Here is a 57,671-nt window from a genome sequence, read left to right as displayed (position 1 = left end):
CCGCGCTCGGCGGTGACCGTGATGACCGTCGGGAAGATCCGGCGGACCAGGTCCGGCCCGCCGGTCGCGGTGTCGTCGTCGGCCGCGTCGTAGAGCGACTCGACCGCGGTGCGGACCGCGGCCTCTTCGGAAGCCTCGGGGTCGTAAAGCTTTTTCAGCGCGGATTTCGCGAACAGCGAACCGGAGCCGATCGCGTGGTACCCGGCGCTCTCCTCGTACCGGCCGCCGGTCACGTCGTAGGACACGATCCGCCCGGCCCGTTTCGGATCATCGGCCTCGATGTCGTAGCCGACGAACAGCGGCAGCACCGCGAGCCCCGCCATGGCGACGTCGAGATTGCCCTTGACCATCGTGGCGAGCTTGTTCGTCTTGCCGTCCAGCGACAGTGGGACGCCCTCGATCTTCTCGTAGTGCGCCAACTCGACCGCGTAGAGCCGGACGAGTTCGATGGCCAGCCCCGCGGTGCCCGCGATCCCGACCGCCGAGTACTCGTCGGTCACCGACACCTTGTCCATGTCCCGCGAGGCGATCAGGTTGCCCGCCGTCGCCCGCCGGTCACCCGCGATGAGCACGCCGCCGGAGAAGGTCACCGCGACGATCGTGGTGCCGTGCGGCGCGTCCAGGTCCTTCGCGGACGCACCCAGCCGGTGCCCCGGCAGCAAGTCAGGCGCCTGCATCTTGAGGAACTCGGCGAACGACGAGGTCGTGGTCGAGAAGTAGGCCGCGGGCAGCGAAGACCCCGAGGTGTTGTCCATGCGTGCTCGTGATTCCCGTCAGGTCGGTGGGGCTGGTGGTGTGGTGAGCCTAGTGGCGGGGCGAGGCGAGCTTACTGGCCACCCTTTTGCACGTAGGCACGCACGAAGTCCTCGGCGTTCTCCTCCAGCACGTCGTCGATCTCGTCGAGAATCGTGTCGACGTCCTCGCCGAGCTTTTCCCGGCGCTCCTGGCCGGCGGGAGCACCGCCCTCGAGTTCTTCGTCCGAGTCGCCGCCACCGTGCTTTTCGATCTTTTCCTGAGCCATCTCGCCTCCCGGTGAGCTGTTGGTTCCAGACTACCCAGTGGGGACGACAATCGGGACACTGTTCGGCAGGTGTCAATCGCTGCCGGTGAGCGCCTCGACCAGTTCCTCGGCGGTCGCCGACGCGTCGAGCAGCTCTCCGACGTGCGCTTTCGTGCCGCGTAACGGTTCGAGAGTCGGGATCCGCACCAGGGATTCCTTACCCACGTCGAAAATCACCGAATCCCACGACGCGGCCGCGATCGAGGTGGCGTACTTCTCCAGTGTGCGGCCACGGAAGTAGGCGCGGGTGTCCTCCGGCGGGTGCGTGATCGCGTGCCGGACCTCCTCCTCGCTGACCAGCCGCTTCATCGAGCCACGGGTGACCAGCCGGTTGTACAGGCCCTTGCCGAGGCGGACGTCGGAGTACTGCAGGTCGACCAGGTGCAGCCGGGGCGCGCCCCAGTTCAGCTGGTCCCGCTGCCGGTACCCTTCCAGCAGCCGCAGCTTGGCGACCCAGTCCAGCCGGTCGGCGCATTCCTGCGGGTCACGCGCGAGCGCGTCGAGCACCTCGCCCCAGACCCGCAGCACCTCCTTGGACTGCTCGTCACCGCCCTCGCGTTCCAGGTGCGCGGCGGCCAGTTCGTGGTAGGCGAACTGGATCTCCAGGCCGGTGTACTTCTTCCCGCCGGCGAGCGGAACCTTCGTCTTGAGCGTCGGGTCGTGGCTGATCTGGTGCACGGACCGGACGGGCTCGTCGAGCTTGAGCTCGTCGAACCGCTGGCCGGCCTCGATCATGTCCAGCACCAGCGCGGTGGTGCCGACCTTGAGGAACGTGGAGTACTCGGCCAGGTTCGCGTCCCCGACGATGACGTGCAGCCTGCGGTACTTGTCGGCGTCGGCGTGCGGCTCGTCGCGGGTGTTGATGATGCCGCGCTTGAGCGTCGTCTCGAGGCCGACCTCGACCTCGATGTAGTCCGAGCGCTGCGAGAGCTGGAAACCCGCCTCCTCGCCCTGCGGGCCGATGCCGACCCGGCCGGAGCCGGTGACGACCTGGCGCGAGACGAAGAACGGGGTGAGCCCGGCGATGACCGAGGTGAACGGCGTCGAGCGGGACATCAGGTAGTTCTCGTGGGTGCCGTAGCTGGCACCCTTGCCGTCGACGTTGTTCTTGTACAGCTGCAAGGACGGCTGACCGGGCACGGTGGCCGCCTTGAGCGCGGCTTCTTCCATCACCCGCTCCCCCGCCTTGTCCCAGATCACCGCGTCGCGCGCGTTGGTGACCTCGGGCGCGGAGTACTCCGGGTGCGCGTGGTCGACGTAGAGCCGGGCGCCGTTGGTGAGAATGACGTTGGCCGCGCCGAGGTCCTCCACGTCCGGGTCGTGGCCGGGCCCGCCGGGGCCTGCCAGGTCGAACCCGCGCGCGTCCCGCAACGGGGACTCCACCTCGTAGTCCCATCTCGCCCGGCGCGCCCGGGGGATGTCGGCCGCCGCCGCGTAGGCCAGCACCACCTGTGTCGAGGTCAGCACCGGGTTCGCGGTCGCGTCGCCCGGCACCGCGATGCCGTACTCGACCTCGGTTCCCATGATCCGCCGCATGTGCCAAGCCTACGGGTCGTCGTGGCAGCGGGCGCGTGGCCTCCACATTGCGGGCCGGTAACCACTCGCCCGCCTGTCCCCGCGCGAGTTGAGCGTTCGGAGCGCGCGAGTTGAGCGTTGGGAGCGCGCGAGTTGAGCGTTGGGAGCGCGCGAGTTGAGCGTTGGGAGCGCGCGAGTTGAGCGTTGGGAGCGCGCGAGTTGAGCGTTGCGTGCGGCGGGAACGCGCAACTCGCGCACCGGGAACGCGCAACTCGCGCGGCACCTGCACCGCCGGTCACCGGACAAGGACGTGTTCCCTGGTCTGTGGGACTGCTGGGCGGGCGGGGTGGTCGCGGCCGGGGAGACACCGGCTGAATGCGCTTTCCGGGAGCTGGACGAGGAACTGGGCGTGTACGGCGTGGAACTGACGCCGGTGTTCACGCATGTCTTCGAGAAGCCGCCGTACCGGTGCCACAACTTCACGTTCGAGGCTCGCTGGGACAGGCCGATTGTTCATCAGGCCGAAGAGATCGTCGACGGCCGTTGGATCACGCTCGCCGAACTACGGGAATGGGCCGAGGGCCCGGACAGCCCGATGATTCCCGATGGGCGCGCCGGAATCCTGGAGTGGTTCCGTCGTCATGGCTGAGCCGGGAGTTTGCGCGCCGCGAGCGGGGTGAGGCTTTTGATCGCATCGGTGGCGCGGCCGGCCGACGTCGCGGTGACCTGCAGGCCGGACAGCACGTGCCCGGCCGCGAGCAGCACGGTGCAGGTGCCGCCGGCGCACCAGCCACGCACCGCCTCGGCGCCCGGCGGCAGTGGCACCGTCAGTTTCTGGCCGTCGCACTGGACCCGGTTCAGGACGTCCACCGCGGTCTGGTCGAGGTAACCGGTGACCTGCTGGACGAATGAGGAACCACTCGGGTAGGTCCAGCTCGACCCGCGGGGATCACCGGCGGGCACCGCGTGGAAGCAGTCGCCGTTCTCCGGGCGCTGGCTCGTGGCCCGCACCCCTTCGCTCGCGAGATCGTCCTTGGTGAGCACGGCGGCGGCGACCTCACCGGCGATGGCCCGCTGCGCGTTCCTCGTCGCCGTGACCGCCGGATCCGGGGCGGTCGCCGAAGCCGACGGCGGCGCGCTCGGTGGCGTGGCCGAGTGACCCGGGCTGTCGTAGTAAGTCTCGAGATCGTTGGGCCGGTCGGCGCAACCGGCGAGTCCGGCCAGCAGCACCGCGCTCAGGACCACTACCCGTCCGTGACGCACCGAGTCGTTCCTTCCAGTTGCCGGGGCGCCGAGACTAGCCGAAGCCTTTACCGCCAGTGCAAAGAGGATCTCCGTCCCCAGTACTCCCGGGGCGGCTCGGCCAGCGACGCCAGCGCGCGCAGTTCGCCGTCGGCGAGATTCACCCTGGTGGCGGCGAGGTTGGCGGCCAGCTGCGCCGGGCTGGCCGGGCCGACGAGCACTGTCGACGCCCACGGCCGGGCCAGCACCGCCGCGACCGCGATCGCATCCGGGCCCACGCCGTGCCGCGCCGCGATCCGGGACAGCACCGGTGGCGGCGATACCACCAGCCTGCCGTTGGCCAGAGTTTCCTTGACCAGTACCAGGTTTCCGGCCGCGTGTGCCTCGGCGAGCGCGCGCCCGGCCGAGGGCTCCAGCACGTTCCAGGTGGACTGCACCGCGGTGAAGATCGGTTTTCCTGCGACCCGCAGTGCGAAGGCGCGGCGGATCACGTCGCCCTGTCCCGGACCCGACGTGGAGAAACCGACGCGCACCCCGTCGTCATCGAGCGCGGAAAGCGCTCTCAGCAACGGCTCGTCGCTGAACAGCGGGCTGTCCATGGTCAGCGAGTGCACCTGGTACAGGTTGATCGCGGAACCCAGCTGCGCGCGGCTTTCGGTCCACTGGCGGGAAAAGCTGCTCGCCGAATGCTCCTTGACCTCGTGCATCGCCGCGTCCAGCCGCCAGCCGCCGACGTAGGTGTAGCCCCATTTGCTGGACACCGTGACGTCCGCGGGTTTGCGCAGGCGCAGCCACCCGGCCAGGAACTCCTCGGCGCGGCCGTACGAGCGCGCGACGTCGAACCAGCGAACCCCGGCCTGATATGCCGCGTCGAGCACAGCATGGGTCGCCCGCCGCATCGTGTCGACGTCCCGCTTGGCGGGAAGTTCGTCCACCCTGCCCAGGTTGATGTAGGCCGGCCTGCCCAAGGCGGCTAGGCCGAGTCCGATACGCAGGGGCCTCCCCTTTCGTCCGCGTCCGGCACCGGCTGGACATCACGGATTCCATGCCGCCCCGAGATTGTTATACACCGTCGGCGCGCTGCCGGAGTATTTCCAGCCACTGCGCTGAACTGAGCGCCTGCCGGTGCAGCTTCTCCAGCCGCGCCGCAGGCGCCCGTACGTAGCCCTTGCCGAACACGGGCGCGATCTGCCGGAGGCTGGCCCCCTCCTCACGTGCGGCCAGCAGCGCCCAGTCGGAGGCGTCCGCGCAGGCCGCCGAGGCGCGCCGTAACTCGCCGAGGACGGCGATCAGGTCGTCCGCGCTCACCTCGCCCGCGCGGACGGCGACCGCGGTTTCTTCCAGCCACGACAGCACATCCGCGGCGGTGATGGGGGCACGGGGACGAAAGGGCTCGCTCACGGAGCCGAAGTATAGGGCGTTATACAGCCAACGGGCGGCAGGACATGCAAACGAGGGCCACCGGAGTTTCCGATGGCCCTCGTTCGCGCTCTTCTTACAGGTACTGACCGGTGTTGGTCGCGGTGTCGATCACGCGGCCGGAGTCCTGGTTCTTGCCGGTGACGAGCGTGCGGATGTAGACGATCCGCTCGCCCTTCTTGCCGGAGATCCGGGCCCAGTCGTCCGGGTTCGTCGTGTTCGGCAGGTCCTCGTTCTCCGCGAACTCGTCCACGATCGCGTCGAGCAGGTGCTGCACCCGCAGACCCGGCTGCTTGGTCTCCAGCACCGACTTGATCGCCGACTTCTTCGCCCGGTCCACGATGTTCTGGATCATCGCGCCCGAGTTGAAGTCACGGAAGTAAAGGATCTCCTTGTCCCCGTTGGCATAGGTGACCTCGAGGAACCGGTTCTCGTCGGTCTCCTCGTACATCCGCTCGACCGTGTGCTGGATCATCGCGTCGATCGTGGCCGGCACGTCGCCGCCGAACTCGGCGAGATCGTCGGCGTGGATCGGCAGCCCGGACGTCAGGTACTTGGAGAAGATGTCCTTCGCACCCTCGGCGTCCGGCCGTTCGATCTTGATCTTCACGTCCAGCCGGCCGGGCCGCAGGATCGCCGGGTCGATCATGTCCTCCCGGTTGGAGGCACCGATCACGATGACGTTCTCGAGCCCCTCGACACCGTCGATCTCCGCCAGCAGCTGCGGCACGATCGTGGTCTCCACGTCGGAGGAGACCCCGCTGCCACGGGTCCGGAAGATCGACTCCATCTCGTCGAAGAAGACGATGACCGGGGTGCCACCCGAGGCCTTTTCCCGTGCCCGCTGGAAGATCAGGCGGATGCTCCGCTCGGTCTCACCGACGAACTTGTTCAGCAGCTCGGGGCCCTTGATGTTGAGGAAGTACGACTTGGCCTCGATATGACCAGTCGCGCCATCCGCATCTCCCCGCGCCTCGGCGACCTTCTTGGCCAGCGAGTTGGCCACCGCCTTGGCGATCAGCGTCTTCCCGCAGCCGGGCGGGCCGTAGAGCAGGACCCCCTTGGGCGGCCGCAACTCGTACTCACGGTAGAGATCGGCGTGCAGGAACGGCAGTTCGACCGCGTCGCGGATCTGCTCGATCTGCCTGCCGAGCCCGCCGATGTCCTCGTAGCGAACATCGGGGACCTCTTCGAGCACGAGATCCTCGACCTCGGCCTTGGGCACCCGCTCGTAGGCGTAGCCCGCCTTCGAGTCCACCAGCAGCGAATCACCCGGCTTGAGCGGCTGCGCGGCCAGCGGACCGGACAGCCACACCACGCGTTCCTCGTCGGCGTGACCGACGACGAGTGCGCGATGCGGGCCGTTTTCCACCTCGGGGGCGAGCACCTCGCGGAGCGCGCACACCTCACCGGTACGCTCGAAATCACCACCTTCCACGACGGTGAGGGCCTCGTTCAGCCGCAGCGCCTGGCCGCGCTGCAGCGAGTCGATCTCCACCGCCGGGGACACGGAAACCCGCATCTTGCGGCCCGCGGTGAAAACATCGACCGTGCTGTCCTCATAGGCCTCGACGAAGACGCCATAACCGCTGGGCGGCTGGGCAAGCCGGTCGACCTCCTCGCGCAGCGCGAGCAACTGCCCACGCGCCTCGCGCAAGGTCTCGACCAGTTTGCTGTTCCGCTCGGTGAGCTGGGCCACACGCTCTGAGGCCTCGGCGAGGCGTTGTTCCAGCACCCGGTTCTGGCGGGGTGAATCGGTCAGCTTCCTGCGCAGCAGCGCGACTTCCTCCTCGAGGAAACGCATCTGCCGCGCGTACTCGTCCGGCGTCGTTGCTGCTCCAGTCGTCTCTGAAGGGTCGGCTTCTTCATGCCGACCTCCGGGAAGGTCGTGTTGCATGTCGGCACCTCCTCGGAGTGCTTTTCATCCACGGTACCGGCGATCACCGACAAGAAAAGGTCTATCCGCATCACAGGATCGGCGCGTCGCACCGGATACACGTTCCCACGCGCTGCACAAGCGGCCGTCACGGTGCACGGTCGACGGCGCCCTGAACTACTCTCCGTAAAACCTGAACCACGGAGTGCGGCCGACCGGGCTGTCTGCGATTCACCCATGTCACGACCACCCCATCAAGGCTTTACAGGACCTTCATATAACGATTTCCCCGGCGGATTTCGTTCAAACCAAGGGAAAAACGGGCGCGGGCCGCCGCGCGAGAAGCTGGTCGGGAGCGCTGCCGGACGCGACGTTACGATCACGCCGGAGCGCCACACGGCGAAATCCGTCGTAGACCGACCTATGACGGGACGACACAACATGACCATCCCGAGGAAGCAGCAGGGGCCCGAGTGGTGCATCGATGAATCCTGAAGCCGGATCGCACCCGAGCACGGCACCGGTCCCGCCCGAGCGAGGGGGCACCGTCCGATGACCTATCCGCCACAGCAGCCAGGCCAGTGGGGCCCGCAGGATCCCTACGGTCAGCAGGGCCAGCAGAGTCCTTGGGGCCAGCAGCCCGGCGGCGGTCCCCAGCCGGGCTATGGGCAGCAGCCCGGGTATCCGCAGAGCGGGCAGCAGCCGCAGCAGGGATATCCGCAGAGCGGTCCCCAGCCGCAACAGGGATATCCGCAGCAGGGTTACCCGACGCAGCAGTACGGCTATGGCCAGTTCCCCGGCGGTCCCGGTGGCGAGCCGCCGAAGAAGCGGACCGGGATGATCATCGCGATCGTGGCGGCGGTGGTCGTGCTGGTCGGCGGTGGCGTGACCGCGCTGATCCTGTTGACCGGCAACGGCGACAAGGGCGGCAACGCCGCGCCGGCGAGCCCGTCCCAGGCGGCCCCGTCGGGTAGCAAGAGCAAGTCCGCCAGCCGGACGCCCAGCTCCCCGGCATCGAGCGGCACCCCAGCGGCCGGCGGCAAGTCGAGCCCGGACGAGACCGCGGCCGCGGTGGCACAGGCCTACGGCAACGCCGACCGGCAGGCGCTGCAGGACACGGTGTGTATGAGCACCGGCCAGCAGGCACCGGACATCCCACCGGGGATCTCGGTGACGATCAACGGCGAGGCCCAGAAATCCGGGGACACCGCGCTCGTCCCGGCCACCGCGAAGGGCCCCGGCGGCACCAAGGACTTCCAGATCGGCCTGAAACTCGAAGGCGGCGTCTGGTGCTACGCGGGAGACAAGACGAGCTGACCCGGTTTCCCGGGCGGTCTCAGCGGTTTCTCGTCGGGCGGCGTTGCGGCCGGGGCGGGGTGACGCCGTCGGCGAGGCGCCGGGTGGTGAGCAGGAACGCGGTGTGCGCGACCATCCGGTGCTCCGGCCGCACGGCGAGCCCGACCACATGCCACGGCCGGAGCAGCGTTTCCCACGACTCGGGCTCGGTCCAGCCCTGCTGTTCCCGCAACGCCTCGGTGATCGTGGACAGCTGGGTCACCGTCGCGACGTAGACCACCAGCACCCCGCCGGGCACGAGATTCTCCCGCACGGTCGGCAGGACTTCCCACGGCGCCAGCATGTCCAGCACCACTCGGTCGACCTCACCGCTGTGCGTCGCGAGGTCGGCGATCCGCAGGTCCCAGTTTTCGGGGCGGCGGTGGAAGAATCGCTCGACGTTCTTGACCGCGTGCTCGGCGTGATCGTCCCGCACCTCGTAGGAGGTGACGCTGCCTTCCGGCCCGACCGCGCGCAGCAGCGAGCAGGTCAGCGCACCCGACCCGGCACCGGCTTCGAGCACACGCGCGCCGGGGAAGATGTCGCCCCACATCACGATCTGCGCCGCGTCCTTGGGGTAGATCACCTGTGCTCCGCGCGGCATCGACAGCACGTAGTCCGCCAGCAGCGGGCGCATCGCCAGATACGACGTGCCGCCGGCCGAGGTGATCACCGAGCCCTCGGGGAGGCCGATGAGATCGTCGTGCCGCAGCGCGCCGCGGTGGGTGTGGTACTCCTCCCCCTCCGCGAGGACCAGCGTGTAGTGCCGCCCCTTCGGATCGGTCAACCGCACCCGGTCGCCTGGGCTGAACGGCCCGCTCACGCCAAAACCTCCTATGTAGCCGCTGTACTGATGGTTACCAAGCCGACGTCAGTCACGGCTACAACCGGACGCAGGTGGGCTACCTGTTGACCAGGCCTGCCTACTTCGGTCGGCTTGGTAACGCAGCGCCCGATCCTCGCAGAGCAGCCGGTGACGTGGTTCAGCGGGGACGGCGGGCGAGCGCGACCCGGAGGTCTTCGCGGCGCAGCACTCCCGCGGGACGGCCCTCGTCGTCGACGACGAGGAACTGCCACGCCGCGGTCTCGCGCACGCGTTCCGCAATCTCCTCCCCCGGCTCGGAGGCGAGCAGCACGGTCTCCGCGCGGATCGGTTCCGCGGCGAGCTCCGCGGGCGCCTGCGGTGACGTCGCGGCCAGGCGCTGCGCGTCGTTCTCGTCGAGCAGCCCGGCGGCGACCCCGTCGGCCCGCACGAGAACGACACCGCGCCCGGCGGACGCGGCCAGCGCGTCGGACACCGGGCTCTCCGCGGGTAGTTGCAGCACGGGGCGGACCAGATCGGAGAGCGCGAGCCCGTCCGGCCAGCTGCGGCTGTTCTCCGCGGACAGCTCGGCGCCCGCGCCCATCGCCACGAACCACGCCGTCACCGCGCACACGCCGAGGCGCAGCCAGCGATCCTCGCTGCCCGAGGCCATGCCGAAGATCGCCCACAACAGCAGCGCCGCGGCGACCACACCGCCGCCGGCGACGGCCGCCTTGGTGCCGCGTGCCCTGATCCCGCTCAGCGCCCACACACCCGCGCGCAGCATCCGCCCGCCGTCGAGCGGCAACCCGGGCAGCAGGTTGAACAACCCGACCGCGAGGTTCGCGACCGCGCATTCGGCCACCAGCAGCCACGCCGCGGTGCCGGACGGGACGGCGAGCAGCAGCAGCCCGCAGAACAACGCGAGCAGCACCGACACGACCGGGCCCGCGGCCGCCACGAGACCTTCCTGGCGCGGCTCTCGCGGTGTTCTGGCCACTTCGGACAGTCCACCGAGGAGGAACAGCCGCAGCCGCCGCACCGGGATGCCCATCCGCAACGCGACGACGACGTGCCCGAGTTCGTGCAGCAGCACGGAAAGCCCGAGCAACACCGCGAACGCGGCCGAGAGTGTCCACGAGGTGGCGGGGCTCGCATCCGGCAGCAGCCGGGTCACCATCGGGGTGTAGAGCACGATCACCACGAGCGAGCCGACCCACCAGGACGGCGCCAGCAGGACCGGCACGTCGCGGACGCGGAACAGCAGCAGCCCGCCGTCGGCGACGGTGAAGAATCGCCTCGGCCGGCTTCGCGGCTGTTCTCGGGTGGCGGACACAAGGTCAGCGTAGAGGCGGCGGTGTGGGACCGCCGTGACGGCACGTGATCGACACCCGGTAGCGGGATGGGACGGAATTGTCGTACCCCTCCCATAGAGTGCGGGGCATGACACAGACGGCAACGGAGGAGACGGTACCGGCGACCCGGGTACGGCGGCCGGCGCTGTCGCCGTCGCGCGCCAGTGATTTCAAGCAGTGCCCGCTGCTCTACCGGTTCCGCGCGGTGGACCGGCTGCCCGAGACGCCCACCAGGGCCCAGTTGCGCGGCACCCTCGTGCACTCGGTGCTGGAGCGGCTGTTCTCGCTGCCCCAGCCGGAGCGGCTGCCGGAGCGCGCCAAGGAGCTGCTCGAACCGGCGTGGGCGGAGCTGTCCGCCGACCGCGCGGAGTGGGCCGAGCTGTTCGCGGCGGACGACGAGAACCAGGTCGCGGAGTGGCTTGCCGGCGCGGGAAAACTGCTCGACAGCTACTTCGCGCTGGAGGACCCGCGGCGGCTCGATCCGGAGGCGTGCGAGCTGCACGTGGAAACCGAACTGGACTCCGGCGTGCGGCTGCGTGGTTACGTCGACCGGCTCGATGTCGCGCCCACCGGCGAAATCCGGGTGGTGGACTACAAGACCGGCACCGCGCCGCGCGAGATCGGCGAGGCGAAGGCCATGTTCCAGATGAAGTTCTACGCCGTGGTGCTGTGGCGGCTGCGCGGAAGCGTGCCACGGCAGCTGAAACTCATGTACCTCACCGACGGGCAGTCGCTGGCCTACACGCCCGACGAGCCGGAGCTGCGCCGCTTCGAGCGCACGCTCGAAGCGATCTGGCAGGCGATCCTCAAGGCGGGCAAGACCGGTGACTTCCGGCCCAGTCCCAGCAAGCTGTGTGATTGGTGCGCACACCAGTCACGATGCCCGTCGTTCGGTGGCACACTGCCGGAGTACCCGGGCTGGCCCGAACCCGATCCCGGGGAGGAAACCCCACTCGACCGAGCGGACTGACGATGACTGAAAGCGCTTACTACCTGCCACTGGGCGAAAACCGGTACCAGCCGACGCAGCACACCGCCGGGCCGTGGACCCCCGACGCGCAGCATTTCGGGCCCCCGTCGGCACTGCTCGCCCGCGCGCTGGAAGCGCTTCCCCGCGAGCGGGACAGCGAACTGGCCCGGGTCACCGTCGAGATACTCGGCCCGGCCCCGCTGGCCGAGCTGTCGGTGGCCGCGCGGATCGAACGTCCTGGCCGCTCGGTCGAGTTGCTGGTGGCGGAGCTGAGCGCGGGCGAGCGCATCGTCGCCCGCGCGTCGGCCTGGCGCGTCGTGCGCTCCGACACGCGCGAGATCGCGAACCTGCCGAGCGGAGACTGGCCCAAGCCCGAGGACTGCCCCGCCGGCACGTGGCCCGAGGGTTTCCTGGCCGGCTTCGTGACTTCGCTGGACTGCCGGGAGGTTTCCGGTGGTTTCGACAAACTCGGCCCGGCCGCGGTGTGGCTGCGGCAGCGGATGGTGCTGGTGGACGGTGAGGAACCCACGCCACTGCAACGGTTGTTCGTCGTCGCGGACAGCGGGAACGGCGTGTCGAACTTCCTCGACCCGCGGCGCTGGTGGTTCATCAATGCCGAATTGACCGTGCACCTGCAACGCGAACCCGTGGGCGAATGGATCGGCCTCGACGCGGCCACCACGGTCGGCCCGCGCGGGATCGGCACGGCGGCGAGTACGCTTCGCGATCTTGAAGGGCCGGTCGGCTTCGGCGCGCAGGCGCTGATGGTGCGGCCGCGGTAGGCGAAACACACAGCGGGCAATAACCTGACCGCAACGACGATACGGGGAGCACTCGAGTGCAGATCACTTCGGTGGTCAACCAGAAGGGCGGCGTCGGCAAGACCGCGCTGACCGTCGGCGCCGCCGCGGCGCTGGCCGAGCGCGGCAGGCGGGTGCTGCTGATCGATCTCGACCCGCAGGGTCATGCCACCACCGAGATGCTCGGGCTGCCCGAGGTGCCACCCCAGGCGCCGAGCCTGGCCAAGGCACTGACGAAAACCTGGAAGGGCCCGGTCGAGGAGCTGGTCGTCCCCCACCCGCGCAGTCACATCGGGCCGGGTGGCGCGTTTGACGTCATCCCCACCTCGCCCGGGATGTTCGATCTGATCCGCCGCCTGGACAGTTTCCGGGTACCGGGCTGGCAGCTCGCCCGCGTGATCCAGTTCGCCAACTATGATCACGTGCTCATCGACTGCCCGCCCGCGCTGGACGTGCTGACCAACAACGCGCTCGCCACGACGCACGGCATCCTGGTGCCGGTCCAGCCCGATCGCACCAGCATCCGCGCGTTGCGCCTGCTCAACGATCAGCTCGCGTACGTGCAGCAGGCCGTCAACCGGGACCCGATCCCGTATTTCGGGGTGGTGCCGGGGTTGTACCGGCGGCCGATGTCGACCTACGCCAGCGCCGCGCTCACCGAACTGGAGAACTTCGGCTATCCGCTGCTCGCGCACGTGCCGCTGGGCGTGGTGATGAACGAGGCCGCCGCGCATGGCATGCCGGTCACCACGTTCGCGCCGGAGACCACGCAGGCGGTGGCGTTCCGGCAGATCGCCGAGGTGCTCGACGGGTATTTCCAGAGCAGGCCCGCGCCGGCGCCGGTGCCGATCGCGGACGAGTTCGTGTTCGAAGACTTCATCACCTCGGTGGCGCGCACCCGCGATCAGAACGACAACGGCGCCCGCCGCAAACTGTACGACCTGCTGCCCAAGAAACCACGCGGCTGACCGGCCGCGCGCTCCGTCCACATCGGACGGTCGTGAGCGCGCGGCCGTTACCGGGTCACAGGCGGCTCGAGCGGATGTCGGAGGCGAGGATCGCCTTCGCACCGGCGTCAGCGAGTTCGTCCATGATCCGGTTGACGTCCTTGCGCGGCACCATCGCCCGCACCGCGACCCAGTCCGGGTCGGTGAGCGGCGCCACCGTCGGCGATTCCAGGCCCGGCGTGATGGCGACCGCCTGGTCCAGCAGCGAGCGCGGGCAGTCATAGTCGAGCATCAGGTACTGCTGCGCGAACACCACACCCTGCAACCGCGCGGCCAGTTGCGCTTTCGCCTTCGCCGGCGGGCCACCGGCACGCTGCACGAGCACCGCCTCCGACACGCAAATCGGGTCCCCGAAGGCCACCAGGTTGTGCTGGCGCAGCGAACGCCCGGTCTCGACCACGTCGGCGATCGCGTCGGCGACACCGAGCTGCACCGAGATCTCCACGGCGCCGTCGAGCCGGATCACTTCGGCCTCGACCCCGTGCCCGGCCAAATCGGCGCGCACCAGATTCGGGAACGACGTCGCCACCCGTTTCCCGGCGAGGTCGGCGGGCTTCCAGTCCTGGCCGGCGGGCGCGGCGTAGCGGAACGTCGAGGCGCCGAAACCGAGCGCGAGGGTTTCCTCCACCTGCGCGCCGGAGTCGATCGCGAGGTCCCGGCCGGTGATCCCGAGGTCCAGCTCGCCACTGCCGACGTAGATCGGGATGTCCTTGGGGCGCAAGAAGAAGAACTCGACGTCGTTGGCATGGTCGAGCACGGTCAGGTCGCGGTCATGGCGGCGGCGGTAGCCCGCCTCGGCCAGCATCTCCGACGCCGGCTCCGCCAGCGCTCCCTTGTTGGGTACCGCGACCCGTAGCATGCCTTCACTCCCTCACAAGTAGCGGTAGACGTCCTCGGCGCTCAGCCCGCGGCCGAGCATCAGGACCTGCACCCGGTAGAGCAGCTGGGAGATCTCCTCCGCGAGCCGCTCGTCCGATTCGTGCTCCGCCGCGATCCAGACCTCACCGGCCTCTTCGAGCACCTTCTTGCCCTGCGCGTGCACGCCGGCCTCGAGCGCGGTGACGGTGCCGGACCCGGCAGGCCGGGTCCGCGCGCGCTCGGTCAGCTCGGCGAACAGCTCATCGAAGGTCTTCACAATCTGTAGATCCTTCCATCCGGCCCCGCCGTCGGCCGAGCCGCCCCGGGAGACATCACCCGGCGTGGAAGATCGACGTGAGCGCGGTCATGTCGAGCCCGACGAGCGAGTCACGGAACACGCGCCGCTCCCCCGCGCCGACCGCCACGTCGTTGGGCACGACGAGCACCACGCATCCCGCGGCCGCCGCGGACTCCGTGCCGGGCCGGGAGTCCTCGATCGCCACGCAGCGCGCCGGGTCGACCCCGAGCAGCCGGGCCGCGCGCCGGTACGGCTCGGGATGCGGCTTGGTCAGCCCATCCACCTCGTCGCCACACACGATGACGTCGAAGAACTCGCGGCCGATCGTGTCGAGTGCGAGTTCGACCAGGGGCCGTTCGGTGGAGGTCACCAGCGCGGCGGGCAACCCGCCGGCGCGCACCGCGGCGAGCGCCTCACGGGCACCGGGCCGCCATGGCAGCGCGTCGGCGAACAACCGGGCGGTGCGTTCCCTGATCCAGTCGCCGGTCGAGGCGATCCGGGCCGGCGTGACTTCGTGGCCGCTGATCGTCAGCAGGTACTCCGACGTGGCGTCCATATCGACCCCGACGAGGGTGACGCGCTGTTGTTCGGTGAGCCGCCCCCCGAGCCATTCCGCCGCTTCGTACAGCGCGACGTCCCAGAGTTTCTCCGAGTCGACCAGGGTGCCGTCCATGTCCCACAGCACACCGGCCGGGCCGTCCACAGTGGACGGTCTAGTCATGGGTCTTCCTTACGTGTTGAAGTACTTCGCTTCGGGATGGTGGCAGACGATGGCGTCGGTGGACTGCTCGGGATGCAGCTGGAACTCCTCGGAGAGCTTGACGCCGATGCGCTCCGGTTCGAGCAGTTCGATGATCTTGGCGCGGTCCTCCAGATCGGGGCAGGCGCCGTAGCCGAGGGAAAACCGGGCCCCGCGGTAGGCCAGCTTGAAGTAGTCCTCGATCGCCTCGGGGTCCTGGTCGGCGATGGCGAGCTCCTGGCGGATGCGCCGGTGCCAGTACTCGGCGAGCGCTTCGGTCAGCTGCACGGACAGGCCGTGGACTTCGAGGTAGTCCCGGTAGGCGTCGGCCGCGAACAGTTCGTTCGCGTAGTCGGCGATCGGCTGCCCCATCGTCACCAGTGTCAGTGGCAGCACGTCGATCTCACCGGACTCGCGCGGCCGCCAGAAATCCGCCAGGCACAGGTGCCGGTCGCGTTTCTGGCGCGGGAAGGTGAACCGGGTGCGTTCGGCACCGTCCTCGGTCAGCACCACCAGATCGTCACCCTCGGCCACGGCCGGGAAGTAGCCGTAGACGAGTGCGGCGTGAGCGAGAATCCCGTCCGTGGCAAGGCGTTCGAGCCAGTACCGCAGCCGCGGGCGGCCCTCGGTCTCCACCAGCTCCGCATAGGACGGTCCCTGCCCGCCCTTGGCGCCACGCAGTCCCCATTGCCCGAGGAACGTCGCCCGTTCGTCCAAATAGGACGAATAGTCGGCCACCGGGATCCCTTTGACCACCCGGGTTCCCCAGAACGGCGGCGTCGGCAGCGGCACATCGGTCGCGACGTCGGAGCGGGCCGGGATCACCTCCGGTTCGGCGGCGTCCTTGCGTGCCTGCGCGATACGCAGCGAGCGCTCGCGACGTGCCTTGCGCTCGGCCTTCTTCGCTTCGGCCTCGGGATCGACGGCCGGCGCCTCACCGCGGCGCACGGCCATGATCGTGTCCATCAGATGCAGGCCCTCGAAGGCGTCACGGGCATAGTGCACGTCACCGTGGTAGATCTCGGTGAGATCGTTCTCCACATAGGACCGGGTCAGCGCGGCCCCGCCGAGCAGCACCGGCCAGCGATCGGCGACCCCGCGGGAGTTCATCTCCTCGAGGTTCTCCTTCATGATCACCGTGGATTTCACCAGCAGGCCCGACATCCCGATCGCGTCGGCATGCTTTTCCTCGGCCGCGTCGAGGATCGTGGTGATGGGCTGCTTGATGCCGAGGTTGACGACCTCGTAGCCGTTGTTGGACAGGATGATGTCGACGAGGTTCTTGCCGATGTCGTGCACGTCGCCCTTCACCGTCGCCAGCACGATCCGGCCCTTGCCGCCGGAGTCGTCCTTTTCCATGTGCGGCTCGAGATAGGCGACGGCGGCCTTCATCACCTCGGCGGACTGCAGCACGAACGGCAGCTGCATCTGCCCGGAGCCGAACAGCTCGCCCACGGTTTTCATGCCCGACAACAGTGTCTCGTTGATGATCTCCAGCGGGGGCTTCTCGCCCATCGCCGCGTCCAGGTCCGCTTCCAGGCCGCCGCGCTCGCCGTCCACGATCCGCCGCTCCAGACGCTCGAACAACGGCAGCGCGGCCAGCTCCTGCGCGCGCGACTCCTTCGACGAGGCCGCCGACACGCCCTCGAACAGTTCCATCAACCGCTGCAACGGGTCGTAGCCCTCGCGCCGCCGGTCGTAGACGAGGTCGAGGGCGACTTCCCTTTGCTCGTCCGGAATCCTGGCCATCGGCAGGATCTTCGACGCGTGCACGATCGCCGTGGTGAGCCCGGCTTCCACACATTCGTGCAGGAACACCGAGTTGAGCACCTGCCGCGCAGCCGCGTTCAGTCCGAAGGACACATTGGACACACCCAACGTGGTCTGGACCTCTGGGTAGCGCCGCTTGAGTTCGCGGATCGCCTCGATGGTCTCCACCGCGTCCCGGCGGACCTCCTCCTGGCCGGTGGAGATCGGGAAGGTCAGGCAGTCCACGATGATATCGCCGACCCGCATCCCCCAGTTCGTGGTCAGGTCCTCGATCAGCCGGGTCGCGACCCGCACCTTCCACTCCGCGGTACGGGCCTGGCCCTCCTCGTCGATGCACAGCGCCACCACCGACGCGCCGTGCTCGCGCGCGAGCCGCATCACGCGCTGGAACCGGGAGTCGGGACCGGCTCCGTCCTCGTAGTTGACCGAGTTGATCACGCACCGGCCGCCGAGGCGTTCGAGACCGGCCTTGATCACCGCGGGTTCGGTGGAGTCCAGCATGATCGGCAGGGTCGACGCGGTCGCCAGCCGGCCGGCCAGCTCCGCCATGTCGCGCGCACCGTCCCGGCCGACGTAGTCGATGCACAGGTCGAGCAGGTGCGCACCGTCGCGGGTCTGCTCCCGGGCGATCTCCACGCAGTCCTCGTACCGGCCTTCGAGCATGGCCTCGCGGAACTTCTTCGACCCGTTGGCGTTGGTACGCTCCCCCACCATCAGGACCGACGCGTCCTGCGCGAAGGGCACCGCCTGGTACAGCGACGACACCCCGGCTTCCGGCTTCGGGTTCCGGCGGGCGCGCTCCACATCCCGCACCGCCTCCGCGAGCTGCCGGATGTGCTCACCGGTCGTGCCGCAGCAGCCGCCGACGAGGCCGACCCCGAACTCGCGCACGAACCCCGACAGCGCCTCGGCCAGCCCCTCCGGGGACAGCGGGTACACCGCACCGTGCGGGCCCAGCTCGGGCAGCCCGGCGTTCGGCATCACCGACAGCGGCACCCTGGCCGACTTCGACAACGTCCGCAGGTGCTCGCTCATCTCGGCCGGGCCGGTCGCACAGTTGAGCCCGATCAGGTCGATGCCCAGCGGCTCCAGCGCGGCCAGCGCCGCCCCGACCTCGGTGCCGAGCAGCATCGTGCCGGTGGTCTCCACGGTGATCGACGCGATGATCGGCACCACCCGGCCTTCCTGCTCCATCGCCCGGCGCGCCGCGACGATCGACGCCTTGGTCTGCAGGATGTCCTGTGTCGTCTCGACGATCACCGCGTCGGCGCCGCCCGCGAGCAACCCGCGGACCTCCTCGAAGTAGGCGTCGCGCAGCAGCTCGTAGGGCGCATGCCCGAGCGTCGGCAGCTTGGTGCCGGGGCCGACCGAGCCGAGCACGAACCGTGGCCCGAACTCGTCGGCCGTCTCCCGCGCCAGCCGGGCACCCGCCTCGGCCAGCTCGAAGATCCGGTCCGGGATGTCGTACTCGGCGAGGTTCGCCCAGTTCGCGCCGAACGTGTTGGTCTCGATCGCCTCGGCGCCCGCCTCCATGTACCCGCGATGGATGCTGCGCACCACGTCCGGGCGCGTCACGTTGAGGATCTCGTTGCAGCCTTCCAGGCCCGCGAAGTCGTCGAGCGAGAGATCATGCGCTTGCAGTGCGGTCCCCATCGCACCATCGGCGACCACGACACGGGTGGCGAGAGCATCCAGCAGTGGCGACTTCAGATGATCCGGCATGTCGTCCAGGCTACGGTCTCGTGGTGCCCGCACGGGTCGTAGGCTGGTCGGGTGAGTGATCCAGCCGATGCCCAGCAGGAATCAGCACGACCCGCTGAAGACCTCGCCGACAACACCCGTCCGGTGATGATTTGTGCCTTTGAAGGCTGGAACGACGCGGGTGACGCCGCGAGTACCGCGCTCGAGCATCTCCAGCTGAGCTGGGACGCGAAGCCGCTGGCGGAAGTCAGTCCCGACGACTACTACGACTTCCAGGTGAGCCGCCCCACCGTCCGGATGGTGGACGGGGTGACGCGGCGGGTCGACTGGCCGACCACCAGACTCTCGGTGTGCCGCCCGCCCGGCTACGACCGTGACGTGGTGCTCGTGCAGGGCCCGGAACCGAACATGCGCTGGCGCAAGTTCTGCGAGGAGCTGCTGGAGCATGTCACGGCGCTGGACGTGGAGACGGTGGTGACGCTGGGCGCCCTGCTCGCCGACACCGCGCACACCCGCCCGGTGCCGGTGACCGGAACGGCCTACGACGCGGAGGCGGCCGAGCGGTTCGGCCTGGAACGCAACCGGTACCAGGGCCCCACCGGGATCACCGGCATCCTGCAGGACTTCTGCGTGCAGGCCGGCATCCCGGCCATCTCCATCTGGGCCGCGGTGCCGCACTACGTGTCGCATCCGCCGTCGCCGAAGGCGAGCCTGGCGCTGCTGCACAAGCTCGAGGACGTGCTCGACGTCGAGGTGCCGCTCGGCGCCCTGCCCGAGCAGGCCGAGGAGTGGCAGCGCACGGTGTCGGAGATGGCCGAGGAGGACGAGGAGATCTCGGACTACGTGCGGACCCTCGAAGAGCGGGGCGACGCCGAGGTGGAGATGTCGGTCGACGAATCCAGCGGGGACAAGATCGCCGCCGAGTTCGAACGGTATCTGCGCCGCCGCCGGCCCGGTCAGGAAGGGCCAGGACCGGGTCCTCGGTGAGGCGGGCCGCCCTCTACGTCGGCGGTCTGCTCGGCCCGTTCGGGGCCGGGGTGGTGTCCTCGATGCTGCCCGAACTGTCGGCCACCTTCGGCGTCTCGCAGGGCGCCGCCGCCACCTCGCTGACCGCGTACCTGCTGCCGTTCGCGCTGGTCATGCTTGTGTCCGGGACGCTCGGCGAGCGCTGGGGCCCGACCCGCACGATCCGCATCGCCTACGCCGGGTACGTCGTGGCGGCGGCGCTGGCCGCGATCGCGCCCTGGTTCTGGCTGTTCCAGGCGAGCCGCGGGTTGCAGGGGGTGGCGAACGCGTTCACCACCCCGTTGCTGCTGACGAAACTCGCGGCGGTCACACCGAAGGAGCGGCTCGGTCGCGCCCTGGGTCTCTACGGCGCGGCCCAGGCGATCGGCCAGACCTCGGCGCCGTTGGCCGGCGGGCTCGCCGCCGAAAGCTCGTGGCGCTGGGCGTTCGCCGGGACCGCGGTGGTGGCCGCCGTGCTCACGGCGAGCCCGCTTCCCGCCGACGACCACGCGCCCGAGCAGCCGCCGCGGTTGCGGGACGCGTGGCAGCCGGTCGTGGTGTGGCCGGGGATCGTGATCTTCGTGGCCTGGGCCTGCCTCGCCGGGCTGCCGTTCCTCGTCGCGTTCCGGGTCGACGACGCGTTCGCGCTCGGACCGGGCGCGCGCGGACTGGTGCTCACCGCGTACGGGCTCGCCGGGTTCGTCGCGGCGCGGCTGGCGGGCACTGTCTCGGACCGCTTCGGGCCACGGCTCGCGGTGCTGCTGGGCCTGCTGCTCGGCGCGGTGGCTGTCGCGGCGATCGGGCTCGTGGGTTCGCTGCCACCGATCGTGGTGGCATGGGCCGCGGCCGGCGTGTGCGGGCAGCTCGTGCTGGTCGGCATCAACGCACTGGTGCTCGGCGCCGGCGGCCGTGGCGGGGCGATCTCGGTCGTGACCGCGCTGCGGTTCCTCGGCATGTCCGCGTCACCGGCGGCGTTCACCAGCCTGTACCGCCACGATCCGGTGCTGGGTTTCCTGGTACCCGGCGCGCTGCTCGCGGCGGTCGCTCCCCTGCTGGCTCACAGGATCTTCCGCAGCGGCACCGGTCCGCGGGCGCGCTTGCGCCATTCACGGGGGTAACCGAGCGAGACCTCCTCGAACCGCACCCCGTCCGCGTAGGTGGTGCGGGGAATGTGCAGATGCCCGAACACCGCGACCTCCGCCCGGTAACGCACATGCCAGTCCGCCGTGCGGGCCGTGCCGCACCACAGCGCGAACTCGGGCCAGTACAGCGGGGCGGTCGGATGGCGGTGCAACGGCCAGTGCGAGACGAGGACGGTCCCGTTTTCCTCCGGGATCGCGGCCAGGCGTTCCTCGGTGGTCTTGAGCCGCTGCGCGCACCAGTCCTGCCGGGTCGGATACGGGTCGGGGTGCAGGAAGAACTCGTCGGTGCAGACCACACCGGCCTCGCGTGCCTGCTCCAGCGCCTCTTCGAGGGACGCGTCCTCGGCCTGCGGCGTGCGCCAGCTGTAGTCGTAGAGCAGGAACAGCGGCGCGACCGTCAGCGGCCTGCGGCCGTGCTCCCAGACCGGGTACTCGTCCTCCGGAGTCAGCACGTCGAGTGCGCGGCACCGGTCGACCAGGTGCCGGTAGCGTTCCTCGCCACGCAACGGCGAATCGTCGCGGCCGGTGGTCCACAGGTCGTGATTTCCCGGCACCCACACGACTTTCGCGAACCGCTCCCGCAAGGTGGCGAGCGATTCGACGATCGGCTCGACCCGCTCGGCGACGTCACCCGCCACCAGCAGCCAATCCTGCGCCGAATCGGATCGGACGCGGTCGAGCAGCGGCTCGTTACCGCGGTGGGTCACATGCAGGTCGCTGGTGGCGTAGAGGCTGGGCACGATGTCAACCGTAGCGAGCGGCTACAGCTCGATCCCCAGCAGCGCGTCGACCGCGATGCGCACGAGCCCGGGTGCGGCCGTGTCGGTTCCGTTGCGCCGCAAGGCTTCCCCGGCCCACGCGTCGATCGCGGCGAGCGCGGTGGGGGTATCGAGGTCGTCGGCGACATGGTCACGCAACCGCGCCACGGTGTCCGCCGCCGCGGGCCCGGTGGGCAGCGAAACGGCTTCGCGCCAGCGGGCCAGCCGCTCCTGCGCTTCGCTCAACAGGGCCGCCGTCCACGCCCGGTCGGTCCGGTAGTGCCCGGCGAACAGCGCGAGCCGGATCGCGCCGGAGTCCACGCCGTCGGCCCGAAGGCGCGAGACGAACACCAGGTTCCCGCGCGATTTCGACATCTTCTGCCCGTCGAGGCCGATCATGCCCGCATGCACGTAGTGCCGCGCGAACGGATGCGTCCCGGCGACCGCTTCCGCGTGCGCGGCGCTGTACTCGTGATGCGGGAAGATCAGGTCCGAGCCGCCGCCCTGCACGTCGAACCCCATGCCGAGCCGGTTCACCGCGATCGCGCTGCACTCGATGTGCCAGCCGGGGCGCCCCGCCCCCAGTTCCGAATCCCACGACGGCTCGCCCGGCCGCGCGCACCGCCACAGCAGCGCGTCCAGCGGATGCCGCTTGCCCGCCCGGTCCGGGTCGCCGCCGCGCTCGGCGAAAAACCGCGTCATCGTCGGCTCGTCGTAGTTCGACTCGTAGCCGAAGCGGCCGGTCGCGTTGTGGTCGAAGTAGATGTCGGGGAACTCGGGGTCGTCGGCCCGGTACGCGGCGCCGTCCGCGAGGAGTTTCCCGATCACCTCCACGATTTCGGGGATGCTTTCCACCGCACCGACGAACTCGCGCGGCGACAGCACCCGCAGCGCTTCCATGTCCTCGCGGAACAACGCCGTCTCACGCAGCCCGAGCACGATCCAGTCGTCCTGATCGCGCTCGGCGCGTTCCAGCAGCGGCTCGTCGACGTCGGTGACGTTCTGCACGTAGAACACGTCATGGCCGTTGTCCCGCCACACCCGGTTCACCAGGTCGAACGCCAGGTAGGTCGCGGCGTGCCCGAGATGCGTGGCGTCGTACGGCGTGATGCCGCAGACGTACATCCGCGCGGTCTGTCCCGGCGCGGTCGGGCGGAGCTGCCCGGTCGAGGTGTCGAACAGCCGCAGCGGGCGCGGCGTTCCCGGAACACGGGGCAGGGGGACCGATGACCAAGTGCGCATACCCTCCACCCTAAAGCGCGCCGCGTCCCGGATTCCCGGTTGGTGGGATGCCGGCTGGTCAGCCGCCCGTGGTCAGCTTCCGCAGCTGGGCCAGATCACCGAAGTACGAATCCTGGTTGCCGGGCAACGGCCCGGTGACCCCGGACTGCCAGAACCCGGCGCGCCAGCCGCCCGGCACCTCGCCCATGTCGGTGTTGTAGCGGGCAAGCCAGAGGACGTGGTCGGCCGCAAAGGCGGTGCTGTTGCCGGTGCACGCCTTCCACCAGCGCGCAGAGGTGTAGATGATCGGGGTGTGCCCGGTGCGGCGCGCAAGTGTGCCGCTGAAGTCGGCGATCCACGCGACCATGGCCTGCGGGGTCAGGTTGTAGCAGGGCGGCGCGTTCGGGGTGTCCTCCAGGTCGAGCGCGGGCGGCAGGGTCATCCCGTCGGAGAACCACTTGCCGTCGTGGGTGTGCAGGTACACCGCCTGGTCCGCGCCGCTGGACTTGTCCGGCCGGGCGTAGTGGTACGAGCCGCGGATCAGCCCGGCGGCCTTGACCGCCCGGAACTGGGCCAGATAGTCGGGGTTGGCGTACCCGACGCCCGCGGTGTCCTTGACGAACGCGAACACGGCACCGTTGGCCTTGGCCGCCGCCAGATCGGGAATCCCTTGGGAGGCACTGAAGTCGAACCCCGCCAGCGGCGCCGGGTCTGCCTGTGCCGCGCAGGGCACCGCGAGCGTCGCGCCAATCGCCATCGCGGTCAGCGCCGCGATCCGCTGCAAGATCAAGAGCACGGCTCACGCTAAAACGGCGCAACCCGAATGGCCGCTTGACACCGTGATCACCGACCGATCGGGTGACGGCGCGGCGGTTTCGCGGCACCCGCACCTGGTCGGCCCGGTCGCCGTCGGAGCAAGGGACGTGAGTCCTCAGGGAATGCGGGCGACTCGTGGCCGCACGACGTCGGGGAGCGTGCGGGCCGGGCGACCGGTGAGGTCGGGCACCACCGAGGTGACCCGGGCCAGGAGTCCGGTGCGGGCGGCCGTGCCGAACGAGGTGAACATGGATACGACGGCTTCCGGGACGCCGTCGTCACGCAGCTGCGCCGCGAAGGCGGCGTCGTCGAGGTCGACCAGTTCGATCTCGCGGTCGCCGAGGCGGCCGGCCAGCGCCGCGAGGTCCGCGGCCGTCCAGGCCTCGGGACCGGTGACGTCGTAGGCGCGCCCCTCGTGCCCGTCCTGGGTGAGCACCGCGACGGCGACCGCGGCGCAGTCGTCGCGGGACACGTACGCCGTCGCCCCCGTGCCGCTGTTGGACACCAGCCGGCCGGAGGCGATCGCCTGTTCGATCGCCGGTACCGGAACCTCGGCGTACAGGCTGTTGCGAAGGAAAGTCCATGCCAGGCCGCTGTCGCGCAGGACCTGTTCCGTCCGGCTGTGGTCGCGGACCGAGTGGGCCGGGTTGTCCGGGCCGGGCTCGACCACGGAGGTGTACGCGATGTGCCGCACGCCTGCGGTCCGCGCGGCCTCGATCGCCGCGCGCTGCCGCTCCACCCGCTGCCTCCCGGTGATCGACACCATCAGCAGCCGGTCGATCCCGGCGAAGGCACCGGCGAACGACCCGGGCACGTCGAAGTCGACCTGCCGGACCTCGGCCCCGCGCTCAGCGAGGTCGGCGAGCGACTCGGGTCGGCGCGTGGCGAGCACGACCTCGCGTGGTTCCACGCTGTCGAGTAGCAGCTCGGCGGCGGCTCGCCCCAGGCCACCCGACGCGCCCGTGATCCCGATCATGACGACTCCTCACTTTTCGAAACGAACCGGTGCGTCTCGTGTGAATGGACGCTAGCATAGCCGCCATGGTCGAACCCTCCGTGGCGGACTCCGCTCAGCAGCGTCCCGGGCGCAAGCGCTGCGACCGGAGCCGGCTGTCGATCTTGAGCGCGGCCTGGGAGCTCGTGAGCGAGCTGGGCTACGCCGGGCTGAGCGTGGAGGGCATCGCGGCCCGGGCCGGGACCGGCAAGCAGACGATCTACCGGTGGTGGCCGTCCAAGGCCGACGTACTCGTCGACGCCCTGACGGCCAAGGCCGGTTTCCACGCCACCGCCGACCTGCACATCGTCCTCGAGGATCGCGGCAGCTACGCCGACGATCTGCGGGCGTTTCTGCGTGCCTCGTTACGGCTGGCGCGCGACCCCGTCATGGCCGGAGTCCTGCGGACGCTGATGGCCCAGGCCCAGATCGACCCGTCGTTCGGCGCCCGGTTCCGCGACGGCTTCCTGCAAGCTCGCCGCGAAGCCGTGCGAGTCCTCGTCGACCGGGCCCGCGATCGCGGGGACCTGCCGACGGGCCAGACGAGCGACACCGCCGCGACCGTGGTGTTCGGCGTCGTCTGGTACGAAATCCTCGCGGTCGGCGAGGCGAAGCCACACCGCGATGAAGACCTCGTCGACGACCTCGTCGCCCTTCTCGCCGCCCCGCGACACGAACCGCACTAGGGCCACGAGGAAGCCTTGAAGACAGGCGAAGGCCCCACCCGCCACGGCCGGCCCGCCTGACTGCGCAGCGGCCCCATCACGGCCCGACCAGGACACCGCAGCGACCGTGCGCGCCGCGCTGACCACTCCTCCTGGACACCGCGCTAGAAGAGCGCGGCGATCCCGAGCACCAGCAAGGCCGCTACCTTGATCACCTCGGCGCCGACGTACGCGAAATGCGCGTGCGAGCGGGGCGCGGTCTCGCCAGCCAGTACCCGGTCGGACCGCCGGTTCAACGGCGGCCGGATCGCCAGCAGCTGCACCAGCAGCACCGCGACCGCGACCGCGGCGGGCACCAGTTCGGCCGCGGCGCCGTGCCCGGCGAGCACCGCGACCGCGACGACGATCCCCAGCACGACCTCGGCGATGTTGAGCGCGCGGAACACCAGGCGCCCGATGCCGAGGCCGATCGGGATCGTCACGCCCGGCGCCCGGAATTTCAGCGGCGCCTCGAGGAACGAGATGGCCAGTACCATGCCCAGCCACAGAAAGGTGGCGGCGCCGGTGAGGCCTACAGCGATCTGACCCACGACGCCACCATAGGTGCCCCGTTCGGCCCTGCCTTGATCCGGTTCTCCGGGACGCTGGTCACCGCCGCCCTGAACGCGCAACTCGCGCGACCGGAAAGCTCAACTCGCGCGCACCCAACGCTCAACTCGCGCGCTAGCGCCGGCGGGTGCGGAGGTAGTCACCGACGACGGCCGCGCCGAGACCGTCGAGGTCGGGCGCGACGACGCGGCCACCGGCGCGCCGCGCCAGCAGATCGACGAACTCCTCCAGGCGCGGGTCGTCACCGAGGCGGAACACCGTCACCGCTGCACCCAGCTTCGCCAGTCTGTCCACTTCGGACACTGTCCGGTACAGCGTCTCCGGCCGCGGCGGGTAGTCGAAAATGGCTTCACCGTCGGGTTCCAGGTGCGCGGTCGGCTCGCCGTCGGTCACCATCAGCACCACCGGCTGCGCGTCGGGATGCCGCCGCAGGTGCCGGCCCGCCAGCAGCAGCGCATGGTGCGCATTCGTGCCCTGCTCCCATGCGCCTTCCAGGCCCACCAGCTCTTCCAGCTCCACCGAAGCGGCGTAGCGGCCGAACGTGATCAGCTGCAGCGCATCGTTGCGGAACCGGGTGGAGATCAGCTGGTGCAGCGCCAGTGCCGTCCGCTTCATCGGCAGCCACCGGCCCTCGGCGACCATCGACCACGACGTGTCCACCAGCAACGCCACCGCGGCACGTGACCGGTGCTCGGTCTCCACGACCTCCACATCGGACACATCGAGCTTCACCGCGCCGCCGCCGACCGAAGCCGTGCGCAGCACCGCGTTGCGCACCGTGCGGGAGGTGTCCCACGGCTGCATGTCACCGAACTGCCACGGCCTGCTCGCCCCGGTGGGCTCACCGGCCGCGCCCGCCGACTCCTGCTCGCGCTGCCCGGTCTTGCCGCGCAACGCGTTCACCACGTCGGCGAGCGCCGTCTCACCGAGCCGCCGCAAAGCCTTGGGAGACAACCGAAGCGACCCGTCGGGCGCACGCTCGAACAGGCCCTGGCGGCGCAATTCCCGCTCCAGCTCGGACAACCGGCGCGCGTCGACGCCGGAATCCTTGCCCAGCTGCTGTTCCAGCGCGTCCAGGTCGATGTCCTCCAGGCGCGCACCCGGATAGGACTGCCCCAGCTGCTCCGCGAGCGCGTCGAGCTCGGCGAGATCCTGCATGGCCTGCGCGCCCTCGCCCATGCCCAGTGGGTTGCGCCCCCGCATCCGCGCCGAAGACGTCCAGTCCTCCCCCGGCCGCAACGACCGCAACTGAGCATCCAAATTGGACAGTTGCTGCGCGATGCGCGGGTCACCGAACGCCTGCTGCGCAAGTGAAGCCAGCTCCGCGCGCTGCTCCTCGCTCATCGAGTTCAACATCCGCTGCGCCGCCGCGGCACGCGCCGCGAGCGCGTCGATCAGCTCCTCGACGTTCTGCGGGTTCTCCGGGAAGAACTCGCCGTGGCGGCGCATGAACTCCTCGAACCGCTCCTCGACGTCGTCGGCGCCGCGGGCATGCGCGTCCAGCAGCTCGTTGAGATCGCCGAGCATCTGGTTGACCCGCTCGACGTCTTCGGGGCTTGTGTTCTGCAGCGCCTCCTTCATGCCCTCGAAGCGCGATTCGAGCATTTCGCGGCCCAGCAGGTCCTGGATCTGCTCGTAATTCTCCCGGGCCTGCTCGGAACGCCACTGGTAGTCCGCCAGCTCGCGCACCGCGGCGGCCGTGCCCGGCGGCAGCGCGTCGAGCTCGGCCTCGGCGAAGCGGGCCTCGTCCGACGGGTCGGGGAACAGCGTGCGGCGTTCCTCGGTCAGCGCCTCGTTCAACAGCCGCTGGACCTCCTGCAGTGTGCCGTCGAGGTTGTTGCGGCGCTGGATCTCCGCTCGCCGCTGCCACACCCGGCGCGTGAGCTCGTCGAGACCTGCCGTGTCCCGCGTGCCGCGGCGCAGCAGCTCCTCCAGCGCCGAGCGAGGTGAGGACCCGCCCATCACGTCCTGCCCGATCTCGTCGAGCGCGTCACGCAGATCGATCGGCGGGGCGAGCGGGTCCGGCCCGTCATGCCACGGCCCGTAGTTGTAGCTTTCCGGCTGTGTCATCGCCGCCTCCGCGGGGGAAAGTACGTCGGCGGTGTCACGGCCCGTACACCGTGGTCGCGTCGTCGGAGTCCTTGGCCAGCTGCCGCGCCAGGTACAGCGACTCCAGCGCCAGCTCGACGGCCGCGGCGATCCGGCCCGGCGCATCACCGGCGGACACGCCCGCCCGCGCCGCCACTTCGTGCAGGATCGGCAGTTCCGGCAAGGCGGCGAGCACATCGGCGCCCGGCACCTTCTCGCCGGTGGCCACCAGATGCCCGTCCGCGACCGCTTCCACCAGTGGCCGCAGGTTCAGCCCGCCGAATCGGTCCCGCGCGGTCTCGGCGATCGCGCGGCGCAGCAGGTGCACGAGCTGCTCGTGCTCGCGACCCTCCTCGCCCGGCTCGAACTCGATCTTGCCGCGCAGCACCGCCGGCACCGCGTCGAGATCGACCGGGCGCGCGACCGCGGGGTGCTCGCCGGTCAGTGCCGAACGCCGCAATGCCGCCGCCGCAACGGTTTCGGCCGCCGCCACGGCGAACCGGGCCGACACGCCCGAGCGCTGGTCGATCACGGTGGACTCGCGCAGATTCCGGACGAACCGAGCGAGCACCTCCAGCAGCGGCTCGCCCACCTCGGCGACGAGATGCGCCTCCTGGCGCACCACCTCCACCTCGGCGGCGACGTCCAGCGGATAGTGGGTGCGGATCTCCGCGCCGAACCGGTCCTTGAGCGGGGTGATGATCCGGCCGCGGTTGGTGTAGTCCTCGGGGTTCGCGGTGGCGACCATGAGCACGTCCAGTGGCAGGCGCAGCGTGTAGCCGCGGACCTGGATGTCGCGCTCCTCCATCACGTTCAGCAGCGCGACCTGGATGCGTTCGGCAAGGTCGGGAAGCTCGTTGATCGCAACAATGCCCCGGTGCGCCCGGGGCACGAGTCCAAAGTGGATGGTTTCGGGATCGCCGAGGCTGCGGCCCTCGGCGACCTTGACCGGGTCGACGTCGCCGATCAGGTCACCGACGCTCGTGTCCGGGGTGGCCAGCTTCTCGGTGTAGCGCTCACTGCGGTGCCGCCACGTCACGGGCAGGTTGTCGCCGAGCTCGGCGGCACGGCGGATCGACGCCGGGGTGATCGGGTCGAGCGGGTGCTCGGCCAGCTCACTGCCCTCGATCACCGGTGTCCACTCGTCGAGCAGCCCGGCCAGCGTGCGCAGCAGCCTCGTCTTGCCCTGACCGCGCTCGCCGAGCAGTACGACGTCGTGGCCGGCCAGCAGCGCGCGCTCGAACTGGGGCAAAACCGTGCGGTCGAACCCGACGATGCCCGGCCACGGGTTCCGGCCCTCGCGCAGCGCCGTGAGCAGGTTGTCGTGGATTTCCGTCTTGAGCCCGCGCGGGGCGTAACCGGCCGCGCGCAGCTGTCCCGCGGTGCGGGGCAGGTGTTCGGGTACGGGGTTCACCTCTACGAAGTTAGCGGCGGATCTCCGGATCGTCGACGTGGAGCCACTCCAGCAGGCGGCACGGGTACTCTGGATCGCCGTGCAGCGATTGAAGCGACCTGTAACCGTTCGCCCCGACGTTTACAGGTGCAGGTGACAGCCGTGCAGCGATTGAAGCAACGTGCGACTGATGGCCCCGCCACCTGCCCGTAAGATCGATCGCCGTGTGCTGCCCCAGTGCGACTCTCAGTGTGTGGACATCGGCATGGCTGTCCGGTGCGGCCGCCTCGGACGACGTGCTCGACGCCCTGCTCGCCTGGGGCGAGGCCCATGAGGTGGTCGCCGCCGAAGCCGAAGCCGCCGTCGGTCTCGACCTTCCACTGACCGGTGACTTCCCGGCGACGCCGGTGCAGCTGCTGGCGGCGTTGCGCTCGCGGGGCGCCGGGGAGACGCGGCTGGTGCTGCCGGTGCCCGGCGATGTCCGCGGGCTCGGCGGTGGCGGTGCGTTCACCGACGCCGCGGTCCGTGCGGGCGAGGCGATGCTGTTGCCGTCACTGGGTTTCGGGCTCGTGCCGCAGATGATCGCCGAGGGCCTCGTGCGGTGGTCGGCGTACAAAGTGGACACTTCAGTGGCGCCCGAGTACGTGGGATTGGCCGACGCCGAACACGGCCTGACCGACGCGATCCGCGACTCGGCCGGCGCGTTGCAGGCGCTCGACGTGGCCAAGGACCGGCCCGGGGTGCGGGCTGAGCTTTCGGCGTGGCTGCGGGCCCGGCCGCGCCCGCAATGGCCGGCCGGAATGCCCGGCCGGGCACTGCGGGTACTGCAACGGGCCGAGGAGGTCGGCGCGATTCTCGCCGTCGCGGAAATCGACGAACCCGGCGGCGCGCTGTCCGCCTCGGCTGCCATGTTGCGCGCGGATGCCTTGCGCCCCTTGGGAAACGCGGTGCGGCTCGCGCGCTACGCGGCGGTGAACGAGGCGGTGCGCCTGTTCAGCGAGCAGGCCGGCAACATCCAATAGCGCAGGGCGCGCCGTCGACGGTGCAGCCCGCCGCCGGGAAACCGGACAGCTTCCGCACCGGCGCGTCCGCGAGATGCTCACGCACCAGCTCGACCACGAGTTCCGCGAACCGGGGATCGGCGTTGGGTGTGGCTGCGCGGGCAAAACCCATGCCCAGCCGGGCGGCGCGCTCGGCGGCCTCGTTGTCCAGATCCCAGACCACCTCGAGATGATCGGACACGAACCCGACCGGGCAGACCACGACGGATTTCACGCCGCGGGCGTGCAGCGTGCCGATGTGGTCCACGATGTCGGGCTCCAGCCAGGGAATCCGCGGCGGCCCGGACCGGGACTGCCACACCACGTCGTACTCGGCGATCCCCGCCTCGGCCGCGACCAGGCGCGCCGCCTCCGCGATCTGCCGTGAGTAGCGGCGCCCGCCCTCTTCCGGCGGGCCGGCCGCCTTGTCCGCGCTGTCGGGCACCGAGTGCGCGGTGAACACGGTGCGGGCGCCGTCGAGGCCCTGGTGGGCGGCGCGCACCGCGTCGGCGAAGGAGGACACGAACAGCGGGTGGTCGAAGAACTGCCGCAGTTTGGTCAGTTCCGGCGCGTTGTCCCCGACCGCGGCGCGGGCGCGTTCGATGTCCTCGTCGTACTGGCGGCACGCCGAGTAGCCGCCGTACGCGCTCGTCGGGAACACCAGTGCCCGGCGGACCCCGTCGGCGGCCATCCGCGCGACGGTGTCCTCCGCCATCGGCCGCCAGTTCCGGTTGCCGAAATACACGGGCAGGTCGATGCCGTGGGCCGCGAGTTCCTTCTCCACCGCGGCGATGGCCTCGCGGTTGAGCCGGTTGATCGGCGACACCCCACCGAAATGCTGGTAGTGCTCGGCGACCTCGGCCAGCCGCTGCGGCGGCACCCCACGGCCGCGCGTCACGTTCTCCAGGAACGGCATGACCTCGTCCGGCCCCTCGGGACCGCCGAAGGACAACCACAGCAATGCGTCGTAACTCACGGCACCCATCCTGCTCGCGTGACCACGCCCACGCGTGCCCAGCCTGCCTATCGCCGACCACTCCCCCACCGCACCCTCAACGGACACGCTGCGCGTGACCGGTCAGATTCCGAGGGCGTGCACTCCGCCGTCGACCCAGATCATCGAACCGGTGGTGGCGGGCAGCCAATCCGAGAGCACGGCGCAGATCGACTTCGCGACCGCCGTCGGGTCTTCCGCGGCCCAGCCGAGCGGCGCGCGGTCGCCCCAGCCGCCTTCGAGCTCGCCGAACCCGGGGATCGACTTCGCGGCCATCGTCTTCACCGGGCCCGCGGACACCAGGTTGACGCGGATCCCCAGCGGGCCGAGTTCCCTTGCCAGGTAACGGTTCACCGACTCCAGCGCCGCCTTCGCGACACCCATCCAGTTGTAGGCGGGCCAGGCCACGCGCGCGTCGAAGTCCAGCCCGACGATCGACGAGCCACGCGACAGCAGCGGCAGCACCGCGGTCGCGAGCGACTTGAACGAGAACGCCGACACCTCGACCGCGACCGACACATCTTCCTTCGGCGCGTCCAGGAACGGCGCTCCGAGGCAGGTCTGCGGCGCGAACGCGATCGCGTGCAACACCCCGTCGAGCCCGTCGACATGCTCGCGCACGCGGTCGGCGAGCGTGTCCAGGTGCTCCTGGTTCTGCACGTCGAGCTCGATCACCGGGGCGGGCTCGGGCAGCCGCTTGGCGATGCGCTCGACGAGCGAGAGCCGGCCGAAGCCGGTCAGCACCACCTGCGCGCCCTGTTCCTGGGCCGCTTTGGCGGCGTGGAACGCGATCGAGGCGTCGGTGATGACACCGGTGATCAGCAGCCGCTTACCTTCGAGCAGTCCGGGCAATTCCAGTCCTTTCTACGGTGGGAAAACTGCGGTGCCTCAGTGCCCCATGCCGAGGCCGCCGTCGACGGGCAGCACGGCACCGTTGACGTAGCCGGCCTCGTCGGAGGCGAGATACCGCACGGCGGCGGCGATCTCGGCGGGCTCCGCGTAACGGCCGGCGGGGATCTGGGCGAGCGCTGCGGCGCGCTGGTCGTCGTTGAGGGCGTCGGTCATGTCGGTGACGACGAACCCGGGCGCGACGACGTTCGCGGTGATGTTGCGGGAGCCCAGCTCGCGGGCCAGCGACCGGGCGAGCCCCACCAGACCTGCCTTGCTGGCGGCATAGTTGACCTGGCCCGCGCCGCCGGAAAGCCCGACAACCGACGAGATGAAGACGAACCGGCCCCACTTCGCGCGCAACATCCCGCGAGAGGCACGCTTCGCGACCCGGTAGGCGCCGGTGAGGTTCGCGTCCACCACGCTGGTGAACTGCTCCTCGCTCATCCGCATCAGCAGTGTGTCCTGCGTGATGCCGGCGTTGGAGACGAGCACCTCGACCGGGCCCTGGTGCTCCTCGACCTCCTTGAAGGCAGCGTCGATCTGCTCGGAGTCGGTAACGTCGGCCTGGACGCCGAACAGCCCCTCGGGCGCGCCCGACCCCCGGTGCGTCACGGCCACCTGGTGCCCCTGCGCTGCCAGATCCCGCGCGATCGCCAGACCGATACCGCGGTTGCCGCCGGTGACCAGTACGGACCGTCCCACCTGTACTCCTCATCTCGTTACCCGGCTGTGCCGAGGTGAGGTTATCCGCCGCACCGCCCGAGGCACGCACCCGCCACCACTACCCCCGGGTAAGGGACCACCGTCACAGAACGCCGGCTCCTGCATCCCGCCGGCGAGGCATTCTTTCCGGCGGTTTTCGTCGTGCGCTCTGGCCCCCTGCCCACCACACGAACAGCCGCCCGGCGGCGCCTCCTCCGCGCGGAGGGACAATGATCCTCAGGGTGTTCCGCATCCTCTTCTACCGGCCCGAGATTCCGCCCAATACCGGCAATGCCATCCGGCTGTCGGCGAATACCGGGGTCGAGTTGCATCTCGTCGAGCCGCTCGGGTTCGCCTTCGAGGACAAGCAACTCAAGCGCGCCGGGCTGGACTACCACGATCTTGCCCATGTCCGGGTGCATCCGGATCTCGGCGCCGCATGGGCCGCATTGTTGCCCGCCAACGTGTATGCATTCACCGCCCGCGCCGAGCATCGGTACACCGATGTCGCGTACCAGGCGGGCGACGTGCTGATGTTCGGGCCCGAGTCGGCCGGCCTACCGGACGACGTGCTCGCGGCGCCGGAGATCACCGACCGGGTGCGGCTGCCCATGCGGCCCGGGTCCCGCTCGCTGAACTTGGCCAACACGGCATCGATCGCGATCTACGAAGCCTGGCGCCAGCACGATTTCCGGTTCGGAGCTTAAGGTAACCGCTGCCCGAGGAACAGCGCGCTGCCCGCCCCCGCGATCAGCGCCAGGGTGCCCAGCACCACCCACGGTCTGCTCGCGTCCGCTTCCTTTGTCTCGTAACCGATCTGCTCACCGAGGTCCGCATAGACCGCCTTGAGTTGTTCGGCCGAACCCGCCTGGTAGAACTCCCCGCCGGACAGGCGGGCGACCTCCTGCAGCGACCCGTCATCCACGTCCACCGGAACCTCGCGGCCGTCGATGGTGACCGTGCCGTGGTTGGTACCGAACGAAATCGCCGAGATCGGGACCTGTTCCTTCTTCGCCTCCTCCGCCGCGGTGAACGCACCGCGCGGGGCGTAGAGGTCCTCGGGCACCGTCTGCTTCCCGTCGCTCATCAGCACCACGCGTGCGGGCGGCGGCCCATCCGCGCCGCCGACGACGGCCGAGAAACCCGAAACCGCTTGCAGCGCGGCGTAAATCCCCTCACCGGTCGCCGTGGACTGCGCCAGTTTCAGGTTCGCGATCGCGTTGACCACACTTCGCCGCTCCGTGGTCGGCGCCACCAGCACCGTCGCGGTGCCCGCGAACGACACCAGCCCCAGGTTGATGCCCGGCGTCAGCCCCTTTGCGAACTGTGTCGCCGCGTCCTGCGCCGCCTGGATGCGCGTCGGCTTGACGTCGGTCGCCTCCATCGACAACGAAACGTCGATCACCAGCATCACGGTCGCCCGGTTCCGCGGCACCTTCTGCTCGGCGGTCGGGCCGGCCAGCGCGACCGTCAACAGCAGCATTGACACGATCAGCAGTACCGCTGGCACATGCCGCGGCCAGCCCTGCGACCGGGGCGCGACCCGGTCCAGCAATTCCAGGTTGGAAAACCGCATCATGCGCCGGCGCCGCGCGCGCAGCGCCAGTACATAACCCACCACGACCGCGGCGACCACGATCAGCAGCAGGAACCACCACGGCGCACTGAACCCGCCGATGCTCACGCGGCGCCCCCCGACCACCGTCGCTTGCGGGCCACCACGAACCGGACGGTGTCGGCGATCCAGTCGGAATCGGTGCGCAGCACCAGATGCGCGGCACCGGCCTGCCGCAGTGCCCGCGCCACCTGGTCCCGGTGCGCTTGTGCAGCCGCGGCGAACTCACGCCGCAGCAACGCCGTCGCGCGCACCTCCCGTTGCCGCCCCGTCTCCGGGTCGGCCAGCACGATCGTGCCCACCTCCGGCAGATCCACGTCCCGCGGGTCGATCACCTCGACCGCGATCAGCTCATGGCGCCCCGACAACCCCCGCAGCGGACGCTGCCAGTCCAGCCCGCCCAGGAAATCCGACACCACGACGGCCAGCCCGCGCCGCCGCGGCGGGCGGCGCAACTGCTCGATGAGCGCCCCGAGATCACCACGGGTGCCTTCCGCCGCCCGCGGCAACTGGGCGAACGTGCGCAGCAGGCCGCGGGCGTGCGCCCGGCCGCCGCGAGCCGGTACCCGGACCGTCTCCGCGCCGTTGGACAACACCGCGCCGAGCCGGTTTCCGCCACCCCCGGTCAGATACGCGATCGCGGCGACGGCGCACAGCGCCAGGTCCCGCTTCTCGCACAGCGCGGTCCCGAAGTCGAGGCTTGCCGACAGGTCCGCGGCCACCCACGTCTCGAGTTCGCGGTCGGCGATCGTTTCCCGGATGTGCGGCACCGTGGTGCGCGCGGTGACGGCCCAGTCCATCCGGCGGACGTCGTCCCCCGGCTGGTACGGCCGCGCCTCCCCCGGCTCGGACCCGGGGCCGGGCACCAGCCCGAGATGGTTGCCCTGCAACAGCCCGTCGAGCCGGCGCCGAACCTCCAGCTCCAGCATCCGCAGCCCCGCTTCGAGCCGGTCACCCCGCAGAACCGGCGGCGCCCACGCAGGCCTGTTCTCCTGGTCCGCCACTAGTAGCCCGCGGCGCCCATGGGGGCCGGTTCACCGGGGCCGGCCTGGGGGCGGGCCGAGACCTGCGGCAGCGGCACGGTCTGCAGGACACGGTTGACGATGTGGTCCAGCGGTACCCCGTCGGCAAGCGCGTCGTAGGACAGCACCAGCCGGTGCCGCAGCACATCCGGCACGACGTCGACGACATCCTGCGGCAGCACGTAGTCCCGGCCGCGGACCAGCGCGAGCGCCCGCGCGGCGGCGATGATCCCGAGGCTCGCCCGCGGCGACGCACCATAGGACACCCAGCCCGCGACATCGGTCAGGCCGTGGTCGGCGGGCGTGCGGGTGGTGAGCACGAGCCGCACCACGTAGTCGACCAGCGCGTGGTGCACGAACACCTTCGACGCCACGCCCTGCAACCGGACCAGCTCGGCGGGGCTGAGCACCTCGTTCGGTTCGGGCGGGGTGACGCCCATCCGGTAGATGATCTCCCGTTCCTCTTCGGCTGTCGGGTAGTCGACGACGATCTTGAACAGGAACCGGTCACGCTGCGCCTCCGGCAGCGGGTACACGCCCTCGTTCTCGATCGGGTTCTGGGTGGCCAGCACCAGGAACGGGTCCGGCATCGGGAAGGTCTTGCCGCCGATCGACACGTGCCGCTCGGCCATCACCTCCAGCATCGCCGACTGCACCTTCGCCGGCGCCCGGTTGATCTCGTCGGCCAGCACGAAGTTCGCCACCACGGGACCGAGCTCGACGTCGAACCGCTCGCTGCCCTGCCGGTAGATCCGGGTGCCGAGAATGTCGGCCGGGACGAGGTCGGGCGTGAACTGCACGCGCGAGAACGTGCCGCCGACCACGCGCGCAACCGTCTCCACGGCAAGGGTCTTGGCGACGCCGGGGACGCCTTCCAGCAGCAGGTGCCCCTTGGCCAGCAACCCCACCAGCAGCCGCTCGACCAGCCTGTCCTGCCCGACGATCACCCGCTTGACCTCGAACACGGTGCGTTCGAGCAACTGGCCGTCCCGGGCCGGGGTCGTGGCCTGCCCACCGGCCGCGGGTTCGGCGTAGCCGGGCTCGGTCACGGTTGCCTCCTCGATCACGTTCGCTTTCCGTGTGCGACCGTAGCGCGAGTCAACTCCACGGCCGGTATGAGGGCTGTGAGCTTCACGAATGCCGTAGTCGATCTTCGGGTGTGTCGATGTCCGCGCTCTCCCCCGGCAGCTCCGGCACCTCCACCGGGTCGAGCGCGCCGAACACCTTCCACAGCGGGACATCCGACGCCTCGGCGGGTAGCACCGCACGCAGTTCCGCCGTCCGCCACACCCCGATGAGCCACTGCCTGCGGCCACCGGCGTCGACGAGGACCGCGCCGCCGGCGTTCCCCAGCGCCGCCCTCAGTCTGTCCACTGTGGACCGGCGGATCGCGACGAGGTCACCGGCGAGCACCGCCACCGGCCCGTGATCGGGCACGACCGCGAGCCCCGCCGCCAGCGCGGCCACCGGTCCGGAGCCGGGCGGGTCCTCCCGCACCCAGCGCACGCCATCCACCCCGGGCCGCCTCGGCCCCGCGACCACGATCGGGTCCGCGCCCGCGAGCGCGTCGATCGCGTGGCGCAGCAACGGTTTCCCGCCGAACTCGAGCATCGGTTTGTCCACACCGGACAGTCGGCGTGCGGCACCTCCGGCGAGCACGATGCCCGCGAAACTCATCGGTCCAGGCTATCCGGCGAGGCGGACCGCATACGGCAGGATGTCGCCGTAGCGCACCGGGGTCACCCGCACCACCATGCCGGACTGCGGCGCCTCGATCATCATCCCGTTGCCCAGGTACAGGGCCACGTGGTGGATGTCCCAGCGCCCCCAGAAGAGCAGATCACCTCGGCGCATCTGGGACAGCGGGACCTGGCGTCCGGCCGTGTACTGGTAGCCGCTGTAATGCGGCAGCGAGACAGCGCCGCCATAGGCGTAGATCATCAGCCCCGAGCAGTCGAACCCGATCTTGCGGTAGTCCCCGTAGGCGTCGGCGACCCCGCCGTCCCGGATCCCGAGCGTCGGGCCGCTGGCGTTGCCTCCGCCCCACGCGTACGGCATGCCCAGCTGCGCCATCGCCCGCGCGATGGCCCGCTCCACGATCGATCCCGAAACGCCGGTGACCGGCCGGACGACCCCGCCACCTCCGCCGCCGGCACTGCCCTTGCTCGCGGCGAGCGCGGCCTGGCGTGCTCGCTCCTCGTCCTCACGCTGTTTCTGCGCGAGCCAGTCCTGGTACCGCTGGCGCTGCCCCTGCAGACCCGCGACGCGCTGCTGCGCGGTGTAAAGCTCCTGCTCGACGGAGTTCTTGTTCGCCTCCAGTGCCGCTGCCTGTGCGGCCTGCCCCTGCTGGGCCTGCACCGCGGCGGCCTGCGCGGCGTCGGCGGTGTGCTTGGCGGCCTCGGCGGCGGCCTGCTTCTGCTGGGCGATCTCGAGGGCGGCGCGGGCGGCGGCGTCCTTGTTGGACTTGTCCGTCTGCGCCTGCTCCATCAGCTCGAGCCCGTTGAGCTGGCTCCCACTGACCGAGGACAGCAGCTGCGCGCGGGCCAGCAGGTCCTTCGGGCTGTTCGAGCCGAGGTAGGCCGAGATCGAGCCCATCGTGCTGCCCTGCTGGTAGCTGCCCGCGATGAACCCGTCGAGCTGCCGGCGTGCGACCTCGATCTGCTGGGCGGCGGCGTCGGACTCGCGGCGCGCGGCCGCGGCATCGGCCTGTGCCTGGGTGGCCGCGTCCTCGGCGGCCTGCTGGTCCACCAGCGCCTTGTTGGCCCGCTCCATCTTCAACTCGACCTGGTCCTGCAAGTCGGCGAGGCGGGACTCGGCCTCGGCGAGCTGGTTGGTCAGCTGCCCGACCTCGCCTGCTTTCGCGTCGGCCTGCGCCCGGCTGGAGTTGATCTCGTTGTCACTGGGGTTGGGCGGCGGGGGCGGTACCGCGGCCGCCGTGCCGGCGACGCCGAAGGCCGCGACCAAGGCCAGGACACCGGCGGCCGCCCTGCTGGACCAGCGCTGACGCGTCGTGTTCGGCACGCGTTCCCCCTCCGGCTCGGGACACAACTCCCCACACTCGAGCCACAGGCGTATCACACGTATCACCAGGAACTTCACCCTCTCGCGCAACATCTCCCCGTACGGGGGACCCTTTTCACCGCATCCGGCGTCTCAGGTCCGGAAATGCGAAAGGAGCCTGACCATGACCGGTTTTCGCCGGATACCGCCGTGGGCCGCGGCGACAGGGGTGGCCATCACGGTGCTGGGCACCTTCCTGCCGTGGTTCCACTCCGGCACCGTCGAGCGGCACAGCTACCAAGCCGCCGCTCTGGCCGGGCGGTTCGGCCTCCTCGGCAACACCATCGCCGACGGGGCGCTGCGGATCTGGGTCGCGATCCCGCTGGCGAGCGCGGTGTGCCTTGGCTTGTTCGCGCTCGGCTTCGCGCGCACCGCCGCGGCGCTCACCACGCTGCTCGCGATATCCGTGGGAACCGTTGCCCTACTGGCCACCGTCCGAAGTGGCGGCGGGACCACGGGGATCACCACGACCGGTCCCGTCACGACCTTGTCCGGCGCGATCGTCGCGCTGGCCGGTGCGCTCGGCACGTTCGCCGTGCGCAGCCGCCCGACCATGAGAACTGGGGAAAACCGATGACCGCGCCCGGTCCCGGCTGGCAGCCCTATCCGCCGCAGCAGCCGCCTTATCCGCCGCAGCCGCCCTATCCCCCGGGTTACGGGATGCCGCAGCCACCGCGTAAGCGCCGCCGCGGGCTGCTCATCGGCCTGGTGATCGTGCTGGTCGCCGCCCTCGGCGGCGGCGGGACCTGGTACCTGGTCGCGCGTCAGGATGACGGCGCGAAGACGCCCACCGAAGCCGCGCTGAAGCTGGCCAGTTCCGTCGGCAACAGTGACCTCGTCGGGGTGCTGGACAGCCTCGTTCCGTGGGAGGCCACGCTGTTCACCGACCCGTTGCGGGACGCGACGAGCGAGCTCAAGCGGTTGCAGGTGCTCGACCAGAGCGCGGACCCGAACGCGGTGAGCGGCATCAAGGTCAGCAGCCAGAATCTGACGTTCGACGAGGCCGGCGCGGAGCGCGTCAACGACCACCTCACGATCACCAAGCTCACCGGCGGCACGCTCACCGTGACCAGCGACTTCGGCAAGCTGCCGCTGGCCAAGCAGTTCCTCGACGAGGCGCTGCCCGGTAGCGCCCGCCCGCAGGGCACCGAGACCGAGACGATCAACATCGCCGACGAGGTCCGGAAGACCGGTGAGCCGGTCCGTATCGCCACCGTCGAGGTCGAAGACCGGTGGTACCCGAGTCTGATGTACACGATCGCCGACTACGCGCTCAAGGACGCCGGGAAGCCGTGGCCGTCGACCTCGATACCGGATGTCGGCGCGTCCTCGCCGCAGGAGGCGGTCAAGCAGGTGCTGCAGGCGGCGCTGGATGAGGACACCCGGCGCGTGATCGAACTGCTCCCGCCCACCGAAATGTCCGTCCTGCACGACGCGGGGCCGGCCATTCTTCAAGCGGCACAAGGAAAACCGGAACCCGGGGAGGTCCAGATCACCGACTTCGCCGCGGAGACATCGGCGGTCACCGGCGGGACGCGGGTGACGGTCACCAACGTGCAGCTGCGCAACGAAAAAGGCGAGCGCCTCGGCGCGAAGAAGTCGGGCGATTGCTACGAGGTCACCTACATGGACGAGACACAGCGGATGTGCGCGAACGACCTCACCGAGCAGCTCGACGACGCGGCCGGTTCGCTGCCCTCGGAGGTCCGCGAGGTGCTGCGGCACCTGGTGAACGGGCTGCTCGCGCAGGGCCTCGGCGTGGTCACCATCGAGTCCGGCCAGAAGCACTACGTCAGCCCCATCCGCACCCTGACCGAACAGGGCATGACCGTGCTCCGGTCGCTGCAGCCCGGTGACATCACCACTCTGCTGAAATTCGCCGACTAGGGCCGCGCGAGTTGACCTTTCCCGCCGCGCGAGTTGCGCGTTCCCGCCGCGCGAGTTGCGCGTTCCCGCCGCGCGAGTTGCGCGTTCCCGCCGCACGCAACGCTCAACTCGCGCGCTCCCAACGCTCAACTCGCGGGAGCCTGAAGCTGGTCACGTGGGTCACGCTTGCCAGCAAAAAAGGACAAGCGTACTGTTTGACCTGCAGGGAGCCTGCGCCGTCCCCCCGCGTCTGCGGACGCCGTACGGGTGCGCCAGACTCGCCTGGGAGACCCGAACTGACGACCGGGACGCCGCCGAAGGCACCACACCGCGCGGCGGCGTCTGAGCCCTGGAGACAGACGTGACCGCACCTGCCAGCAAGGACAGCTTCGGCGCCCGCGACACCTTGAAGGTCGGTGACGCCTCCTACGAGGTGTTCCGCCTGAACAAGGTCGAGGGTTCGCAGCGACTGCCCTACAGCCTGAAAATCCTGCTCGAGAACCTGCTGCGCACCGAGGACGGCGCGAACATCACCGCCGAGCACATCCGCGCGCTCGGCAACTGGGACGCCACCGCCGACCCGTCGATCGAAATCCAGTTCACCCCGGCCAGGGTGGTGATGCAGGACTTCACCGGTGTGCCGTGCGTGGTGGACCTCGCCACGATGCGCGAGGCCGTCACCGAACTCGGCGGTGACCCCGACAAGGTCAACCCGCTCGCCCCGGCCGAACTCGTCATCGACCACTCCGTGATCATCGACGTATTCGGCCGGGCCGACGCGTTCGAGCGCAACGTCGAGATCGAGTACGAGCGCAACCGGGAGCGCTACCAGTTCCTGCGCTGGGGCCAGAACGCGTTCGAGGAGTTCAAGGTCGTCCCGCCGGGCACGGGCATCGTGCACCAGGTCAACATCGAGTACCTGGCGCGCACGATCATGGCCCGCAACGGCCAGGCCTACCCGGACACCGTCGTCGGCACCGACTCGCACACCACGATGGTCAACGGGCTCGGGGTGCTCGGCTGGGGCGTCGGCGGGATCGAGGCCGAGGCCGCGATGCTCGGCCAGCCGGTCTCGATGCTCATCCCGCGCGTCGTCGGCTTCAAGCTGACCGGGGAGATCCCGGCCGGCGTGACCGCGACCGACGTGGTGCTGACGATCACCGAGATGCTGCGCCGGCACGGCGTGGTCGGCAAGTTCGTCGAGTTCTACGGCGAGAGCGTCGGCGCGGTGCCGCTGGCCAACCGCGCCACCATCGGCAACATGAGCCCCGAATTCGGCTCCACCGCGGCGATCTTCCCCATCGACGAAGAGACCCTGCGGTACCTGAAGCTGACCGGCCGCTCCCCCGAGCAGCTCGCGCTCGTCGAGGCCTACGCCAAGGAACAGGGCCTGTGGCACAACCCGGCGCACGAGGCCACCTACTCCGAGTACCTCGAGCTGGATCTGTCCACTGTGGTTCCGTCGATCGCCGGCCCGAAGCGCCCGCAGGACCGCATCGAGCTGTCCGACGCGAAGTCCTCGTTCCGCAAGTCGGTGCACGACTACGCCGAGGACGACCAGCGCACCCCGCACACCAACGTCGACGAGGCCGTCGAGGAGACCTTCCCGGCCAGTGACCCGGCGACGCTGTCCTTCGCCGACGAGGAAGACACTGCTGCCGTTCCCAGCGCGGCCAACGGCTCGTCGGGCCGCCCGACCAAGCCGGTCACGGTGAAGTCCGCGGAGCGCGGCGAGTTCGTGCTCGACCACGGTGCCGTGGTGATCGCCTCGATCACCTCGTGCACCAACACTTCGAACCCGTCGGTCATGCTGGGCGCGGCGCTGCTCGCCCGCAACGCAGTGGACAAGGGTCTGTCGGTCAAGCCGTGGGTGAAGACGTCGATGGCGCCGGGCTCGCAGGTCGTCACCGACTACTACGAGAAGGCCGGGCTCTGGCCGTACCTGGAGAAGCTGGGCTACCACCTCGTCGGTTACGGCTGCACCACGTGCATCGGCAACTCGGGCCCGCTGCCCGAGGAGATCTCCGCCGCGGTGCAGGAAAACGACCTCACCGTGGTGTCCGTGCTGTCGGGTAACCGGAACTTCGAGGGCCGGATCAACCCCGATGTGAAGATGAACTACCTGGCCTCGCCCCCGCTGGTGATCGCCTACGCGCTGGCCGGCACGATGGACTTCGACTTCGAAGAGCAGCCACTCGGGCAGGACCAGGACGGCAACGACGTGTTCCTGCGCGACATCTGGCCCTCGGCGCAGGAGATCCAGCAGACCATCGACTACGCGATCACGCAGGAGATGTTCGCCAACGACTACGCGGACGTGTTCGACGGTGGCGAGCGCTGGAAGTCGCTGCCGACGCCGGAGGGCAAGACGTTCGCCTGGGACGCCGAGTCCACCTACGTGCGCAAGCCCCCGTACTTCGAGGGCATGGCCGCGGAGCCGTCGCCGGTCGAGGACATCGCCGACGCGCGTGTGCTGGCGAAGCTGGGCGACTCGGTGACGACCGACCACATCTCGCCCGCGGGCGCGATCAAGGAGGACTCGCCCGCCGGCCGGTACCTCAAGGAACACGGCATCGCGCGCAAGGACTTCAACTCCTACGGCTCCCGGCGCGGGAACCACGAGGTGATGATCCGCGGCACGTTCGCCAACATCCGGTTGCGCAACCAGTTGCTGGACGATGTGCAGGGCGGCTACACCCGGGACTTCACCCGGGACGACGCCCCGCAGGCGTTCATCTACGACGCGGCGCAGAACTACGCCGACGCCGGTATCCCGCTGGTGGTGCTGGGCGGCAAGGAGTACGGCTCGGGGTCGTCGCGGGACTGGGCCGCCAAGGGCACCCGCCTGCTGGGCGTGCGCGCGGTGATCGCCGAGTCGTTCGAGCGTATCCACCGGTCGAACCTGATCGGCATGGGCGTCATCCCGCTGCAGTTCCCGGAGGGCGAGTCGGCCTCGTCGCTGGGTCTGGACGGCACGGAGACGTTCGACATCGCGGGTATCACCAAGCTGAACAACGGTGAGACCCCGCGCACGGTGCACGTCACCGCGACCAAGGACGACGGAGCCAAGGTCGAGTTCGACGCGGTCGTGCGCATCGACACCCCCGGTGAGGCGGACTACTACCGCAACGGCGGCATCCTGCAGTACGTGCTGCGCAAGATGACGCGCGCCTGATTTCTCCGCGAAAAGCGCCGCGGGCCCGCTTGGGTCCGCGGCGCTTTCCATTTACGCGAGTTGCGCTCTCGGCGCACGCGAGTTGCGCGTTCCAAGCACGCGAGTTGCGCGTTCAATGCGTGCGAGTTGCGCCTTCAGTACGCCACAGTGATCGCGGCCATCTCGTGCCTGTGCCGCCGACCGGCATCGCAACGCACGGAAAGCGCAACTCACTGCCGTGGAAAGCTCAACTCACCCGCACCGAAAGCTCAACTCGCGGTCCGGAGAGGGTCAGCGCACCACGGCACCGGTCTTCGGGTCCAGTTCGACCGCGGGCGCGGGACGCCCGTGGAAGTCGAGCATGTTCCACAGCCCGCCCGCGCGGCTGTCGAACGACCCGCCACCGATGCGGCCGGTGAACCAGTTGTCCTCGATCAGCTGCAGCACCGAGGTCTGGTCGGTCTGCGTGTGGTCGATGAAGTTCGTCTTGGCGAACGGGGACACCACCAGCAGCGGCAGGCGCGGACCGTAGCCACAGCGGTCGGCGAAGTCACCGACGTCGGTCTTCTTGCCGGTGCACATGGCCGAGTCCTGCGACGCGTCGTGCGAGCCGTTGACGATCTTCGACGCGACGTGGTCGTACCAGCCGTCGGAGTCGTCGTAGGCGAGCACGATCGCGGTGGAGTCCCAGTCCCTTGAGTGCTGGATCTTGTTGATCTCGTTCACCACGAACTGCTGCTCGTCCAGCGGGTCGGAGTAACCGGCGTGCCCGTCCTGGTACTCCGGCGCCTTGAGGAAGCTCACCGCGGGCATCGTGCCCGCCGTCAGCGCGGCGTCGAAGTCGGTGATGTCGTACTGGTGGTTGGCCTGGTCGGTCTGCCCGATCGCGGCCACCGAGCTCGGCGGCAGGTGCTTTTCGTTCGCCGTCGACTTGTAGTACTGGAACGGTTCGTGGTGCGGGCTGTAGTCCACCGCGGAGTTGCCGCCGATGTTGGTGTGGGTCTGCCCGCAGACGGCGTAGCCGTTCGCGGTGCCGGTCGGCCGGAAACCGCCCTGGAACCAGCCCCACGTGACGTGCCGGGCGTTGAGCAGGTCACCGACGTTCTGGCCCTGCATCACGCCGAGGTTGTCGGTCGCGGTGTGGTTCTTGTCCGAGCAGTCGTCGTAGGCCGGGTCCGGGTCGTTGATGACCGTGCCGACGCCGCTGGAGTCCGGCGAGGCCACCACGTACGAGTCGCTCACCGGCTTGTGCGTCACCGGGTCCACGGCCTGGATTCCGTGTGTCTGCCCGGAAATCAGGTTGATCGCGCCGGGGGTGGACGGGCCGAACACCGTGTTGAACGAGTTGTCGCTCAGCGCGTAGTGCTGGGCGTAGTTCCACATGCCGGTGACGGTGTTGCCGTCGTAGTAGTCCATGACCAGGCCCGGTTCACCGAACAGGATCGGCTGGCCGGTGCACTTGTCGGTCTCGGTGTGCTCGACGAACTTGTCCATCTTGCCGCCGTCGAACGCCTTCTGCTCCGCGCCGTAGTTGTGGTTCTGGTCGCAGGTCAGCGCCTGGCCCGGCGACAGCCGCTTCGGGTTGTAGGCGTTGGGGTTGTTCTTGAGCAGGTGCGGGGTGAGGCCGTCGGCGTGCGGGGTGTCGCGCGCGGCGGTGAACGGCGTGCCGTCGGTGTTGGCCGCGTCCGGGTAGGTGCCGAAGTAGTGGTCGAACGAGATGTTCTCGCCGAAGATCACCACGACGTGCTTGATCGGTGTCGCCGTGTGGATCCCTTCCGCGTGCTGCGGCTGCAGCGGTTGGGCGCTCGCGCCGCCGACGGCCGTGGTGACGGCCACGGCGACGCCGGCCGCGACGGCGAGCGCACCGCCGCCGAGCAGCGCCCGCTTACGGCGCCATCCGCCGAAAGCTCTGTCCACAATGTCCTCCTGCAGGTGGGTGGGAGCGGTTTCCCTCCGGTCAGGCCATCAGCGCCCGGCCGAAGTGGTCGTCGGGCCCGGTCACTCCGGGCAGTGCGAAGAAGTACCCGCCGCCGAACGGCGAGATGTAGTCCACCAGGGGCTCGTCGATCAGTCGCGTTTGGACGGTCTCGAACTGGCGGGCGATGTCCTGCTGGTAGCAGGTGAAGACCAGGCCCATGTCGAGGTTCCCGTTGCTGTCGATGCCGCGGTCGTAGTTGCAGGCGCGGCGCAGGATGCGGCTCGAGTCGGTCTCCGGCGTCCGCGGGTTGGCCAGCCGGATGTGGCTGGTGAGCGGGATGACGGTGCCGACAGGGTCCTGCGCGTACTGGGGGATGTCGGTCTCGTGCGTGCCGTCGAGCGGCGCCCCGCTGTCGCGGCGGCGGCCGAACATGTTTTCCTGTTCCGACAACGAAACCCGGTCCCAGAACTCGACCAGCATCCGGATCAGCCGGATCACCTGATAGCTGCCGCCGGTCGTCCACGCGGGCTCACCGCCGCCCGCGACCCACACCAGCCGGTCCAGCTCGCCGGCGGCCGGGTTGGCGATGCCGTCCTTGAAACCCATCAGGTTGCGCGGGGTGCCTTCCGGCCGCGGCGGCGAGCTGAACCCGTTGATACGCCAGCGAAGTTGCATCCCACCACGCGTCGCGCGGGCGAGGTCGCGCAGCGCGTGCAGCGCAGTGTCCACTTCGGATGCGGCGAGGGTCAGGCTCAGATCTCCGTGGCATTGCGCGGGATCGAGCGCGTCGTTGGGGAACGTGCGCATCTCGGTCAGCTTCACGGGTTTGCGGTCGGCCAGGCCGTAGCGGTCGTCGAACAGCGATGCGCCGACGCCGACGGTGATGGTGAGCCCGCCGGCGGGCACCTCGGGCCCGAGCACGCCCGAGTCGGCGGGTGGTGCGGTGATTCCCAGCGTGGCGGGCGCGCCGCCGGTGGTGAGGAACCGCGCCCGGTCGGTGATGGTGCGCAACAGATCCGTCAGTTCGGCGCGGTTTTCGGCGATCACGTCGAACGAGGCCACAATGGACGCCGGCGCGGGGGCGCGCAGGATGCCGGACTGGTGTGTGCCATGGAACGGCAGGGTTTCGGTGTCCGCGGCGATCGCCGCGCCGGTGCCGGCCGCGGTCATCCCGGCACCGAGCACGGCGCCGCGCAGGAACGAACGGCGGGGAACGGTCACGGCACCCGCCTCGGTTCGGCGATGGCGGCGATCGGGGCCAGCCGTTCGACCAGCCCGCTGACGGCACCGTCGATCTTCTCGCGCTGCGGCAGGGGCGACCCGGCGACCGGTGGCCAGCTGCCGTCGGGCCGCTGCGCCGCGCGGATCGCTCGCTCCGCGCGGTCCAGCCAATTGTCCACATCGGACAGTGAGAGCCGGGTGGACAGCAAGGGGCGCAACACGTTCAGCACGGCACGCGTCCCGTCGAGGTTGGCCAGCGCGGTGGCGAGGGTGGTGCCGCTGCCGTAGTCGGTGTGCCCGGTGAGTTCGAACTGCAGGGTGTTCTCCATGATCTCGTGGGCGCGCAGGCCCAGGTCGTTCGGGTCGATCTGCAACTCCGCGAACCCGTCACGCAGCCCATGGACGTCGCTGTCGAGCCGATCGGCGACGGGACCCAGCGCGGCCAGGTCTTCGCCTCGCCACAACCCGTTCTCGAGGCGGTGGAAGCCGGTGAAACCGGGATCGGCAGTCCCGCCGGGCAACCCGTCCGCGGTGCCGTTGATCGCGCCGTCGGTGTCACCGAAGGCGTCGTAGGCGGCGCCGAGCCGTTCGTAGGACAGATGGGCTTTGAGCCACGCCGTCTCACCGGCGGCGCGGTCACCAGAACGGACGGCGCGCCGCACCGCGTCGGTGTCGGCGGCGAGGGTGTCGAGCCCGGCGCCGACATAGGCCTTGTAGTCCCGCAGCGGACCGAGGAGATCGTTGCGGGACACCGGAACGACGGCGGGTCCTGCCCGTTCGGCGCCGCCGGTGACGGTGACGCTCGGGCCAGTGATCGGGTCGGTTTCCTCGGGCGTGCACCGGAAAGCGTAGGTGCCGTTGCCCAGGGTGACCTGCATCGTGCGCGTCGTGCCGGGGCCGATGCCCTCGACCTCCCCGAAGATCGTGCCGGTCGCCGGGTCGACGAGATCGGCCTCGGCGGTGACCGAACCGGTGTTGCGGACCTGAAAAGTCTGCGGGCCCGGTTTCGGTTCGGTCCAGCCCTGCCCGCACGCGGACCGGGAAACCGTGATCACCGGATCGCCGCCGGTCACCGCCGAAGTGGTGCGCCAGATCGCGATGCCCCCGACGGCCACCACGATGACCAGCACCACGCCCCAAACCCAGCGCGACACCGTGCTCCTCAGCTGCCTCGAATGGATGAAGATTGCTGGCGAAGCGTATGGGGCGGAAGTGAATTCCGGGCCGCACGGACGGGAGCGCGGGAGAATTTCAGCGAGTGTTCACGCGCAGTTACTGATCCGACCTAAAGTAGGCGGACACCGTACGCGGCCGGCCTGCTCGTAGAAACCCATTTCCGCCGTGGCTGCCGTCGGATTGGCAACAAATGGCACAGTACTCGCATCCGGGTCGAAACCGGATATACGCGGCACCACGGAAATCAGCGCCGGGTGAGGACGAACAACGGCAGCTCCCGGCCCGCTTCGGCGCGTTCCATTGCGAAACCGGGCCAGAAGTCCAGCACCTCACGCCACAGCCGCTGGTACTGCTCCCCGGTCACTTCGGTGGCCAGCACCGGTATCTCGCGGCGGCGCACCTCGACGACGGCGTCGGGCTGGGCGCGCAGGTTGCGCGCCCAGTCCGGATCACGCGGACGCCCCCAGTTCGACCCGACCAGCACGAACTGCTCACCGCGCGGGAAATACAACAGGTTCACCGCGCGCGGCAGCCCGCTGCGGCGGCCGACGGTGGTCAGCCGGATCGAGGGCACGTCGGCGATGCCCAGCAACGACACCCGCCCGCCCGTGAGACGGTGCAGGCGATGGTCGATCCCGGGCACCACCTTGGCCGCGCGCATGGCCCACCGCTGGGAGGCCAGCCAGCGGGCCAGCCGGCTACGGAGCTTCACCTGCCTATTCGATCACTTCGTCCTCGGTCGCCCTGGCCAGGGACACCCCGAACCGGTTCTGTTCGTCGGTCCACCAGCGCTGCACGGCGAACCCGCTCTCGGCCAGCTCGGCCGCGATCCCGGCGGCGCGGAACTTCGCGGAGATCTCGGTGCGGATGTACTCGCCGTCGGCGAAACGCACCGTCAGGTCCGCGCCGGGAATGCGCACGGTCATCTCCTCGCGCGCCCGCAGCCGCATCTCGATCCACTCGTTGTCGGCGTCCCAGTACGACTCGTGCGTGAACCGGCTCAGGTCGAAGTCCGCCCCCAGCAGCTCGTTGACCACCCGCAACATGTTCAGGTCGAACTGCGCCGTCACGCCCGCCGCGTCGTCGTAGGCACGCATCAGGGTGTCCGGGTCCTTCACCAGGTCCGTGCCGAGCAGCAACCACTCCCCCTCGGTCAGCACGTCCCGGACCGAACGCAGGAACTTGCTCCGCTCGGCGGGCAGGAAGTTGCCGATCGTGCCGCCGAGGAACACCACCAGCCGCGGCGGCCCGCCAGGCAGCAGGCCGAGATGCTCGGTGAAGTCGCCGACGACCCCGCGGACGTCCAGCCCGGGATAGTCGGCGCGGATCGCCGTGACGGCCTCCTCGAGTGCCGACGCCGACACGTCCAGCGGCACAAAGGTTTTCAGCGTGCCGCTCGACCGCAGCCCGTCGAGCAGCAGCCGCGTCTTCTCGCTGGAGCCCGAACCGAGTTCGACCAGCGTCGGTGCGCCGGTCACCCTGGCGATCTCGTCCGCCTCCCGCGCCAGGATCTCCCGCTCCGCGCGGGTCGGGTAGTACTCGGGCAGTTTGGTGATCTGCTCGAACAGCTCGCTGCCGCGAGCGTCGTAGAACCACTTGGCCGGCAACCATTTCTGTGCGGCCGAGAAGCCGTACCGGACGTCCTCGCGCAGGGCCGCGGCGGTGTCGGCGGGTTCGCGGTGCACGTCGAGCTCGGGCTCGGTCATGTGAGGGCACTCCGATCAGCGTCGAGAGGAATGATTTCGGTGGAGCCGGCCCTGGCGACGACGGCATGACCGTCGGGCACCGGCACCCAGCCCGGCTCCGTGCCGGTCGGTTCGGACGCGACCACGACGGCCCCGCCGCTTTCGCGGACCGACAGCGAATGGGTCCAGGCCGTGGCGACCAGGATCGTCCCGTCGGTCAGCAGGAAGTTGAGCCGCGAACCCGGTGCGGCCGCTTCCACCTTGGCAGTCAGCTCGGCCGTGGCCCGCACCGGGTCTTCCCCGGCGCGCAGCCGTTCGGCCAGCAGCGCCCACAGCACGGCGGAGTCCGTGGGCGCTTCGAGGGTCAGCAGGTCGGTGACGGGCAGCTTGCCGGCGAGCGCGGCGAGCGAGCCGGGCCAGCCCGTCACCATCCCGTTGTGACTGAACGACCATCGCCCGTCGACGAACGGGGCGACGGACGCTTCCGACACCGGCATGCCCGGCGTGCCGTTGCGCACGGCCGCGACGAATGCCCCGGTGCGCACCGATTCGGTGAGCACGGGCGCGTCGTGGTCCGTCCAAATAGGACTAGCGCGGCGGTACCGCACCGGGGTTTCGCCGGTGTACCAGGCGATCCCGAACCCGTCGGCGTTCACCGTGCCGCCGCCGCGCATGTCCGCGGGCGCGTAGGACTGGTGCCGCAGCGAATGCGGCGCGCCGAACACCAGCCCCGCCGGGGACTCCGGTGGCCCCAGGTACGCCAGATGCCTACACACCGGCGGCGTCCCTGGCGCACCGGAAACCGGCGAAGATCTGCCGCCGGATCGGGTAGTCCCAGTTGCGGAACGTGCCACGGATCGCGGCCGCGTCGGTGCCGAACGAGCCACCCCGCAGGATCTTGTAGTCCGGCCCGAAGAACACCTCGGAGTACTCGCGGTACGGGAACGCGGCGAAGCCCGGGTACCCGTGGAAGTCCGTGCTTGTCCACTCCCACACGTCACCGATCAGCTGGTGCACACCCAGCGGTGACGCACCGGCCGGGTACGCCCCCGCTGCGGCCGGGCTCAGGTGCCGCTGCCCGAGGTTCGCGTGCTCCGGCGTGGGTGCCTCGTTGCCCCACGGGAAGCGCCGCGACTGCCCCGTCGCCGGGTCGAAGCGGGCGGCCTTCTCCCATTCCCGCTCGGTCGGCAGCCGCTTGCCGGCCCAGGCCGCGTACGCCTCGGCTTCGTAGAACGACACGTGCACCACCGGCTGCTCGGCGGGCACGGGCTCGTCGACCCCGAACCGGGCGCGCCACCAGCCGCCGGCCTCCCGCCGCCAGAACCGGGGTGCGGTGATGTCGTGCGCCGAGCGGTACTCCCAGCCCGCCTCGCTCCACCACTGCCGCTGCCGGTAGCCACCGGATTCGAGGAATTCGACGTACTCACCATTGGTCACCGGGGTGGTGTCGATGAAGAACGCGTCGACGCCGACCTCGTGTGCCGGGCGTTCGTTGTCCAGCGCCCACGGCTCGACGCTGGTGCCCATCAGAAACGGCCCGCCCGGCACGAGCACCTCGGGCGGCAGCGGTCCGCTGCGGGCACCCGGCGCCGCCGGCGCGTGCAGCACCGGCTCGCCTTGGCGTAGCTGGTGGGTGGCCAGCATCGTCTCGTCGTGCTGCTGCTCGTGCTGGGTGATCATGCCGAACGCGAACGCCGACTCGATCAGCCGGCGGCCTTCCATCGGCGCCCGTTCCAGCACGTCGAACGCCTTGGCCCGCACCTCGCCGACGTAGTGCCGGGCCTCGGCCGGGCCGAGCAACGGCAGCGACGGCCGGTCCGCCCGCGGGTGCTGGAACGCGTCGTACAAGTCGTCGATATCGGGCCGCAACGGCTCGCGGCCACCCACGTCGCGCACCAGCCACAGCTCCTCCTGGCTGCCGATATGGGCGAGATCCCACACCAGCGGCGACATGAGCTTCGAGTGCTGGCGCACCAGGTCCTCGTCGTCGACCGCGTCGGTCAGCGCCGTGCTGCGGCTCCGCGCGCCGGTCAGCGCCTGCGCCGCGTGCTCGCGCAGCTCGTCGGCGGTCTTCCCCCGGAACATACTCGGGGCTTCGGTCAGAAACTCCGTCATGTCGATCATTCCCTCCCGGCGTGCACCAGCCGTTGCACGCCGTCACCGATCTCGTTGATCGTGTTCTCCGGCAGACCCGTGGCAGGCAGCGCCGCGCAGCCGAGATCCGCGACTTTCCTTGCCACCGCGGCGATCCGCTCGTCGGCCAGCCCGGCACGGGCGGCACAGTCCCACGCGCCGGCCACCGGCTCGCACACCGCCAGCACTTCGTCCACAATGGACGGACTGGACAGCAGCGCGGTCAGCAGCGCCACCGGATGCAGCCACCGGGCCTTCGGCTGCGCGTCGAGATAACGCACCTCGAGGTAGCCGGGCGCCCGCACCGGCGTGAACAGCGTGGTGAGGTGATAGTCCAGATCCGCCTCCGTCGGCGGAACCAGCGCCTCGGCGGCGCCCCGGCGCGCCACCCAGTCCGCGAAGGTGAGCCCGTCCGGCGCGTCCCACGGCTCACCGTCCCGGCGCAGCACCATGAGCGGGGTGTCCATGACCCGGCTGGCCCAGCCCGCGGGCGGGTCGGCCAGCGGGAACGACGGGAAGGTGCGTGCGTGCTCGGCGCCGGCCGCGGCGAGCCAGCGTGCCGACGCGAAGCCGGTGTCCCGTCCCGCGTGGTGCCGTGAGTTGGCGAACGTGGCCAGCAACGGCGGGCCGAGCGCGTGTACCGCCGCCCATCTACGGGGCAGGTCCTCGCTTTCGCCGCTGTCCACACAGATCTGCAACCCGGCGGTGCTGCACATCATGGTGAGCCCGCCGGTACGCAGTCGCGCGAAGCGCCGCTCCATGGCGGCGTAACGCTCCGTGTTCAGCAACCGGGCCGGCGTGCGATGGGGATCAATGCCCGTTTCGCCGAGAACGAACCCCGCCCGGGCAAGCAGTTCGGTCAGATAAGGCAGATCGGCGGATACGGCACGCTCGAGCGCGGCCAGGGATTCCTGTGGCAGCGCGGAAATCTCCACCTGGCCCCCAGGCTCGAGAGTGAGCGGGGAACCGGCGGGAAGAGGTTGTGCGGGACTGTCGGGGGCGAGGGTGCGCGGGGTGTGCGGACCGAGCGCACGGGCCAGATCTTCGGCGCGCAGGGGTCTTCGTGGGTCGTCGGCGTAGTGCACGGTGTATTCCAGCTCCACGCCCAGCAACCGTGGTGGACCGTGTTTGAAGCAGACCGACGCCACGTACGCTTCACCGGCGGCACGGTCCGAGATGACCTTGGCGGCCACTCGGTTCGCACCCCCGGTTCCACCCGCGACCTGGGGAACCGCTGTCATGTCACACCTGTTTCGTTCGGTGGGAACACTTGCCATCGGATGCTATATGCGTGGTACGACAATTTCAGTGCCCAGCCGCGCACGCAGTACGTACGTACGGATTGCGTAAGGACTACTCGGGGTGACAAGATCGGGGAATGCCCCGAGTCAGTCAGGATCATCTGGACGCGCGGCGTCGCCAGATCCTCGACGGCTCACGCGTCTGCTTCGCCCGCTACGGATACGAGGGTGCCACGGTCCGCCGCCTGGAGGAAGCGACGGGCCTGTCCCGCGGCGCCATCTTCCACCATTTCCGGGACAAGGAGTCTTTGTTCCTCGCCCTCGCGGAGGAGGACGCGGCGCGGATGGCCGACGTCGTGGCGGCGCAGGGTCTCGTCCAGGTGATGCGGGAACTGCTGGCCGGCGGCAGTGAGCAACCCGCCGACTGGCTGGGCACCCGGCTGGAGGTGTCGCGGCGGCTGCGCACCGATCCCGAGTTCCGGGCCCGCTGGGCGGAGCGCTCGCAGCAGCTGACCGTCGCAACCCGTCAGCGCCTGCTGCGCCAGCGCGAGGCCGGGAATCTGCGTGACGACGTCGACGTGGATGTGCTCACGTCATTCCTGGAACTGGTGCTCGAAGGGCTCGTGTCGCACCTGGCGATGGGGCTGCCCGCCGACGATCTCGGCCCGGTGCTTGATCTGGTCGAGGAAAGCGTGCGGCGCCACCGAGTGCGGGCTTCGCTGGAACGCTGAGCCTGGCTCCGGCGGGGGCCGCGAAACGGCAACCGCTGGTCATCGCTTCGGGCCGGTACTATGGACGCCACCGCAGCCTTCTTTGCCGAGGAGTGACCTTTACCCGTGCGCGACGCGCAGTCACCTGGTGACAGTACTGAGCCGGGTGACGAACCCGGCGAACCCAGCCATCATCCTGTTTCGCGACCGGCGGGGGCACGGTGATGAATGCCCTGCTCGCGGTCCTCGGCGTCCTGTTGTTCGTGCTGCTCACCGTCGGCACCGGGCTCGCCGTCGCCGCTGAGTTCTCGCTGACCGCGCTGGACCGCAGCACCGTCGAAGCCGATGTACGCCGTCGCGGCGACCGGCGGTCCAAAACCGTTCGCAAGGCCCACGCGCAGCTGTCCTACCAGCTCTCCGGCGCGCAGATCGCGATCACCCTGACGACGCTGATCACCGGGTATCTCGCCGAGCCGCTGATCGGCACCCTGGTGCGCCCGCTGCTCACGGCGATGGGGGTGTCCGAATCCGTCGCGGACGCCGCGTCGCTGGTCATCGCCCTGCTGCTGGCCACCGCGCTGTCGATGCTGCTGGGCGAAATGGTGCCGAAGAACCTCGCGGTCGCGCGGCCGCTGCAGACCGCGCGCGCGGTCATGGGCTACCACTCGCGGTTCTCGGCGCTGTTCCGGTGGCTCGTCGCGCTGATGAACAACAGCGCGAACTGGGTGGTGCGCAAGTTCGGCGTCGAACCGCAGGAGGAGCTGCGCTCGGCGCGGTCCCCGCAGGAGCTCGGGTCGATCGTGCGCACCAGCGCCGAAAGCGGCAAACTCGATACCTCGACCGCGGAACTGCTGGACAAGTCCTTGCGCTTCGGCGGTCGCACGGCCGACGAGCTCATGACCCCGCGGGTGCAGATCGAGTCGCTGACCGTGGACGAGACGATCACCGATCTCATCGCGCTCGCCCGCCGCACCGGCTTCTCCCGTTTCCCGGTCTACCGCGAGGATCTCGATGACGTGCAGGGCGCGGTGCACGTCAAGCAGGCGTTCGCGGTGCCGGCGGCCGAACGCGCGAACGTGCCGCTCGGATCGGTGATGCGGCCGATGCCGACGGTGCCGGAGTCGCTGCCCGGTGACGCGTTGCTGTCGCGGTTGCGGGACTCCCGGTTCCAGGTCGCGATGGTCGTCGACGAATACGGCGGCACGGCGGGACTGGTGACGCTGGAAGACGTTGTCGAGGAGATCATCGGCGACGTCCGGGACGAGCACGACGAGGGCGAGGCGCCCCCGTCGCGGCGGCTGGACACCGACACCTGGGTGGTGTCCGGGCAGCTGCGGCCCGACGAGGTGCGTGAGCTGACCGGCTTCCGCATGCCCGAGGGCGACTACGAGACGATCGCGGGGCTGGTGCTGGAACGGCTCGGCAAGATCCCGGATCCCGGTGACGGCACCGAGGTCGACGGCTGGCGGCTGACCGTCATGATGATGGACCGGCACCGCATCGCGGAACTGAGCGTGCGCCGGCTCGAGCAGCCCGCACCGGCGGAGGTCGTGCGATGAACGACTGGCTCGCCATTGTCCTCGTGGTGGTCCTGCTGCTGGCCAACGCGTTCTTCGTCGGCGCGGAGTTCACCCTGATCTCGTCACGCCGCGACCGGCTGGAAGCGTTGCTGGAACAGGGAAAGACGCGGGCGCGGATCGTGATCAACGCCAGCAGGCGGGTGTCGCTCATGCTGGCCGGGGCCCAGCTGGGGATCACCATCTGCTCGCTGCTGCTGGGCCGGCTGGGCGAGCCCGCGGTGGCGCACCGGCTCGGCGGTTTCTTCGCTGTACTGCACATTCCCGAGGTCCTGCTGCACCCGATCTCGTTCGCGATCGCGCTGGCGTTCATCACGATCATGCATGTGCTGGTCGGCGAGATGGTGCCGAAGAACCTCGCCATCGCCGACCCGGAACGGCTCGCGCTCTGGCTCGTGCCGGTGCACGTCGCGTGGGTCAAGCTCGCGCGCCCGTTCATCTGGCTGCTCAACTTCTTCGCCAACTCGCTGCTGCGCGTGGTGAAGGTCGAGCCGAAGGACGAATTGGAGACGGCCTACACGTCGGCGGAACTGGCCGAGCTGCTCAGCGAATCCCGCCGCGAGGGGCTCCTGGAGCAGTCGGAGCACGAGCGACTGAGCCAGACATTGTCCTCGGTCGCCAAGAGCGTCGCGGATGTGCTGGTACCACTCGACAAACTGACGGTGCTCTCCCCCGAACCGACCGTCGGCGACGTCGAGGAGGCGGTCTCGGCGACAGGGTTCTCCCGGTACCCGTTGTGCTCGGCCGACGGGAACCTCACCGGCTACCTGCATGTGAAGGACGTGCTGGATCAGATCGGCGATCTGCCGCGGACTGCGATCCCGGCGAGCAAGATCCGTGCCCTGACCGATCTGCCGGTGGGCGCGCGGGTCGACAAGGCGTTGTCGGCGATGCGCAAGGACGGCACCCATCTGGCTCGCGCGCTCGACGAACACGGTCGCGCGGTCGGGGTGGTCGCGCTGGAGGATCTCGTCGAGGAATACGTGGGCCGGGTCCGCGACGGCACGCACGTCGCCGCTTGAGTCATCATGGGAGTCGTGCTGGGGCAGAAAGAATGGGTCGCGCGGGAACGCGCGCACGAGCGGCGGGTGCGGGCCTGGACCCTGCCGCACGCCCAGCGGCGCTCGCGCGGCGAGAAGAATCCCGTGCTGGATTTTCTTTTCCAGTACTACACTTTCCGTCCCTCGCAGCTCGAACGCTGGCAGGCGGGGCCGGGCGTCGTGCTCGGTGGTGACGAGGCACGCCGCTTCCTCGCGCGTCCGGGTTACGTCGAGGCGGGCGGCGGGGTCATGCTGGACCCGGCCACGTTCACCGCGAAGAAGGCACGGACGGCCAGAGTTTTCCTTACCCTGCTGGAAAAAACGGCTAGCCGCGCGCCACGGCTGAACTGCTTCGGGCTGCACGAGTGGGCCATGGTGTACCGCGCGGGCGCCGGCGAGGTGCGGCACGACCAGTTGCCGCTGCGACTGGGCGGCGCCGGCACCGACGCGGTCGTCGAGTCGCTCGACATCCGGTGCGGCCACTACGACGCGTTCCGGTTCTTCACCGAGCCCGCCCGACCGCGCAACACGCTGCAGCCGACCCGCGAAACCCAGCCGGAGTACGAGCAACCCGGGTGTCTGCACGCGAATATGGATCTGTACAAGGCTTCCTACAAGCTCGACCCGTTCATCCCCGCGGAGCTGGTCGCGGACTGCTTCGCGCTCGCCGTCGAGATCCGGGAGCTCGACATGTGCGCGAGCCCGTACGACCTTTCCGCGTTCGGCTACCGGCCGGTGTGCATCGAAACGCCGCCGGGACGCGCCGAGTACGTTCGCCGCCAGGCCGATTTCGCGAACCGGGCCGCGTCGCTGCGCGACCGGCTGTTAGCACACTGCAACTATTTACTTAACCTCGGCAAGTAAATAGTGGATGACGCGCCTGGTGACCTTAAGTTTTACTTTTTTCCTTGCCGTATCACATTTTCCTAACGCTGTACCCCTGTTAGGGTGAACGCGTTTTGCCGACCATGCACATAGAGTTGAAAGGTGTACTCGATGGGGCGTCACAGCCGGGACGACGATCCCGCTCCTCGCCTCCCTGAACGACCGCAGGCACCTCGGCGTCCGAATCGCGTGGGACCCCCGACCCCACTGCGCTACGGGCCCAAGTCACAGCCCCGCCCGCACCCGGTCCCGGCCTCTGCGCCGGTCGACGACCACACCACGGTCATCCCGCCGGTCCGTGAC

Annotated in this window: 53 protein-coding genes (1 of these 53 running past the window's edge); 17 read left to right on the top strand and 36 right to left on the bottom strand. The window is 69.8% G+C overall.

All coding sequences use genetic code 11. The features are described 5' to 3' along the window. The 3 genes from prcB to dop all read right to left on the bottom strand — a co-directional run. Window positions 1–755, bottom strand: the 5' portion of a protein-coding gene (prcB, locus tag GKO32_RS23060) for a proteasome subunit beta (RefSeq protein ID WP_154758961.1). It extends 91 nt beyond the left edge of the window; 755 of the gene's 846 nt are visible here — the first part of the coding sequence; its start codon is at window positions 753–755; the stop codon falls past the left edge of the window. A gap of 71 nt (window positions 756–826) precedes the next feature. Further along, window positions 827–1,021, bottom strand: coding sequence for a ubiquitin-like protein Pup (locus tag GKO32_RS23055; protein ID WP_139097375.1), 195 nt, complete (start codon window positions 1,019–1,021; stop codon window positions 827–829). 72 nt (window positions 1,022–1,093) lie between these two features. Then, window positions 1,094–2,596, bottom strand: coding sequence for a depupylase/deamidase Dop (gene dop, locus GKO32_RS23050; RefSeq protein WP_154758960.1), 1,503 nt, complete (start codon window positions 2,594–2,596; stop codon window positions 1,094–1,096). Window positions 2,597–2,801: 205 nt separating this feature from the next. Here dop and GKO32_RS23045 point away from each other — a divergent pair, with 205 nt between their 5' ends. Beyond that, window positions 2,802–3,224 (top strand): NUDIX domain-containing protein, encoded by a 423-nt coding sequence (locus tag GKO32_RS23045; protein ID WP_154758959.1) that lies wholly within the window; start codon window positions 2,802–2,804, stop codon window positions 3,222–3,224. On the opposite strand, the gene GKO32_RS23040 is transcribed toward GKO32_RS23045, so the two are convergent. The 4 genes from GKO32_RS23040 to arc form a co-directional block, all read right to left on the bottom strand. Further along, entirely contained in the window at window positions 3,215–3,838 is a 624-nt protein-coding gene (locus tag GKO32_RS23040; protein WP_312868390.1) for a hypothetical protein, read from the bottom strand. The two genes, GKO32_RS23045 and GKO32_RS23040, sit on opposite strands and share 10 nt — an antisense overlap. A 47-nt stretch (window positions 3,839–3,885) precedes the next feature. After that, window positions 3,886–4,716: an aldo/keto reductase gene (locus GKO32_RS23035; protein WP_246244460.1), complete on the bottom strand. Its 831-nt coding sequence runs from the start codon at window positions 4,714–4,716 to the stop codon at window positions 3,886–3,888. A gap of 163 nt (window positions 4,717–4,879) precedes the next feature. Then, entirely contained in the window at window positions 4,880–5,218 is a 339-nt protein-coding gene (locus GKO32_RS23030; RefSeq protein ID WP_312868389.1) for a hypothetical protein, read from the bottom strand. Window positions 5,219–5,312: 94 nt separating this feature from the next. Beyond that, window positions 5,313–7,133, bottom strand: coding sequence for a proteasome ATPase (gene arc / locus GKO32_RS23025; protein WP_154758956.1), 1,821 nt, complete (start codon window positions 7,131–7,133; stop codon window positions 5,313–5,315). A 531-nt stretch (window positions 7,134–7,664) separates the two neighbouring features. Here arc and GKO32_RS23020 point away from each other — a divergent pair. Further along, window positions 7,665–8,429 (top strand): hypothetical protein, encoded by a 765-nt coding sequence (locus GKO32_RS23020; protein WP_154758955.1) that lies wholly within the window; start codon window positions 7,665–7,667, stop codon window positions 8,427–8,429. Between the two features lie 19 nt (window positions 8,430–8,448). Here the strand turns inward: GKO32_RS23020 and GKO32_RS23015 are convergent, their stop codons facing one another. Both GKO32_RS23015 and GKO32_RS23010 read right to left on the bottom strand, forming a co-directional pair. Further along, window positions 8,449–9,270: a tRNA (adenine-N1)-methyltransferase gene (locus GKO32_RS23015; protein ID WP_312868388.1), complete on the bottom strand. Its 822-nt coding sequence runs from the start codon at window positions 9,268–9,270 to the stop codon at window positions 8,449–8,451. A 160-nt stretch (window positions 9,271–9,430) separates the two neighbouring features. Beyond that, entirely contained in the window at window positions 9,431–10,585 is a 1,155-nt protein-coding gene (locus GKO32_RS23010) for a site-2 protease family protein (RefSeq protein ID WP_376765991.1), read from the bottom strand. A gap of 107 nt (window positions 10,586–10,692) precedes the next feature. Here GKO32_RS23010 and GKO32_RS23005 point away from each other — a divergent pair, with 107 nt between their 5' ends. From GKO32_RS23005 to GKO32_RS22995, 3 genes are read left to right on the top strand one after another with little or no spacing between them, the layout of a single operon-like run. After that, window positions 10,693–11,574, top strand: coding sequence for a RecB family exonuclease (locus tag GKO32_RS23005; protein ID WP_154758954.1), 882 nt, complete (start codon window positions 10,693–10,695; stop codon window positions 11,572–11,574). A gap of 2 nt (window positions 11,575–11,576) precedes the next feature. Beyond that, window positions 11,577–12,356, top strand: coding sequence for a thioesterase family protein (locus tag GKO32_RS23000; RefSeq protein WP_154758953.1), 780 nt, complete (start codon window positions 11,577–11,579; stop codon window positions 12,354–12,356). Window positions 12,357–12,412: 56 nt separating this feature from the next. After that, on the top strand, window positions 12,413–13,342 hold the full coding sequence (locus tag GKO32_RS22995) for a ParA family protein (RefSeq protein WP_312868386.1): 930 nt from the start codon (window positions 12,413–12,415) through the stop codon (window positions 13,340–13,342). 55 nt (window positions 13,343–13,397) lie between these two features. Here the strand turns inward: GKO32_RS22995 and hisG are convergent, their stop codons facing one another. From hisG to metH, 4 genes are read right to left on the bottom strand one after another with little or no spacing between them, the layout of a single operon-like run. After that, window positions 13,398–14,240 carry an ATP phosphoribosyltransferase gene (hisG, locus tag GKO32_RS22990; RefSeq protein ID WP_154758952.1) on the bottom strand — a complete coding sequence of 281 codons (843 nt, stop codon included), beginning with the start codon at window positions 14,238–14,240 and terminating at the stop codon, window positions 13,398–13,400. 12 nt (window positions 14,241–14,252) lie between these two features. Continuing rightward, entirely contained in the window at window positions 14,253–14,516 is a 264-nt protein-coding gene (locus tag GKO32_RS22985) for a phosphoribosyl-ATP diphosphatase (protein WP_312868385.1), read from the bottom strand. A 55-nt stretch (window positions 14,517–14,571) separates the two neighbouring features. Further along, window positions 14,572–15,258 carry an HAD family hydrolase gene (locus tag GKO32_RS22980; protein WP_154758951.1) on the bottom strand — a complete coding sequence of 229 codons (687 nt, stop codon included), beginning with the start codon at window positions 15,256–15,258 and terminating at the stop codon, window positions 14,572–14,574. Between the two features lie 9 nt (window positions 15,259–15,267). Further along, a complete protein-coding gene (gene metH, locus GKO32_RS22975) occupies window positions 15,268–18,768 on the bottom strand; it encodes a methionine synthase (protein ID WP_154758950.1) in 3,501 nt (1,166 codons plus the stop codon). A gap of 51 nt (window positions 18,769–18,819) precedes the next feature. Between metH and GKO32_RS22970 the strand changes: the two genes are divergently transcribed. Beyond that, a complete protein-coding gene (locus tag GKO32_RS22970; RefSeq protein WP_312868384.1) occupies window positions 18,820–19,734 on the top strand; it encodes a PAC2 family protein in 915 nt (304 codons plus the stop codon). Further along, window positions 19,731–20,870 carry an MFS transporter gene (locus tag GKO32_RS22965; RefSeq protein WP_312868383.1) on the top strand — a complete coding sequence of 380 codons (1,140 nt, stop codon included), beginning with the start codon at window positions 19,731–19,733 and terminating at the stop codon, window positions 20,868–20,870. The genes GKO32_RS22970 and GKO32_RS22965 overlap by 4 nt, the downstream gene beginning before the upstream one ends. On the opposite strand, the gene GKO32_RS22960 is transcribed toward GKO32_RS22965, so the two are convergent. From GKO32_RS22960 to GKO32_RS22945, 4 genes are all read right to left on the bottom strand, one after another. Continuing rightward, complete coding sequence (locus tag GKO32_RS22960) at window positions 20,810–21,634, bottom strand: metallophosphoesterase family protein (RefSeq protein ID WP_312868381.1); 825 nt, start codon at window positions 21,632–21,634, stop codon at window positions 20,810–20,812. The two genes, GKO32_RS22965 and GKO32_RS22960, sit on opposite strands and share 61 nt — an antisense overlap. Window positions 21,635–21,655: 21 nt before the next feature. Next, the gene (gene mshC, locus GKO32_RS22955) at window positions 21,656–22,894 is read right to left on the bottom strand and encodes a cysteine--1-D-myo-inosityl 2-amino-2-deoxy-alpha-D-glucopyranoside ligase (protein WP_154758949.1); all 1,239 of its coding nucleotides are present in this window, start codon (window positions 22,892–22,894) and stop codon (window positions 21,656–21,658) included. Between the two features lie 58 nt (window positions 22,895–22,952). Further along, a complete protein-coding gene (locus GKO32_RS22950) occupies window positions 22,953–23,669 on the bottom strand; it encodes a GH25 family lysozyme (RefSeq protein ID WP_312868380.1) in 717 nt (238 codons plus the stop codon). Between the two features lie 135 nt (window positions 23,670–23,804). Further along, complete coding sequence (locus GKO32_RS22945) at window positions 23,805–24,665, bottom strand: SDR family oxidoreductase (protein WP_154758948.1); 861 nt, start codon at window positions 24,663–24,665, stop codon at window positions 23,805–23,807. 65 nt (window positions 24,666–24,730) lie between these two features. On the opposite strand from GKO32_RS22945, the gene GKO32_RS22940 reads away from it, so the two are divergent. After that, entirely contained in the window at window positions 24,731–25,369 is a 639-nt protein-coding gene (locus GKO32_RS22940; protein ID WP_154758947.1) for a TetR/AcrR family transcriptional regulator, read from the top strand. Between the two features lie 143 nt (window positions 25,370–25,512). On the opposite strand, the gene GKO32_RS22935 is transcribed toward GKO32_RS22940, so the two are convergent. From GKO32_RS22935 to GKO32_RS22925, 3 genes are all read right to left on the bottom strand, one after another. Continuing rightward, entirely contained in the window at window positions 25,513–25,884 is a 372-nt protein-coding gene (locus tag GKO32_RS22935) for a hypothetical protein (protein ID WP_154758979.1), read from the bottom strand. A gap of 187 nt (window positions 25,885–26,071) precedes the next feature. Continuing rightward, complete coding sequence (locus GKO32_RS22930) at window positions 26,072–28,027, bottom strand: vWA domain-containing protein (protein WP_154758946.1); 1,956 nt, start codon at window positions 28,025–28,027, stop codon at window positions 26,072–26,074. A 34-nt stretch (window positions 28,028–28,061) separates the two neighbouring features. After that, window positions 28,062–29,459: a sigma 54-interacting transcriptional regulator gene (locus GKO32_RS22925; protein WP_312868379.1), complete on the bottom strand. Its 1,398-nt coding sequence runs from the start codon at window positions 29,457–29,459 to the stop codon at window positions 28,062–28,064. 203 nt (window positions 29,460–29,662) lie between these two features. Between GKO32_RS22925 and GKO32_RS22920 the strand changes: the two genes are divergently transcribed. Next, a complete protein-coding gene (locus GKO32_RS22920) occupies window positions 29,663–30,460 on the top strand; it encodes an Rv1486c family protein (protein WP_312868378.1) in 798 nt (265 codons plus the stop codon). Here the strand turns inward: GKO32_RS22920 and GKO32_RS22915 are convergent. The 3 genes from GKO32_RS22915 to fabG form a co-directional block, all read right to left on the bottom strand. After that, window positions 30,432–31,454, bottom strand: a complete 1,023-nt coding sequence (locus GKO32_RS22915; RefSeq protein ID WP_312868377.1) for a ferrochelatase — start codon at window positions 31,452–31,454, stop codon at window positions 30,432–30,434. The genes GKO32_RS22920 and GKO32_RS22915 overlap by 29 nt on opposite strands. Before the next feature lie 102 nt (window positions 31,455–31,556). After that, window positions 31,557–32,324, bottom strand: a complete 768-nt coding sequence (gene fabI / locus GKO32_RS22910) for an enoyl-ACP reductase FabI (protein WP_154758943.1) — start codon at window positions 32,322–32,324, stop codon at window positions 31,557–31,559. A 36-nt stretch (window positions 32,325–32,360) separates the two neighbouring features. Further along, on the bottom strand, window positions 32,361–33,065 hold the full coding sequence (gene fabG, locus GKO32_RS22905; protein WP_312868376.1) for a 3-oxoacyl-ACP reductase FabG: 705 nt from the start codon (window positions 33,063–33,065) through the stop codon (window positions 32,361–32,363). 242 nt (window positions 33,066–33,307) lie between these two features. Here fabG and GKO32_RS22900 point away from each other — a divergent pair, with 242 nt between their 5' ends. Then, a complete protein-coding gene (locus tag GKO32_RS22900; RefSeq protein ID WP_312868403.1) occupies window positions 33,308–33,772 on the top strand; it encodes a tRNA (cytidine(34)-2'-O)-methyltransferase in 465 nt (154 codons plus the stop codon). Here the strand turns inward: GKO32_RS22900 and GKO32_RS22895 are convergent. The 5 genes from GKO32_RS22895 to GKO32_RS22875 form a co-directional block, all read right to left on the bottom strand. Then, complete coding sequence (locus GKO32_RS22895) at window positions 33,769–34,749, bottom strand: VWA domain-containing protein (RefSeq protein ID WP_312868375.1); 981 nt, start codon at window positions 34,747–34,749, stop codon at window positions 33,769–33,771. The two genes, GKO32_RS22900 and GKO32_RS22895, sit on opposite strands and share 4 nt — an antisense overlap. Then, window positions 34,746–35,684, bottom strand: a complete 939-nt coding sequence (locus GKO32_RS22890; protein ID WP_312868374.1) for a DUF58 domain-containing protein — start codon at window positions 35,682–35,684, stop codon at window positions 34,746–34,748. The genes GKO32_RS22895 and GKO32_RS22890 overlap by 4 nt, the downstream gene beginning before the upstream one ends. Further along, window positions 35,684–36,751, bottom strand: coding sequence for an AAA family ATPase (locus GKO32_RS22885; RefSeq protein ID WP_312868373.1), 1,068 nt, complete (start codon window positions 36,749–36,751; stop codon window positions 35,684–35,686). Before GKO32_RS22885 ends, GKO32_RS22890 begins: the two co-directional genes overlap by 1 nt. 82 nt (window positions 36,752–36,833) lie before the next feature. Next, the gene (mobA, locus tag GKO32_RS22880) at window positions 36,834–37,379 is read right to left on the bottom strand and encodes a molybdenum cofactor guanylyltransferase (RefSeq protein ID WP_154758940.1); all 546 of its coding nucleotides are present in this window, start codon (window positions 37,377–37,379) and stop codon (window positions 36,834–36,836) included. A 9-nt stretch (window positions 37,380–37,388) separates the two neighbouring features. Continuing rightward, window positions 37,389–38,723: a C40 family peptidase gene (locus GKO32_RS22875; RefSeq protein WP_376765990.1), complete on the bottom strand. Its 1,335-nt coding sequence runs from the start codon at window positions 38,721–38,723 to the stop codon at window positions 37,389–37,391. Window positions 38,724–38,886: 163 nt separating this feature from the next. On the opposite strand from GKO32_RS22875, the gene GKO32_RS22870 reads away from it, so the two are divergent. The 3 genes from GKO32_RS22870 (at window position 38,887) to GKO32_RS22860 (ending at window position 43,803) form a co-directional block, all read left to right on the top strand. After that, the gene (locus GKO32_RS22870; protein ID WP_154758938.1) at window positions 38,887–39,339 is read left to right on the top strand and encodes a hypothetical protein; all 453 of its coding nucleotides are present in this window, start codon (window positions 38,887–38,889) and stop codon (window positions 39,337–39,339) included. Continuing rightward, window positions 39,336–40,649 carry a flagellar basal body-associated FliL family protein gene (locus GKO32_RS22865; protein ID WP_154758937.1) on the top strand — a complete coding sequence of 438 codons (1,314 nt, stop codon included), beginning with the start codon at window positions 39,336–39,338 and terminating at the stop codon, window positions 40,647–40,649. The genes GKO32_RS22870 and GKO32_RS22865 overlap by 4 nt, the downstream gene beginning before the upstream one ends. Window positions 40,650–40,989: 340 nt before the next feature. Then, window positions 40,990–43,803 (top strand): aconitate hydratase, encoded by a 2,814-nt coding sequence (locus GKO32_RS22860; RefSeq protein ID WP_312868372.1) that lies wholly within the window; start codon window positions 40,990–40,992, stop codon window positions 43,801–43,803. A 270-nt stretch (window positions 43,804–44,073) separates the two neighbouring features. On the opposite strand, the gene GKO32_RS22855 is transcribed toward GKO32_RS22860, so the two are convergent. From GKO32_RS22855 to GKO32_RS22820, 8 genes are all read right to left on the bottom strand, one after another. Beyond that, window positions 44,074–45,699: a phospholipase C gene (locus GKO32_RS22855; RefSeq protein WP_312868371.1), complete on the bottom strand. Its 1,626-nt coding sequence runs from the start codon at window positions 45,697–45,699 to the stop codon at window positions 44,074–44,076. Between the two features lie 40 nt (window positions 45,700–45,739). Then, entirely contained in the window at window positions 45,740–46,870 is a 1,131-nt protein-coding gene (locus GKO32_RS22850; protein ID WP_154758974.1) for a Dyp-type peroxidase, read from the bottom strand. Window positions 46,871–46,917: 47 nt separating this feature from the next. Next, window positions 46,918–48,075, bottom strand: coding sequence for an EfeM/EfeO family lipoprotein (locus GKO32_RS22845; protein WP_312868370.1), 1,158 nt, complete (start codon window positions 48,073–48,075; stop codon window positions 46,918–46,920). A 266-nt stretch (window positions 48,076–48,341) separates the two neighbouring features. Next, entirely contained in the window at window positions 48,342–48,758 is a 417-nt protein-coding gene (locus GKO32_RS22840; RefSeq protein ID WP_154758973.1) for a nitroreductase family deazaflavin-dependent oxidoreductase, read from the bottom strand. A 55-nt stretch (window positions 48,759–48,813) separates the two neighbouring features. Next, the gene (egtD, locus tag GKO32_RS22835) at window positions 48,814–49,803 is read right to left on the bottom strand and encodes an L-histidine N(alpha)-methyltransferase (RefSeq protein ID WP_154758934.1); all 990 of its coding nucleotides are present in this window, start codon (window positions 49,801–49,803) and stop codon (window positions 48,814–48,816) included. Beyond that, window positions 49,800–50,558, bottom strand: coding sequence for an ergothioneine biosynthesis protein EgtC (gene egtC / locus GKO32_RS22830; RefSeq protein ID WP_312868368.1), 759 nt, complete (start codon window positions 50,556–50,558; stop codon window positions 49,800–49,802). Before egtC ends, egtD begins: the two co-directional genes overlap by 4 nt. Continuing rightward, window positions 50,551–51,897 (bottom strand): ergothioneine biosynthesis protein EgtB, encoded by a 1,347-nt coding sequence (egtB, locus tag GKO32_RS22825; RefSeq protein WP_208024516.1) that lies wholly within the window; start codon window positions 51,895–51,897, stop codon window positions 50,551–50,553. Before egtB ends, egtC begins: the two co-directional genes overlap by 8 nt. Window positions 51,898–51,902: 5 nt before the next feature. Next, window positions 51,903–53,156 carry a glutamate-cysteine ligase family protein gene (locus tag GKO32_RS22820; RefSeq protein ID WP_154758933.1) on the bottom strand — a complete coding sequence of 418 codons (1,254 nt, stop codon included), beginning with the start codon at window positions 53,154–53,156 and terminating at the stop codon, window positions 51,903–51,905. Between the two features lie 137 nt (window positions 53,157–53,293). On the opposite strand from GKO32_RS22820, the gene GKO32_RS22815 reads away from it, so the two are divergent. From GKO32_RS22815 to GKO32_RS22800, 4 genes are all read left to right on the top strand, one after another. Then, window positions 53,294–53,887, top strand: a complete 594-nt coding sequence (locus GKO32_RS22815; protein ID WP_154758932.1) for a TetR/AcrR family transcriptional regulator — start codon at window positions 53,294–53,296, stop codon at window positions 53,885–53,887. Between the two features lie 203 nt (window positions 53,888–54,090). Continuing rightward, the gene (locus GKO32_RS22810) at window positions 54,091–55,425 is read left to right on the top strand and encodes a hemolysin family protein (RefSeq protein ID WP_154758931.1); all 1,335 of its coding nucleotides are present in this window, start codon (window positions 54,091–54,093) and stop codon (window positions 55,423–55,425) included. Next, a complete protein-coding gene (locus GKO32_RS22805) occupies window positions 55,422–56,465 on the top strand; it encodes a hemolysin family protein (protein WP_154758930.1) in 1,044 nt (347 codons plus the stop codon). Before GKO32_RS22810 ends, GKO32_RS22805 begins: the two co-directional genes overlap by 4 nt. A gap of 6 nt (window positions 56,466–56,471) precedes the next feature. Beyond that, window positions 56,472–57,347, top strand: coding sequence for a 3-methyladenine DNA glycosylase (locus tag GKO32_RS22800; RefSeq protein WP_154758929.1), 876 nt, complete (start codon window positions 56,472–56,474; stop codon window positions 57,345–57,347). The last annotated feature ends 324 nt before the right edge of the window (window positions 57,348–57,671 follow it).

The organism is Amycolatopsis pithecellobii, from assembly GCF_009707865.1.
Taxonomy (GTDB): Bacteria; Actinomycetota; Actinomycetes; order Mycobacteriales; family Pseudonocardiaceae; genus Amycolatopsis_E; species Amycolatopsis_E pithecellobii.
The sequence above is the reverse complement of the archived record's forward strand: the minus strand, read 5'-3'. Positions and strand labels throughout refer to the sequence as shown.

Bases quoted from the DNA above. Each gene is read 5' to 3' on its own strand.
- GKO32_RS23005 (WP_154758954.1), top strand. From the start codon at position 10,693: ATGACACAGACGGCAACGGAGGAGACGGTACCGGCGACCCGGGTACGG.
- GKO32_RS23000 (WP_154758953.1), top strand. From the start codon at position 11,577: ATGACTGAAAGCGCTTACTACCTGCCACTGGGCGAAAACCGGTACCAG.
- GKO32_RS22805 (WP_154758930.1), top strand. From the start codon at position 55,422: ATGAACGACTGGCTCGCCATTGTCCTCGTGGTGGTCCTGCTGCTGGCC.
- hisG (WP_154758952.1), bottom strand. From the start codon at position 14,240: ATGCTACGGGTCGCGGTACCCAACAAGGGAGCGCTGGCGGAGCCGGCG.
- GKO32_RS23035 (WP_246244460.1), bottom strand. From the start codon at position 4,716: ATGCGGCGGGCGACCCATGCTGTGCTCGACGCGGCATATCAGGCCGGG.
- GKO32_RS22935 (WP_154758979.1), bottom strand. From the start codon at position 25,884: ATGGTACTGGCCATCTCGTTCCTCGAGGCGCCGCTGAAATTCCGGGCG.
- GKO32_RS22980 (WP_154758951.1), bottom strand. From the start codon at position 15,258: ATGACTAGACCGTCCACTGTGGACGGCCCGGCCGGTGTGCTGTGGGAC.
- egtD (WP_154758934.1), bottom strand. From the start codon at position 49,803: ATGACCGAGCCCGAGCTCGACGTGCACCGCGAACCCGCCGACACCGCC.
- GKO32_RS22945 (WP_154758948.1), bottom strand. From the start codon at position 24,665: ATGATCGGGATCACGGGCGCGTCGGGTGGCCTGGGGCGAGCCGCCGCC.
- mshC (WP_154758949.1), bottom strand. From the start codon at position 22,894: ATGCGCACTTGGTCATCGGTCCCCCTGCCCCGTGTTCCGGGAACGCCG.
- mobA (WP_154758940.1), bottom strand. From the start codon at position 37,379: ATGAGTTTCGCGGGCATCGTGCTCGCCGGAGGTGCCGCACGCCGACTG.
- GKO32_RS22815 (WP_154758932.1), top strand. From the start codon at position 53,294: ATGCCCCGAGTCAGTCAGGATCATCTGGACGCGCGGCGTCGCCAGATC.
- GKO32_RS22870 (WP_154758938.1), top strand. From the start codon at position 38,887: ATGACCGGTTTTCGCCGGATACCGCCGTGGGCCGCGGCGACAGGGGTG.
- egtB (WP_208024516.1), bottom strand. From the start codon at position 51,897: ATGACGGAGTTTCTGACCGAAGCCCCGAGTATGTTCCGGGGGAAGACC.
- GKO32_RS22865 (WP_154758937.1), top strand. From the start codon at position 39,336: ATGACCGCGCCCGGTCCCGGCTGGCAGCCCTATCCGCCGCAGCAGCCG.
- GKO32_RS22820 (WP_154758933.1), bottom strand. From the start codon at position 53,156: ATGACAGCGGTTCCCCAGGTCGCGGGTGGAACCGGGGGTGCGAACCGA.
- GKO32_RS22930 (WP_154758946.1), bottom strand. From the start codon at position 28,027: ATGACACAGCCGGAAAGCTACAACTACGGGCCGTGGCATGACGGGCCG.
- arc (WP_154758956.1), bottom strand. From the start codon at position 7,133: ATGCAACACGACCTTCCCGGAGGTCGGCATGAAGAAGCCGACCCTTCA.
- GKO32_RS23055 (WP_139097375.1), bottom strand. From the start codon at position 1,021: ATGGCTCAGGAAAAGATCGAAAAGCACGGTGGCGGCGACTCGGACGAA.
- GKO32_RS22850 (WP_154758974.1), bottom strand. From the start codon at position 46,870: ATGACCGCGGCCGGCACCGGCGCGGCGATCGCCGCGGACACCGAAACC.
- GKO32_RS23020 (WP_154758955.1), top strand. From the start codon at position 7,665: ATGACCTATCCGCCACAGCAGCCAGGCCAGTGGGGCCCGCAGGATCCC.
- GKO32_RS22810 (WP_154758931.1), top strand. From the start codon at position 54,091: ATGAATGCCCTGCTCGCGGTCCTCGGCGTCCTGTTGTTCGTGCTGCTC.
- GKO32_RS22840 (WP_154758973.1), bottom strand. From the start codon at position 48,758: ATGCGCGCGGCCAAGGTGGTGCCCGGGATCGACCATCGCCTGCACCGT.
- GKO32_RS22940 (WP_154758947.1), top strand. From the start codon at position 24,731: ATGGTCGAACCCTCCGTGGCGGACTCCGCTCAGCAGCGTCCCGGGCGC.
- GKO32_RS22800 (WP_154758929.1), top strand. From the start codon at position 56,472: ATGGGAGTCGTGCTGGGGCAGAAAGAATGGGTCGCGCGGGAACGCGCG.
- dop (WP_154758960.1), bottom strand. From the start codon at position 2,596: ATGCGGCGGATCATGGGAACCGAGGTCGAGTACGGCATCGCGGTGCCG.
- metH (WP_154758950.1), bottom strand. From the start codon at position 18,768: ATGCCGGATCATCTGAAGTCGCCACTGCTGGATGCTCTCGCCACCCGT.